This is a genomic window from Gemmatimonadaceae bacterium (assembly GCA_020851035.1).
GTDB lineage: Bacteria > Gemmatimonadota > Gemmatimonadetes > Gemmatimonadales > Gemmatimonadaceae > JACMLX01.
Genome location: JADZDM010000005.1, coordinates 1 through 55,935 on the forward strand (window position 1 = coordinate 1; position 55,935 = coordinate 55,935).

General features: G+C 70.5%; 56 protein-coding genes (1 of these 56 only partly in view). 28 read left to right on the forward strand and 28 right to left on the reverse strand.

The window, feature by feature from the left end; all coding sequences use genetic code 11:
* Positions 1 to 332: 332 nt before the first annotated feature.
* From IT355_03755 to IT355_03775, 5 genes are all read right to left on the reverse strand, one after another.
* Positions 333 to 1,232, reverse strand: coding sequence for a serine/threonine-protein phosphatase (locus IT355_03755; protein ID MCC7052356.1), 900 nt, complete (start codon positions 1,230 to 1,232; stop codon positions 333 to 335).
* A gap of 67 nt (positions 1,233 to 1,299) precedes the next feature.
* Positions 1,300 to 1,620 (reverse strand): metal-sensitive transcriptional regulator, encoded by a 321-nt coding sequence (locus IT355_03760; GenBank protein ID MCC7052357.1) that lies wholly within the window; start codon positions 1,618 to 1,620, stop codon positions 1,300 to 1,302.
* Between the two features lie 26 nt (positions 1,621 to 1,646).
* Complete coding sequence (locus IT355_03765) at positions 1,647 to 4,073, reverse strand: copper-translocating P-type ATPase (protein MCC7052358.1); 2,427 nt, start codon at positions 4,071 to 4,073, stop codon at positions 1,647 to 1,649.
* Positions 4,066 to 4,311, reverse strand: coding sequence for a heavy-metal-associated domain-containing protein (locus IT355_03770; GenBank protein ID MCC7052359.1), 246 nt, complete (start codon positions 4,309 to 4,311; stop codon positions 4,066 to 4,068). The genes IT355_03765 and IT355_03770 overlap by 8 nt, the downstream gene beginning before the upstream one ends.
* Before the next feature lie 239 nt (positions 4,312 to 4,550).
* Positions 4,551 to 5,897 (reverse strand): hypothetical protein, encoded by a 1,347-nt coding sequence (locus tag IT355_03775; protein ID MCC7052360.1) that lies wholly within the window; start codon positions 5,895 to 5,897, stop codon positions 4,551 to 4,553.
* A gap of 90 nt (positions 5,898 to 5,987) precedes the next feature.
* On the opposite strand from IT355_03775, the gene IT355_03780 reads away from it, so the two are divergent.
* From IT355_03780 to IT355_03790, 3 genes are all read left to right on the forward strand, one after another.
* Positions 5,988 to 7,322 carry an OFA family MFS transporter gene (locus IT355_03780; protein ID MCC7052361.1) on the forward strand — a complete coding sequence of 445 codons (1,335 nt, stop codon included), beginning with the start codon at positions 5,988 to 5,990 and terminating at the stop codon, positions 7,320 to 7,322.
* A gap of 120 nt (positions 7,323 to 7,442) precedes the next feature.
* A complete protein-coding gene (gene deoC, locus IT355_03785) occupies positions 7,443 to 8,498 on the forward strand; it encodes a deoxyribose-phosphate aldolase (GenBank protein ID MCC7052362.1) in 1,056 nt (351 codons plus the stop codon).
* A 19-nt stretch (positions 8,499 to 8,517) separates the two neighbouring features.
* Positions 8,518 to 10,908, forward strand: a complete 2,391-nt coding sequence (locus IT355_03790) for an aldehyde dehydrogenase family protein (protein MCC7052363.1) — start codon at positions 8,518 to 8,520, stop codon at positions 10,906 to 10,908.
* Positions 10,909 to 10,935: 27 nt separating this feature from the next.
* On the opposite strand, the gene IT355_03795 is transcribed toward IT355_03790, so the two are convergent.
* On the reverse strand, positions 10,936 to 11,505 hold the full coding sequence (locus IT355_03795; protein MCC7052364.1) for a DinB family protein: 570 nt from the start codon (positions 11,503 to 11,505) through the stop codon (positions 10,936 to 10,938).
* A gap of 220 nt (positions 11,506 to 11,725) precedes the next feature.
* On the opposite strand from IT355_03795, the gene IT355_03800 reads away from it, so the two are divergent.
* Both IT355_03800 and IT355_03805 read left to right on the forward strand, forming a co-directional pair.
* On the forward strand, positions 11,726 to 12,556 hold the full coding sequence (locus IT355_03800) for an alpha/beta hydrolase (protein ID MCC7052365.1): 831 nt from the start codon (positions 11,726 to 11,728) through the stop codon (positions 12,554 to 12,556).
* 15 nt (positions 12,557 to 12,571) lie between these two features.
* Positions 12,572 to 13,414, forward strand: coding sequence for a matrixin family metalloprotease (locus IT355_03805; GenBank protein ID MCC7052366.1), 843 nt, complete (start codon positions 12,572 to 12,574; stop codon positions 13,412 to 13,414).
* 15 nt (positions 13,415 to 13,429) lie between these two features.
* Here the strand turns inward: IT355_03805 and IT355_03810 are convergent, their stop codons facing one another.
* From IT355_03810 to IT355_03820, 3 genes are read right to left on the reverse strand one after another with little or no spacing between them, the layout of a single operon-like run.
* Complete coding sequence (locus IT355_03810) at positions 13,430 to 14,623, reverse strand: PDZ domain-containing protein (GenBank protein MCC7052367.1); 1,194 nt, start codon at positions 14,621 to 14,623, stop codon at positions 13,430 to 13,432.
* Complete coding sequence (locus tag IT355_03815) at positions 14,623 to 15,441, reverse strand: hypothetical protein (GenBank protein ID MCC7052368.1); 819 nt, start codon at positions 15,439 to 15,441, stop codon at positions 14,623 to 14,625. Before IT355_03815 ends, IT355_03810 begins: the two co-directional genes overlap by 1 nt.
* A complete protein-coding gene (locus IT355_03820) occupies positions 15,422 to 15,982 on the reverse strand; it encodes a sigma-70 family RNA polymerase sigma factor (protein MCC7052369.1) in 561 nt (186 codons plus the stop codon). Before IT355_03820 ends, IT355_03815 begins: the two co-directional genes overlap by 20 nt.
* A 441-nt stretch (positions 15,983 to 16,423) precedes the next feature.
* Between IT355_03820 and IT355_03825 the strand changes: the two genes are divergently transcribed.
* From IT355_03825 to IT355_03840, 4 genes are all read left to right on the forward strand, one after another.
* Entirely contained in the window at positions 16,424 to 18,064 is a 1,641-nt protein-coding gene (locus IT355_03825) for a serine hydrolase (protein ID MCC7052370.1), read from the forward strand.
* 64 nt (positions 18,065 to 18,128) lie between these two features.
* On the forward strand, positions 18,129 to 18,506 hold the full coding sequence (locus IT355_03830) for a metal-sulfur cluster assembly factor (GenBank protein ID MCC7052371.1): 378 nt from the start codon (positions 18,129 to 18,131) through the stop codon (positions 18,504 to 18,506).
* Positions 18,507 to 18,510: 4 nt separating this feature from the next.
* The gene (locus tag IT355_03835) at positions 18,511 to 19,029 is read left to right on the forward strand and encodes a hypothetical protein (protein ID MCC7052372.1); all 519 of its coding nucleotides are present in this window, start codon (positions 18,511 to 18,513) and stop codon (positions 19,027 to 19,029) included.
* An 89-nt stretch (positions 19,030 to 19,118) separates the two neighbouring features.
* The gene (locus IT355_03840) at positions 19,119 to 20,771 is read left to right on the forward strand and encodes a family 10 glycosylhydrolase (protein ID MCC7052373.1); all 1,653 of its coding nucleotides are present in this window, start codon (positions 19,119 to 19,121) and stop codon (positions 20,769 to 20,771) included.
* Positions 20,772 to 21,038: 267 nt separating this feature from the next.
* Here IT355_03840 and IT355_03845 read toward each other — a convergent pair whose 3' ends face one another.
* Positions 21,039 to 22,256, reverse strand: a complete 1,218-nt coding sequence (locus IT355_03845; GenBank protein ID MCC7052374.1) for a ribonuclease D — start codon at positions 22,254 to 22,256, stop codon at positions 21,039 to 21,041.
* Between the two features lie 56 nt (positions 22,257 to 22,312).
* On the opposite strand from IT355_03845, the gene IT355_03850 reads away from it, so the two are divergent.
* A complete protein-coding gene (locus IT355_03850) occupies positions 22,313 to 23,134 on the forward strand; it encodes an alpha/beta fold hydrolase (GenBank protein MCC7052375.1) in 822 nt (273 codons plus the stop codon).
* A 53-nt stretch (positions 23,135 to 23,187) separates the two neighbouring features.
* Here IT355_03850 and IT355_03855 read toward each other — a convergent pair whose 3' ends face one another.
* The 7 genes from IT355_03855 to IT355_03885 form a co-directional block, all read right to left on the reverse strand.
* Complete coding sequence (locus IT355_03855) at positions 23,188 to 23,451, reverse strand: ferredoxin family protein (protein ID MCC7052376.1); 264 nt, start codon at positions 23,449 to 23,451, stop codon at positions 23,188 to 23,190.
* Positions 23,452 to 23,581: 130 nt separating this feature from the next.
* Positions 23,582 to 23,890, reverse strand: coding sequence for a ribosome assembly RNA-binding protein YhbY (gene yhbY / locus IT355_03860; GenBank protein ID MCC7052377.1), 309 nt, complete (start codon positions 23,888 to 23,890; stop codon positions 23,582 to 23,584).
* Positions 23,887 to 24,426 carry a M23 family metallopeptidase gene (locus IT355_03865; GenBank protein MCC7052378.1) on the reverse strand — a complete coding sequence of 180 codons (540 nt, stop codon included), beginning with the start codon at positions 24,424 to 24,426 and terminating at the stop codon, positions 23,887 to 23,889. Before IT355_03865 ends, yhbY begins: the two co-directional genes overlap by 4 nt.
* A 112-nt stretch (positions 24,427 to 24,538) precedes the next feature.
* On the reverse strand, positions 24,539 to 24,871 hold the full coding sequence (locus IT355_03870) for a nucleoside triphosphate pyrophosphohydrolase family protein (protein MCC7052379.1): 333 nt from the start codon (positions 24,869 to 24,871) through the stop codon (positions 24,539 to 24,541).
* Between the two features lie 232 nt (positions 24,872 to 25,103).
* Positions 25,104 to 25,562, reverse strand: a complete 459-nt coding sequence (locus tag IT355_03875) for a cbb3-type cytochrome c oxidase subunit I (protein ID MCC7052380.1) — start codon at positions 25,560 to 25,562, stop codon at positions 25,104 to 25,106.
* Positions 25,562 to 25,858, reverse strand: a complete 297-nt coding sequence (locus IT355_03880) for a DUF542 domain-containing protein (GenBank protein MCC7052381.1) — start codon at positions 25,856 to 25,858, stop codon at positions 25,562 to 25,564. The genes IT355_03875 and IT355_03880 overlap by 1 nt, the downstream gene beginning before the upstream one ends.
* 87 nt (positions 25,859 to 25,945) lie before the next feature.
* Positions 25,946 to 26,317, reverse strand: a complete 372-nt coding sequence (locus IT355_03885) for an Rrf2 family transcriptional regulator (GenBank protein MCC7052382.1) — start codon at positions 26,315 to 26,317, stop codon at positions 25,946 to 25,948.
* Between the two features lie 198 nt (positions 26,318 to 26,515).
* On the opposite strand from IT355_03885, the gene IT355_03890 reads away from it, so the two are divergent.
* From IT355_03890 to IT355_03900, 3 genes are all read left to right on the forward strand, one after another.
* Positions 26,516 to 26,902 carry a hypothetical protein gene (locus tag IT355_03890; protein ID MCC7052383.1) on the forward strand — a complete coding sequence of 129 codons (387 nt, stop codon included), beginning with the start codon at positions 26,516 to 26,518 and terminating at the stop codon, positions 26,900 to 26,902.
* A gap of 68 nt (positions 26,903 to 26,970) precedes the next feature.
* Positions 26,971 to 27,534, forward strand: a complete 564-nt coding sequence (locus IT355_03895) for a hypothetical protein (GenBank protein MCC7052384.1) — start codon at positions 26,971 to 26,973, stop codon at positions 27,532 to 27,534.
* A gap of 58 nt (positions 27,535 to 27,592) precedes the next feature.
* The gene (locus tag IT355_03900; protein MCC7052385.1) at positions 27,593 to 29,500 is read left to right on the forward strand and encodes a CocE/NonD family hydrolase; all 1,908 of its coding nucleotides are present in this window, start codon (positions 27,593 to 27,595) and stop codon (positions 29,498 to 29,500) included.
* Between the two features lie 9 nt (positions 29,501 to 29,509).
* Here the strand turns inward: IT355_03900 and IT355_03905 are convergent, their stop codons facing one another.
* The 3 genes from IT355_03905 to IT355_03915 form a co-directional block, all read right to left on the reverse strand.
* On the reverse strand, positions 29,510 to 31,792 hold the full coding sequence (locus IT355_03905) for a hypothetical protein (protein MCC7052386.1): 2,283 nt from the start codon (positions 31,790 to 31,792) through the stop codon (positions 29,510 to 29,512).
* 86 nt (positions 31,793 to 31,878) lie between these two features.
* The gene (locus IT355_03910) at positions 31,879 to 32,874 is read right to left on the reverse strand and encodes a hypothetical protein (protein MCC7052387.1); all 996 of its coding nucleotides are present in this window, start codon (positions 32,872 to 32,874) and stop codon (positions 31,879 to 31,881) included.
* Positions 32,875 to 32,876: 2 nt separating this feature from the next.
* Positions 32,877 to 33,701, reverse strand: a complete 825-nt coding sequence (locus IT355_03915; protein ID MCC7052388.1) for an FHA domain-containing protein — start codon at positions 33,699 to 33,701, stop codon at positions 32,877 to 32,879.
* 239 nt (positions 33,702 to 33,940) lie between these two features.
* On the opposite strand from IT355_03915, the gene IT355_03920 reads away from it, so the two are divergent.
* The gene (locus tag IT355_03920) at positions 33,941 to 35,248 is read left to right on the forward strand and encodes a hypothetical protein (protein MCC7052389.1); all 1,308 of its coding nucleotides are present in this window, start codon (positions 33,941 to 33,943) and stop codon (positions 35,246 to 35,248) included.
* Between the two features lie 13 nt (positions 35,249 to 35,261).
* On the opposite strand, the gene IT355_03925 is transcribed toward IT355_03920, so the two are convergent.
* Positions 35,262 to 35,549: a hypothetical protein gene (locus IT355_03925; protein MCC7052390.1), complete on the reverse strand. Its 288-nt coding sequence runs from the start codon at positions 35,547 to 35,549 to the stop codon at positions 35,262 to 35,264.
* 38 nt (positions 35,550 to 35,587) lie between these two features.
* On the opposite strand from IT355_03925, the gene IT355_03930 reads away from it, so the two are divergent.
* Positions 35,588 to 36,613: a helix-turn-helix transcriptional regulator gene (locus tag IT355_03930; GenBank protein MCC7052391.1), complete on the forward strand. Its 1,026-nt coding sequence runs from the start codon at positions 35,588 to 35,590 to the stop codon at positions 36,611 to 36,613.
* Between the two features lie 123 nt (positions 36,614 to 36,736).
* Here the strand turns inward: IT355_03930 and IT355_03935 are convergent, their stop codons facing one another.
* Positions 36,737 to 37,192 (reverse strand): hypothetical protein, encoded by a 456-nt coding sequence (locus IT355_03935; protein MCC7052392.1) that lies wholly within the window; start codon positions 37,190 to 37,192, stop codon positions 36,737 to 36,739.
* A gap of 321 nt (positions 37,193 to 37,513) precedes the next feature.
* Here IT355_03935 and IT355_03940 point away from each other — a divergent pair, with 321 nt between their 5' ends.
* The 9 genes from IT355_03940 (at position 37,514) to IT355_03980 (ending at position 46,336) form a co-directional block, all read left to right on the forward strand.
* The gene (locus IT355_03940) at positions 37,514 to 38,224 is read left to right on the forward strand and encodes a helix-turn-helix domain-containing protein (GenBank protein MCC7052393.1); all 711 of its coding nucleotides are present in this window, start codon (positions 37,514 to 37,516) and stop codon (positions 38,222 to 38,224) included.
* 4 nt (positions 38,225 to 38,228) lie between these two features.
* On the forward strand, positions 38,229 to 39,662 hold the full coding sequence (gene sufB, locus IT355_03945) for a Fe-S cluster assembly protein SufB (protein ID MCC7052394.1): 1,434 nt from the start codon (positions 38,229 to 38,231) through the stop codon (positions 39,660 to 39,662).
* Between the two features lie 53 nt (positions 39,663 to 39,715).
* Positions 39,716 to 40,474, forward strand: coding sequence for a Fe-S cluster assembly ATPase SufC (gene sufC, locus IT355_03950; GenBank protein MCC7052395.1), 759 nt, complete (start codon positions 39,716 to 39,718; stop codon positions 40,472 to 40,474).
* A complete protein-coding gene (sufD, locus tag IT355_03955) occupies positions 40,471 to 41,787 on the forward strand; it encodes a Fe-S cluster assembly protein SufD (protein ID MCC7052396.1) in 1,317 nt (438 codons plus the stop codon). The genes sufC and sufD overlap by 4 nt, the downstream gene beginning before the upstream one ends.
* Before the next feature lie 16 nt (positions 41,788 to 41,803).
* Positions 41,804 to 42,259, forward strand: coding sequence for an SUF system NifU family Fe-S cluster assembly protein (locus IT355_03960; GenBank protein MCC7052397.1), 456 nt, complete (start codon positions 41,804 to 41,806; stop codon positions 42,257 to 42,259).
* Positions 42,256 to 42,600, forward strand: coding sequence for a Rieske (2Fe-2S) protein (locus IT355_03965; protein MCC7052398.1), 345 nt, complete (start codon positions 42,256 to 42,258; stop codon positions 42,598 to 42,600). Before IT355_03960 ends, IT355_03965 begins: the two co-directional genes overlap by 4 nt.
* Positions 42,597 to 43,823 carry a SufS family cysteine desulfurase gene (locus IT355_03970; protein ID MCC7052399.1) on the forward strand — a complete coding sequence of 409 codons (1,227 nt, stop codon included), beginning with the start codon at positions 42,597 to 42,599 and terminating at the stop codon, positions 43,821 to 43,823. Before IT355_03965 ends, IT355_03970 begins: the two co-directional genes overlap by 4 nt.
* On the forward strand, positions 43,807 to 44,289 hold the full coding sequence (locus IT355_03975; protein MCC7052400.1) for an SUF system NifU family Fe-S cluster assembly protein: 483 nt from the start codon (positions 43,807 to 43,809) through the stop codon (positions 44,287 to 44,289). Before IT355_03970 ends, IT355_03975 begins: the two co-directional genes overlap by 17 nt.
* Positions 44,290 to 44,443: 154 nt before the next feature.
* Positions 44,444 to 46,336, forward strand: coding sequence for a hypothetical protein (locus tag IT355_03980; protein MCC7052401.1), 1,893 nt, complete (start codon positions 44,444 to 44,446; stop codon positions 46,334 to 46,336).
* Between the two features lie 87 nt (positions 46,337 to 46,423).
* Here IT355_03980 and IT355_03985 read toward each other — a convergent pair whose 3' ends face one another.
* The gene (locus tag IT355_03985; protein ID MCC7052402.1) at positions 46,424 to 48,499 is read right to left on the reverse strand and encodes a beta-N-acetylhexosaminidase; all 2,076 of its coding nucleotides are present in this window, start codon (positions 48,497 to 48,499) and stop codon (positions 46,424 to 46,426) included.
* Positions 48,500 to 48,593: 94 nt separating this feature from the next.
* Between IT355_03985 and IT355_03990 the strand changes: the two genes are divergently transcribed.
* Positions 48,594 to 49,196: an HAD family phosphatase gene (locus IT355_03990; protein MCC7052403.1), complete on the forward strand. Its 603-nt coding sequence runs from the start codon at positions 48,594 to 48,596 to the stop codon at positions 49,194 to 49,196.
* 36 nt (positions 49,197 to 49,232) lie between these two features.
* On the opposite strand, the gene IT355_03995 is transcribed toward IT355_03990, so the two are convergent.
* Entirely contained in the window at positions 49,233 to 50,189 is a 957-nt protein-coding gene (locus IT355_03995; GenBank protein ID MCC7052404.1) for a D-amino-acid transaminase, read from the reverse strand.
* Between IT355_03995 and IT355_04000 the strand changes: the two genes are divergently transcribed.
* Positions 50,139 to 50,672 (forward strand): DedA family protein, encoded by a 534-nt coding sequence (locus IT355_04000; GenBank protein ID MCC7052405.1) that lies wholly within the window; start codon positions 50,139 to 50,141, stop codon positions 50,670 to 50,672. The two genes, IT355_03995 and IT355_04000, sit on opposite strands and share 51 nt — an antisense overlap.
* Here the strand turns inward: IT355_04000 and IT355_04005 are convergent, their stop codons facing one another.
* Genes IT355_04005 through IT355_04015 form a run of 3 tightly spaced genes read right to left on the reverse strand, consistent with a single transcriptional unit; the run spans position 50,673 to position 53,019 of the window.
* A complete protein-coding gene (locus IT355_04005; protein ID MCC7052406.1) occupies positions 50,673 to 51,287 on the reverse strand; it encodes an ATP-binding cassette domain-containing protein in 615 nt (204 codons plus the stop codon).
* Positions 51,284 to 52,072, reverse strand: coding sequence for an ABC transporter permease (locus IT355_04010; GenBank protein MCC7052407.1), 789 nt, complete (start codon positions 52,070 to 52,072; stop codon positions 51,284 to 51,286). The genes IT355_04005 and IT355_04010 overlap by 4 nt, the downstream gene beginning before the upstream one ends.
* Positions 52,069 to 53,019 (reverse strand): substrate-binding domain-containing protein, encoded by a 951-nt coding sequence (locus tag IT355_04015; GenBank protein ID MCC7052408.1) that lies wholly within the window; start codon positions 53,017 to 53,019, stop codon positions 52,069 to 52,071. Before IT355_04015 ends, IT355_04010 begins: the two co-directional genes overlap by 4 nt.
* A 150-nt stretch (positions 53,020 to 53,169) precedes the next feature.
* Here IT355_04015 and IT355_04020 point away from each other — a divergent pair, with 150 nt between their 5' ends.
* Together IT355_04020 and IT355_04025 are read left to right on the forward strand one after the other, a co-directional pair.
* Complete coding sequence (locus IT355_04020) at positions 53,170 to 54,135, forward strand: ATP-binding cassette domain-containing protein (GenBank protein MCC7052409.1); 966 nt, start codon at positions 53,170 to 53,172, stop codon at positions 54,133 to 54,135.
* The gene (locus IT355_04025; protein MCC7052410.1) at positions 54,128 to 55,441 is read left to right on the forward strand and encodes an ABC transporter permease; all 1,314 of its coding nucleotides are present in this window, start codon (positions 54,128 to 54,130) and stop codon (positions 55,439 to 55,441) included. The genes IT355_04020 and IT355_04025 overlap by 8 nt, the downstream gene beginning before the upstream one ends.
* 126 nt (positions 55,442 to 55,567) lie before the next feature.
* Here IT355_04025 and IT355_04030 read toward each other — a convergent pair whose 3' ends face one another.
* On the reverse strand, positions 55,568 to 55,935 hold the 3' portion of the coding sequence (locus IT355_04030) for a BrxA/BrxB family bacilliredoxin (protein MCC7052411.1). Its footprint extends 49 nt past the window's final position; only the last 368 of its 417 coding nucleotides appear in the window; its start codon lies off the right edge, out of view; its stop codon occupies positions 55,568 to 55,570.

Consider the following 55,935-nt stretch of genomic DNA (forward strand, 5'->3'; position numbering starts at 1 on the left):
AGCTGTCCGGGCTCTGAACGATCGGTTCAGCGGCGCTCCTACTTTGCGTCGGGCTCGCCTCGCCCCGGGCGCTATCGAGCTGCCGCTTCCCCGATGATTTACCGCTGCGCTGTGACATACAAGGCGCAAAGGGCGCGAAGGACGCAAAGAAGAGCATGATGAATGAGGCCCCGGTGCGCGGAGTAATCCTCCATGCGCATCGGGGCCTCGTCATTGCTTTGGGAACGGCAACTGCCACCGCAGTTCCCCTCAGAATCGTCGCTCATCGAGCGCCTGACGCTCGCCCGCGGCACCGACCTCTTTGCGTCCTTCGCGCCCTTTGCGCCTTCGCGTCAGAGCTTCTGCTGTTCGGAAGGCGTAGACGCCTGTCGAGGGCGCCCGATGACGATCGTGATGTTGTCGGTCCCGCCCGCGTCGAGCGCATCCTGCAGCAGCGCCTCGCACGCCTGCTTCGCGGACGTCATGGTGCGCAGCCGCTCGGCAATGCGCTCGTCGGACACGTGCTTGGTGAGCCCGTCGCTGCAGAGCAGGCCGACCTGGTCCCACACCTGCTCGAAACGCGTGATCACCGGCGCGGCTTCCTCGCCGCCGATCGCGCTCGAGAGCACGTGCGACAGCGGCGACCGCAGCGCCTGCGTCTCCGTCAGCACGCCGGCGTCCACCAGGTCCTGCACCACCGTCTGGTCGCGCGAGATCTGGCGCAGCACACCCTCGCGCAGGATGTAGCAACGGCTGTCACCCACCTGGAGCAGGTAGGCGTGCGGCCACACACCCAGCCACAGGGTCATCGTCGTGGCCATGCCACGGGCGTCCGGGTCGCCGCTCGCGCGCTCGCGCGCCACCTCCTCGTGCACCCGCATCACCGCCGTGTTCAGCGCCTGCCCGAGGTCGTTCAGGTCCGCCTCGTCCGAACGGTAGAAGCACTTCGAGCAGGCCGAGACGTAGTGCAGGATCCGCTCGACCGCGTGCCGGCTCGCCTCACCCCCCATCACGCTGCTGCCCACCCCGTCGGCCACCACCGCCAGCAGCGCCATCCGGTCGCTGCTCGACTTCGCGTCCGAGGCCGGGAGGCTCGTCTGCAGCACCGACACCTCGCGCCGCAGCGACGAGATCAGGAAGTGGTCCTGGTTCTCGCTGCGCACGTTCCCCGTGTGCGTCACCCCGTGGACGTCGATCTCCGAGTCCAGCGGCTTGCGCTGCACCGGAGCCTGCGTGGCGGACTCGGCGCTCATGGATGTTGGATCGTGAATGGGACGGTCATGACTGGATGATACACCCGGGGTCCGGCACTGCCGAACATTACCGCGTGTGCTTGTACATCAGGTCCACCAGCTCGTCGTACATCGCCTCCGCCTCCCCGGCCCCCGACTGGATCGCGTGCGTCGCGCAGTGCTTGAGGTGGTTCCGCATCAGCTCGCGCGCCACCGCCCGCAGCGCCTCGTGCACCGACGAGATCTGCGTCAGGATGTCCGCGCAGTACCGCTCCTCCTCCACCATCTTCTGCACCCCGCGCACCTGCCCCTCGATCCGCCGCAGCCGGGCCAGGTTCCGGGCCTTGCCCTTCTCGTCCACCCCGACCGCGCGCCGTCCGCAGTGTGCGGCGTGCGCGGCCTCATCCATGGCTTCCACCGGCGCCTCCGTGTCTGTCATTGCCGCCGCAGCCGCAGGCTGTTCGTGACCACCGAGAACGAGCTGAACGCCATCGCACCGCTCGCCAGCACGGGGCTCAGCAGCACCCCGAACGCCGGGTAGAGCACCCCGGCAGCGACCGGGATCCCGATCACGTTGTAGACGAACGCCCAGAACAGGTTCTGCCGCATCGTCCGCATCGTCGCGCGCGACAGCGCGATCGCCCGCAGCACCCCCGGCAGCCCCGCCCCCATCAATGCGATGTCCGCCGCCTCGATCGCCACGTCGGTCCCGGTGCCGATCGCGATCCCGACATCCGCCTGCACCAGCGCCGGCGCGTCGTTCACGCCATCGCCCACCATCGCCACCACTGCACCGCTGCGCTGCTCCCGGGCCACGGCATCCACCTTCCCCGCCGGCAGCACCCCCGCGATCACGCGGGTGATCCCCACCTCGCGCGCCACGGCCTGCGCCGTCTGCTCGTTGTCGCCCGTCAGCATCACCACCTGCAGCCCCAGGCGCTGCAGCGACGCGATCGCCCCCGCCGATTCCGCGCGCACGCGATCCGCCACCGCGATCACGCCGACCTGCTCCAGGTCGCGCAGCACATGCACCACCGTCTTCGCCTGCGTCGCAAGGCCGTCCGCGATCACGGCCATCGCATGATCCGGCACGGTGTGTTCCTCGACCATGACGTCGTTCCCGACCAGGACGAAGTGGTCACCGAGCATGGCGCTCGCACCACGACCCGTGTGCGACTCGAAGGCCGTGGCCGCCGTGAGGGTCAGGCCGCGCTCGGATGCCGCACGCACGATGGCACCCGCGACCGGATGTTCACTCTGCGACTCGATCGACGCCGCGAGCGCCAGGATCTCATCGCTGGTCCATGCCGAACCCGGGACCGGAACCACGTCCGTCACCGCCGGCCGCCCCTCGGTGATCGTCCCCGTCTTGTCCAGCACCACGGTCGTGATCGACCCCGCCCGCTGCAGCGCCTCGCCCCCCTTGATCAGCACCCCCGACTCGGCGCCGCGCCCCGTCGCCACCATCACCGCCGTCGGCACCGCCAGCCCCATCGCACACGGGCACGCGATGATCAGCACCGCCACCGCCGCCGCGAACGCGCGCACCGTCGCCGCACCGGTGCCGGCATCTGCCCGCAGCAGCACCGCGAACCACACCGCGAACGTCAGCACCGAGAGCGCCATCACCGTCGGCACGAACACCGCGCTGATGCGGTCCGCCAGCCCCTGGATCGGCGCCCGTGACGCCTGCGCGTCACGCATGAGCATCATGATCTGCGCCAGCACGCTGCGGGTGCCCAGCGTCGTGGCGCGGTAGCGGAAGGCGCCCGAGGCGTTGATCGTCCCGCCGATCACGCGGTCGCCCGGCCCCTTCGCCACTGGCATCGACTCCCCCGTCAGCATGCTTTCGTCCACCGCACTGCTGCCGCTCTCGATCACGCCGTCCACCGGCAGCCGCTCGCCTGGCCGGATCACCACCAGGTCGTGCACGCGCACGTCCGCAAGCGCGAGCTCCACCTCCGTCTCGCCGCCCTCGGGGGTCGGCCGCATCACCCGCGCCGTCGCCGGCCGCAGCGAGGCCAGCGAGCGCAGTGCCTCCGACGTCTGGCGCGTGGCGCGCGCCTCGAACATCCGTCCCGTCAGCACCAGCGCGATGATGAAGATCACCGCCTCGAAGTACACGTCCGCCGCCACGCCATGTGACGTGAACAGCGACGGCGTGAGGGTCGCGAGGGTCGAGTAGGTGAACGCGGCCAGTGTCCCCACGGCGACGAGTGTGTTCATGTCGGCGGCACCGTGGCGCAATGCGGCCCACGCGTTCACGTAGAACTGCCGGCCTGCCCACGCCATCACCGCGACGGTCATCACGAGCAGCAACCAGGTGAGTAGCGGCGCCGGGATGGCGTACAGCCACGGCAGCGCGCGCTCCAGCACCGGCGAGATCGACCGCATCACCCAGTGCATGAACGGGTCCGCCACGACGCCCATGCCCGCATGGTCGTTCACCGCCATCAGGGGCATCGAGGCCCCCATCGCGATCGCACCGGCGATGCCGCTCAGGATCGCCCGGGTGCGCAGCGCATCGTATTCGTGTGTCGTGGTCGCATCGCGCGCCGCCAGCTGCGCCACCACGTCGTCGTCCACCGCCGGCAGCTCGGCGCCGTACCCGGTCTTCACCACCACATGCACCAGGTCCGATGGCGAGGACACGGCCGGGTCGTACGTGACCGTTGCGCTGCCCATCAGCAGGTTCACGCTCGCGTCGCGCACGCCCGGCGCACGCGTGAGCTGGCGCTGCACGCGGCTCTGGCAGGCGGCGCACGTCATGCCGGTCACCGGCAGCGTCACCGTCTGTGTCGCCGCCGGCGCCGCACCGCCCTCAGCCGGCGAGCCCTCCGCCGGCACCAGCACCTCAGGCATCCGGCGCGGGCGGCGGCGCCACGTTCAGCACCCGTCCCTTCACCACGTCGAACCCTGCCTCGTCGATCGCCGCCTCGGCCGCGGCCAGCGCCCCGCTCCCCGCCTCGAACGCCACCGCCGCCGCACCGATCTCCACCGTCTCCACCTGCAGCCCCGGGACCTCGCCCAGCGCCTTCTGCACCGCCGAGACGCAGTGCGCGCAGCTCATGCCCGAGATGCGGATCGTCGCCGTTTCCATGTCTCCCTCCCGTGTCAGCCTGACTCTGTCCCCTTTGCCACCATCCGACTCAGAGTCACTCGCACGCATGTCTCCCTCCCATGTCGGCCTGACTCTGTCCCCTTTGCCCCCATCCGACTCAGAGTCGTTCCCGAAGCCGGAATACGAATATAGGGGGTGGGGGTATCCCCGCCAGCCGCCCTGCACGTGCCTTCACATGCCCCCGAGATCGCCACCCCCCGTCACGGAACCGCCCTGACTCACGGCTTGGATGGCAGCTGTAACGTCTTCCGCTCCACATCCTGGCGGACGCCGGCCGCCTCCTGCCGCGGCACGAGCGGCGGCGGCGGCGGCACGACCACGCCCCGCCCTTCGCTGGCGACAATCCGGCGCGCCTCCGCCAGACCCGCCTCGAAGATCGGGTCGGTCGCGCCACCCAGCGGCCCCGCCCACGAGACGCGGACGTCCGGCTCGAGGCGCCGCAGCTCGAGGCGCTGGTACGTGCCCCAGGACGGTTTCTGCGGCAGCATCAGCATCATCCCGTGCCCCACGCGCCGCTCGCCCGACGGCAGCACCGCGCCCGCGGACGCCTCGCCGACGATCCGTGCCACCCCACGCGCGCGGAGCCCATCGGCCAGCATCTCCTTGGCGCTCCGCGTCTGGCGGTCCTGCAGCAGCACCACGGTGCCGCGATAGCGCTGGTGCGACCCGGGCGTGAGTGTCTCCACCATGCTCGTCGCGAGCCCGCCATCACCACCACGGCCGCGCAGGTCGAGCACCAGGGCGTCGATCCCCGCGAGTGGCCCGGAAAGGAGCCGGTTCAGCCAGTCGTGCAGGCGAAAGTGCATGTACCACAGGTGGACGTACCCCACCCGCAGGCCATCCGCCTCGATCACCTCCACGCTCGACTGCGTCGCCTCCAGCGCACTGTATCGCTCGGCGACGACCGTGACGTCTGCGATCGAGTCGCGCGACACCCGGACCGTGAAGCGACACTCGTTCACCAGGTCCACACGCAGCGGATGCACCGGCGGATCGATGGAGTCGGGCAGGAAGGCGTCGTCGGTGCTGTAGTCCAGTACTGGACTCGAGTCCGGCACGAAGCCGTTGACCCGCACCACTTCATCCCAGGCCCGGATGCCGGCACGATGCGCCGGCCCATCGTTCAGCACCATCGTGGCATACCACCGCCCCTGCCAGCGCAGCAGCTGCATGCCGAACATCTCCTCGCGCTCACCACGCAACGCGCGATCCAGCGTGCGGTAGGCCGTCGCGCTGCTCAGCCCCAGATGGCTCGCCGGGATCACGGCCAGCATCGCCTTCACCACGGCCACTTCGTCGCCGAACGTCTGCGCGGCGGCCGCGGCGGCCGCATGCTCCTGGAGCACGGGCTCCACGATGCCGCGACGCACGCCGCTGTCCGGCCAGTCACGCTTCAGCACCACCGCGACGCTGTCGTACAGCCCCACCCGCGGCGCACTCCCTGCCGGTGGCGACGGCATCGCATCGCGCGCCACGGACGGCGTCAGCCGGGGTTCGAGCGGCTGCTGCCCGAGGAGCAAGACCGGGACGAGCACCGCGGGCAACACGCGCAGGATCAATCGCATATCGACACAAACTACAACGGCCGACCGGCGTCCACGCGACCCGCGTCGCCAGCGCCGCAGTGCTATCGTAGGGACAACCCCGGATCTCCGATGCCTACGCTCCTCGACCGCCAGCACGCCATCGCCCCGCCCGGCTTCAACCGCTGGCGCGTTCCACCCGCCGCCCTCGCCATTCACCTCTGCATCGGCCAGGCGTACGCCTTCTCCGTCTTCTCCCTCCCGCTCTCGAAAGCCATCGGCCTCACCGCCGCCGCCCCCGGGGACTGGAAGGTCAGCACCATCGGCTGGGTCTTCTCCACCGCCATCGTCTTCCTCGGCCTCTCCGCCGCCCTCTTCGGGGCCTGGCTCGAACGCGTCGGCCCGCGCGCCGCGATGTTCGTCGCCACCCTCTGCTTCACCAGCGGGCTCGCCATCGGCGCCGCCGGCATCGCCACGCACCAGTTCTGGCTCCTCCTCGTCGGCTACGGCGCCATCGGCGGCATCGGCCTCGGCATCGGCTACATCTCGCCCGTCTCCACCCTCATCCGGTGGTTCCCCGACCGCCCCGGCATGGCCACCGGACTCGCCATCATGGGCTTCGGCGGCGGCGCCATCATCGCCTCGCCACTCTCCGTGAAGCTGATGGCGTTCTACCGCTCGCCGACCTCCAACGGCATCGCTGCCACCTTCCTCACCCTCGCGATCATCTACTTCGCCGTGATGATGTTCGGCGCCTTCACCGTGCGCGTCCCCGCCACCGACTGGCAGCCGTCCGGTGCCATCGCACATCGCGTCGCGCGCGGCACCCGGGCCCCGTCGGGCATGCCGGTGGGCGACGCCGTCCGCACCCCCGCCTTCTGGCTGCTCTGGACCATGCTCTGCGTGAACGTCACCGCGGGCATCGGCGTCCTCGGCCAGGCCTCGGCCATGATCCAGGAGATGTTCCCAGGACGCATCACCGTGCCACAGGCCGCCAGCTTCGTGGTGCTGCTCAGCATCTCGAACCTCGTCGGCCGCTTCGCCTGGTCGTCCCTCTCCGACCACATCGGCCGCCGTGCCACCTACGGCACCTTCTTCGCGCTCGGCGCCGTGCTCTACGCCTGCGTGCCGGCCATCGGCCGCAGCGGCAGCATCGTGCTCTTCATCGCGGCGTACGCCATCATCCTCACCATGTATGGCGGCGGCTTCGCCACGATCCCCGCCTACCTCCGCGACCGCTTCGGAACCCTCCAGGTCGGCGCCATCCACGGACGGCTGCTCACCGCCTGGTCCGTGGCCGGTGTGCTCGGGCCGGTGCTCGTGAACTACATCCGCGAGTACCAGATCAGTCGCGGTGTGCCGAAAGCCGACGCGTACAGCGTCACCATGTACCTGATGGCCGTCCTCCTGCTCGTCGGGCTCGCCGCCACCGCCGCCCTCAAGCCCCTTCCGCACGGGGAGCACTGACCCGCGCCCGGCGGGTCGCCCCGCGTCTCCTCGGGCCCTAACTTGCGGCTCCACGGAACAGCCCTGCCGTCGCTCCACGTCGGCGGCCCGCGCTGCTCCCTCGCGCCGCAGGTGCACCACATGACGCTGGGCAACCGACCGACCCCATCCGCCGCGCCGACCACCGCTGCCGCACCGTCGCGACCCACCCTCGTCAGGCCCACCGGACCCGCCCCGATCGGCGACCACGTCGACCGCAATCCCGGCACCCCGCTCGACCTCGACGTCGTCCGCGCCATCCGCGTCAACCGCAGCGCCGTCGAACGCCGCGCCGCCACCATCCCCACGCGGCGCACCGTCAAGAAGGAATGGCAGGCCGCATGGCTCCTGCGCGCCATCACCTGCATGGACCTCACGACGCTCTCCGGTGACGACACCCCGGGCAACGTCCGCCGCCTCTGCGCCAAGGCCCGCCACCCGCTCCGCGACGACATCTCCGCCGCACTCGGCGTCCAGCACCTGCGCATCACCACCGGCGCGGTCTGCGTCTACCACAGCCTCGTCCCCACCGCCGTCGAGGCCCTCGCCGGCAGCGGCATCCCCGTCGCCGCCGTCTCCACCGGCTTCCCCGCCGGCCTGTCACCCATCGAGACGCGCATCGCCGAGATCAAGGCGAGCGTCGCCGCGGGCGCCCAGGAGATCGATATCGTCGTCACCCGCGCGCATGTGCTCACCGGCAACTGGCACGCGCTGTACGACGAGGTGAAGCGCTTTCGCGAGGCCTGCGGCGACGCCCACATGAAGACCATCCTCGCCACCGGCGAGCTGGCCACGATGACCAATGTCGCCCGCGCCAGCATGGTCGCCATGCAGGCCGGCAGCGACTTCATCAAGACCAGCACCGGCAAGGAACCCGAGAACGCCACCCTCCCCGTCGGCCTGGTCATGGTCCGGATGATCCGCGCCTACCGCGAGCACACCGGCCACGTCGTCGGCTTCAAGCCCGCCGGCGGCATCCGCGCCGCCAAGGGCTCGCTCGACTGGCTCGCCCTGATGAAGGAAGAACTCGGCGATCGCTGGCTCCGCCCCGACCTCTTCCGCTTCGGCGCCAGCGGCCTGCTCACGGACATCGAACGCCAGCTCGAACACTTCATCACTGGTCGCTACGCCGCAGCGTACCGCCAGCCGATGCCGTGACCCACAGCACCCAGCACACATGACCTCCGTCGCGGACATCTTCGAGACCATGGCCTACGGCCCCGCCCCCGAGGGCGACGCGCCGGTGCGTGAATGGATCGAGCGCCACAGCCAGGGCACCTTCGGCCACTTCATCGACGGTGCGTTCACGAAGCACGGCACCACCTTCGCCGTGAACAACCCCGCCACCGGCGCGCCACTCGCGAAGGTCACGCAGGGCACCGCCGCCGATGTCGATGCGGCGGTTGCAGCCGCTCGCGCGGCATTGCCCGCGTGGCAGCAGCTCGGCGGCCACGGACGCGCGCGCCATCTCTACGCCCTCGCCCGCGCCGTGCAGAAACACGCGCGCCTGCTGTCCGTGCTCGAGACGATGGACAACGGCAAGCCGATCCGCGAGACACGTGACCTCGACATCCCACTCGTCGCCCGCCACTTCTACCATCACGCCGGCTGGGCCCAGCTCCTCGACACCGAGTTCGCCGGCTACACCGGCGCCGGCGTCTGCGGCCAGATCATCCCGTGGAACTTCCCGCTGCTGATGCTGGCGTGGAAGGTTGCCCCCGCCCTCGCCGCCGGCTGCACCGTGGTGCTCAAGCCCGCGGAATTCACTCCACTCACTGCGTTGTGCTTCGCCGAGATCGCGCGTGACGCCGGGCTCCCCGCCGGTGTGCTGAACGTGGTCACCGGCGATGGCGAGACGGGCAAGGCACTCGTCGCCCACAAGGGCCTCGACAAGCTCGCCTTCACCGGCTCCACCGAGGTCGGCAAGCTGATTCGCCGCGCCACCGCTGGATCGGGCGTGAAGCTCTCGCTCGAACTCGGTGGCAAGAGCCCGTTCATCGTCTTCGACGATGCGGACCTCGACAGCGTGGTCGAGGGGGTGGTCGACGCGATCTGGTTCAACCAGGGCCAGGTCTGCTGCGCCGGTTCGCGACTGCTCGTGCACGAGGGCATCGCCGCGCAGCTCGAGCAGAAGCTCCGCGACCGCATGGAGCACCTGCGTCTCGGCTCGCCGCTCGACAAGTCCATCGACATGGGCGCCATCGTGGACCCGGTGCAGCTGGATCGCATCCGCACCCTCGTCGATGCCGGCGTGGCCGAGGGCGCGCAGATGTGGCAGCCATCGTGGGCGGTACCGTCGCAGGGCTGCTTCTATCCGCCGACGCTCTTCACCGGCGTCTCACCCGCCGCGCGCATCGTGCAGGAGGAGATCTTCGGCCCCGTGCTGGTGTCGATGACGTTCCGCACGCCGGCCGAGGCCGTCGACCTCGCGAACAACACGCCCTACGGCCTCGCCAGCAGCGTCTGGACGGAGAACATCAACCTCGCCCTCGACATCGCGCCGAAGATCAAGTCGGGTATCGTCTGGGTGAACAGCACCAACCTGTTCGACGCCGCCGCCGGTTTCGGTGGCTACAAGGAGAGCGGCTTCGGGCGCGAGGGTGGTCGCGAGGGGATGTACGAGTACCTCACGCCGTCGTGGAAGAAGGGCGCTGCCGTCGTTGCCGAGCCGCCGGTCATCACCGCCGTCGCGGCGGAGAGCGCGGCGGAGAGCGCGGCGGGCTTTGGCGTGCCGGCGATCGACCGCACCGCGAAGTTCTTCATCGGCGGCAAGCAGGCGCGCCCCGACGGCGGCTACACGCTCTCCGTGCGCGGCCCGGACGGGCGCACGGTGGGCGAGGTCGGCGACGGCAACCGGAAGGACCTCCGCAACGCCGTCACCGCCGCACTCGCCGCCAAGGGCTGGGCCCGTGCCTCGGGCCACAACCGCGCGCAGATCCTGTACTACATCGCCGAGAACCTCGCGGCACGCAGCAGCGAGTTCGCGGGTCGGATCGAAGCGATGACGGGGCTCGGCGGTGCGCTGGAGGTCGAGCAGTCCATCGCGCGCCTCTTCACGTACGCCGCCTGGGCCGACAAGTACGACGGCGCCGTGCACGGCACGCCGCTGCGCGGCGTCACGCTCGCCATGAACGAGCCGGTCGGCGTGATGGCCCTGGCCTGCCCCACCACGCAACCGCTGCTCGGCTTCGTCTCGCTGGTGGCGCCGGCCATCGCGATGGGGAACACCACCGTCGTGATCCCCAGCGAGCGGCATCCGCTGGCGGCCACTGACTTCTACCAGGTGCTGGAGACGTCGGACCTGCCGGCGGGCGTGGTGAACATCGTCACCGGCGCCCGCGAGGGCCTGGTGAAGACGCTGGCCGAGCACGATGAAGTGGACGGGATCTGGTACTTCGGGCCCCAGGCCGGCGCCGCGGCGGTGGAGCGCGCGTCGGCCGACAACATGAAGCGCACCTGGTGCGAGTGGACCCGGCGCGACTGGGCCAGCACCGCCCAGGGCGAAGGCCGCGACTTCCTGCGGCACGCCACGCAGGTCAAGAACATCTGGATCCCGTACGGCGAATGAGTCGCACCGGGCGGGAGCCACCCGCTGTCACCCCGCGTGCACCAGCCCCGCCTCCGCCCACCGGCGCTTCGCCACCTCCACGTGGTGCCGGTTGTGGATCAGCGTGAACAGCATCATCTCGCGCACCGTCAGCTTGCCGAGTAACGGGTGCGGCAGCCGGTAGCCGTCGAGTTGCGCCTCCGTCCATCGCTCCATGGCCTGCGTCAGCCCGCGCAGGGTCTCGGAGTGCTCGTCCATGATCTTGTCACGGCGGGCCTGATCGGGGGCATGCGTGTCGGGGGGCGGCGCGAAGCGACCGGCCTGGCCACCCGCAGCCAGCGCGGCGCGGTAGGCGTCGCTGATCTGCCCCTCCGCCCGCGATGGCCGGTCCGGCATGCCGAATGCCATCCGGAGCCCGAGCTTGGGCAGCCGCAGCGCCGGGAGCAGTGGCGCCATGGAGCGCGTCAGGTGCCGGACATGCTCCGCCGCCGACCAGTGCCGTCCCATCGTACGGAAGAACTCGCTTGTCGAGAACGTCGACCAGTAGTCGACACCACGCTCGTGCTCCGTCTCCAGCGCAACGACGATCGCGCGGGTCGCGCCAGACTTCTGTGGCATCTTCGTCAGCCGGTGTGTCGCATCCCGAATTCTACGCCCTGACCGCGGCTCGCGTGGTCGCGGGGACGACGCCGGTCCCATTCCGTAGGCACCGCACGACCACCATGTCATGACCGCGTCCCTCTCATCGATTGAGCGATTCCGTGCCTTCCGCCGCACCCTGGGCAGAACGCCGCGTCTTCATCGCGACACTGTCTCGACACGTGGGCTACAGTTCGCGGTGTTCCGCACAGAAGACCCGGGAACAGGTCAGCTCCCGCTGCTCTGCGTCAACGGCGGCCTGCTCTTCGACCACACCCTGCTCTGGCCCGCGCTCGCCCCGCTCGCCGCCACGCGCCAACTCATCTTCTACGACCAGCGCGGCCGCGGACGCTCCTCCGTGCCCCCCGCCGCCAGGTCCTCCCGCATCGAGTTCGACGCCTCCGACCTCGCGACACTCCCCTCCGCGCTCGGCCACGACCGCCTCCACATGCTGGGCCACTCCTGGGGCGGAGGTATCGCACTGAGATCGATTGGCTTTAATGGCGACGCCATCCACTCCCTCACGCTCATCGATGCCGTCGGGCTCACCTCCGCCGACTGGCTCCCCGGACTCACCGACGCAGCGGCCGCACGACTCGCGGGAACCGAACTCGAGCGACTGTTTGCAGCGGACGCTGCCGTACGACCCGGCGCGACCGGTGCCGCCGACCCGGTCGCCCTCAGTGAGTACGCCGCCGCCATCTACCCGGCCTGGTTCCACGACCAGACCCTCGCCACGCTCTTCGCCCCGCCCCGCTCCACCAGCGTCACCGGCGCCGCCGTCTCCGCCAGGCTCCGGCGCGAGGGCTATGACTGGACCGGCACCATCGGCGCCCTGCCCATGCCCACCCTCCTCGTCCACGGCGAGTCGGATCTCATCCCCATCCGCGTCGCGGAACACACCACCCGACACCTCGGATCGCGCGCCACCCTTCTGCCGGTCCCGTCCGCGGGACACAATCCGTTCTGGGAACAGCCTTCGATCGTCTTCCCTGCGATCGAGCGGTTCCTGCTCGACGCGGAGCGCTGACCATCTCCCCACCGCATGTCCCTTCCCTCCCTGCCGCGCCTGCTCGGCCTGATCCTCGCCGGACTCGCAGTCCTGGTGCTGCTCGAGACGGCCAGCGTGCGGCGCCACGGCTACGACCTCGCCCGCACCGCACCGGCGGACAGTGTGCAGCAGGGCGCCGACGCTGCGCCGGCGATGGCCCCCACCGCGCGTGCTTCCGACGGCGATCGCGCCGCCAGTGATTCCATCCGCCGCGCCGAGACGCGCGCGATGCTCGAGGCGCGGGGGACCGGCACCTTCATCGGTGACATCCTCGAGCTCTCCGACAGCACCCTGCAGCGCTGGCCGGATCGTCGCGCCACGCCGCTCCGGGTCTTCATCAGCGACCAGGGCCCCGGCACCTCGGGACATCTGCGCGACGACTACACCCAGGCCGTCCGCGAAGCCTTCACCATCTGGGAAGGCGTCGAACTCCCGGTGCGGTTCGCCTTCGTCACCGACTCGGCCCTGGCCGACATCACCGTCTCGTGGGTCACCGACTTCCGGGGCGAGCCGGTGCTCGGCCGTACGAAGGTCGTGCGCGACAGCAAGTTCTGGATCGTGCGCAGCGACGTGCAGCTCGCCACCATGCGCCGCGACAACTCCGGGCAGCTCGACCCGACCGTCGTCCGCGCGCTCGCCATCCACGAGATCGGCCACGGCATCGGACTCGATCACGCCGCCGACACCACCGTGATCATGGCGCCGAAGATCCGTGCCCGCGCCATCACCCTCGCCGACAAGGCGACCGCCCAGCTGCTCTACGCCGTCCCGCCAGGCTCGGTCGTCACCCGCGCACGCGCATCACAGCCCCTGCCCCGCGTCGCACCCGCCCCCTGACGCCGCACGCGCGGCTCACCACCGCAGCGTGATCGCCCGTTCGCGATGCTGACGGCTCACGGCCAGCTGCACCGTGCGCCCGCCCCGCGACGACGCCCGTTGCACCGCGATCTGCAGGTCGCGCACCCCCTCGCAGTCCTCGTCGTTCACGCGCAGGATCACGTCGCCACCCCGCAGCCCCGACGTCGCCGCAGGCGTGCCCGGCGCCACCCGCAGCACCAGGATCCCCTCGTCCACGCCCGTGAGCTCCTCGAGCTCGTCGGTGATGCTCGTCATCACCGCCCCCGCGATCGAGAAGTCGTTCGAGGTCCAGGTGCCGAACCACGACGGCGGCGCCGGCGGCGCGGGCGCAGCGGCGGCGGACGGCCGCTCCGGTGCAGGCACGCGCCCCGGCTGCGGCGGCGCGGCCGGGCACCCCTCGCCGAAGCAGAGCCGGATCCCACCATCCGACGACGCCATCGACGTGCTGCCCGGCTGCGTCGCACCGACCGTCACCGTCACCTGCCGCTCCCGCCCGCTGCGACGGACCTTCATCGTCAGCCGCTCGCCGGGCGTGAGCACATCGGCCAGCGGCACCGCACCAGGCACCGCCAGTCGCCCGAAGGCCGTGATCGTGTCACCGGCCGACAGCCCGCTGCGCGCCGCCGGGCTGTCCGGGATCACGGACTCGATCAGCGTCGGTGACTCGAACACGGTGAACACCTTGCCCTCGCGCAATTCCGTGCGCTGCTCGCCCGAAAGCGTCACGCCCAGGTAGCCCCGCGGTGCGGACCGGGTCATGAAGGTGAGCTCGCGCTGCTTCCCTGCGATGGAGCGCATCACGTCCGCAATCGCCCGCGCACTCGCGATCTGCACGCGCAGCTGGCCGCGCGCCTCGTCACTCGAGAGCTGCACCTGCACCCGATCGGCCTCCATCTGCACCCGCGCGATCTCTGCCGCGAGTTCGGCGATCCGATGCGAGGTCGTGCGGACGATCGAGTCACGGACCCGCGGGTCCGCCTTCGCCGCCCGCTCGATCTCGCGCTGGAGCCGCGACAGGTCGCGCGCCTGCCGCTCGAGCGTCATCCGCATGCGCTGCGCCAGCTCCCGTGAGCGCGCGTCGTCCTCACCACCACTCTCGTGCTGCGCGGCCAGCGCCGGCACCTGCAGCGTCGCGGCAGCCAGCACCAGGGACGTCAGCATCCCCACCCGTCGAAGCGCCGTCCGCATCAGTACTCCAGCACCTGCTGGGACGCGGGCAGCACCGTGGTCAGCCGGCGCAGCGTGACCTCGCGCGCCCCGAGCGTCGCCAGGTAGTAGCGGTTCATGACCGGGTCATCCGGGGCCTCGTACAACGCACGCCGCGCCGTCGCCATCGCCGCATCCAGCACCTCGAGCCGCGCCCGGTAGTTCATCGCCGCCGCCGCCGATCCCCCGGCCTGGCGCGGTGCCAGGGCGCTGTCGTGCGCCGCCAGCCAGAGCAGTGCGCCGCTGTACACCTCCTCCGCCGTCGCCAGCATGGCGCGTGCATCATCAGGATTCCGGAACCGCACCGCCACCGGCTGCGCGGTGGTGGCGTGCGGAATCGCCGCCGCCACGCCCTCACCTGCCGGCAGCACCGTGGGGCCAGCGTCGCGACGCACGGACAGTCGCCCACCCGCCACCCCCACGGTCACGAGCAGGGCGGCCGCCGCGGCCATGGCGCCGGGCCGCGACCACCAGCGCCGGCCCCCGCCTGCACCAGCCGCCGAGGCCACCGATGGCGCACTCGTGATCGGGCGGACGTCAGGGTGCGAATCCCGGCCGGCGCCGGCGCTCGCACCACCGGCACCGAGCAGCCCCTCGCTCCGCAGCGCCGTCGCCATCTGCTGCCACGGCACCAGCGGCGCGATCGTCCGGTCACGCTCGGCACCGGCCGCCGCGACGATCCGCCGCACGGCGACGAAGTCCGCGCGGCACCGCGCGCACCCGTCCAGGTGCACGCGCTCGTCGCCGGTCGCCGGTTCATCGACCAGCGCCGCGATCCGTTCAGGCGAGAGGTGCGGCATAGCCATCATCCAGGCTCGGTGTAGTCAGGTGGTCCATCAGCGGCGCCAGCAGGCGGCGAAGCCGCGCCCGCGCCTTGAACAACTGCGATTTCGATCCGCCCGCCGTGATCCCGAGCTGGCTCGCGATCTCCTCGTGCGTGTACCCCTCCACGTCGTGCAGCACGAACACCGTCCGGGCACCGCGCGGCAGCCGATCCAGCGCCTGCGTGATCGACTCCCGGACGAACGGCTGCTCCACATCCTCCTCGATCATCGCCGTGTCCTCCGTGAGCTCCTCGTGCGTTCCCATCAGCCGGCGAGCCCGGCGCAGCGCATTCAACGTGCGGTTCACCGCGATCCGGTGCGCCCAGGTCGAGAACTGGGCATCCCCGCGGAAGGTGGGCAGCGCCCGGAAGATCTGGATCCAGACCTCCTGCGCGATGTCCGCCGCCTCGTCTGTGTCATGCACCAGCCGCCGCACCACGGCATCCACCCGTGGCGCGTGCTCGGCCCAGAGCGCGCGCATCGCCAGCTCGTCGCCGGCGACTGCGCGCGCGATCAACTCCTCATCGGTAGTCAACGGCGTGGTACGGGCGGACGGTGAGGCGGACTGCCGGCGCTGCGCGGTTCAGGGCAGGGCTCGGCCATGGGACACCACCGGTCCGGGAAGGGTTGCCAGGCGTCGCCGACATCCCGCCCCCCTCGGACCGCTCGACCGCACAACGCCACCACCCCCCTCCAGGATTCACCCCGGGTAACCGACACTCGCCTCCGGTCACACATCACGTGAGAGCACGCAAACCCGTGCAACGGCTGCACTTGACTCATCCGTTCGGCAGCCCTAGCATGACTTGGGGGGTGGCGGCGGAACGTTCCGCCGGCAGCGTCGTCTCATGAGTGACTGAATGCGTGATTGGTCGGGTCCGCCCGAAACCGGATTGCGCATGCGTGTACGTGTACGCCTTTCCGCACGTCCAGCCGCAGCGCGACAACCGGAGCATTCGTGATCGTTCGACTCGCCACTGTATTCGCGCTCACTGCCACCGCCCTCCCGGCCACACCGGTCACGTTCGGTGACGGCCTGCCGAAAGCACGACCGGAAGCGGTGGAAATGAGCGCATTGCGTCTCGATGCCATCACGCGCGTCGTGCGACGCGGCATCTCGGAGGGCGGATTCCCCGGCGCGGCCGTCGTCGTCGGCCGTCGCGGTTCCGCCGTGTACTCCCAGGGGTTCGGACGCCTCTCGTGGTCCGCCGAGGCGCCGAGCGTCTCCCCCGATCGCTCCGTGTACGATCTCGCCAGCCTGACCAAGGTCATCGGCACCACGACCGCCATCATGCTGCTGTACGATGAAGGCAAGCTGAAGCTCGAGGACCAGGTGCAGACCTTCTTCCCCGAGTTCACCGGCGGCGGCAAGGAACTGGTCACCATCCGCGACCTTCTCACGCATCGTGGCGGTCTCCCGGCCGGCCGCGACCTGTGGCGCCTCGCCTGGTCGCCCGCCGATGCGCAGCGCCTCGTGCTCGACACCCCGCTCGAGTACGCCCCCGGCACCCGCTACATCTACTCCGATCTCGGCGCCGACATCCTCGGCTTCATCGCCGAGCGCGTCAGCGGCCGCAAGCTCGATGAACTGCTGCAGGAGCGCGTGTTCACCCCGCTCGGCATGACCGAGACCTGGTATCGCGTGCCGGCCGGCGTGCGGGAGCGCACCGCGCCCACCGCCACGATGTCGGTCCGCGGCTATTCCCTGCAGGGTGACGTGCACGACGAGAACGCGCATGCCCTCGGCGGCGTCGCAGGACACGCCGGCCTGTTCAGCACTGCCGGTGACCTCTCGGTGTTCGCCACCATGATGCTCAACAAGGGCGTCTATCTCGGCAAGCGCATCATCAGCGACAGCACGGTGGAGCGCTTCACCGCGCGCGCCGCCGGATCGCGCGCGCTGGGCTGGGACACCTGCGCCGGCCACAACGGCGTGGGCTGCGGCCGGTACATGTCGTCGCGCGCCTACGGCCACACCGGCTTCACCGGCACGTCGATCTGGATCGACCCCGAGCGCGACATGTTCGTCGTCCTGCTCACCAACCGGGTCTTCGAGTCGCGTGCCCGCCGCCCGGAACGTGTCATCTCCGACGTGCGTGCCGACCTCGCCGATGCCTCCACCTGGGCCGTCACGGCGCCGGACGTGGCCGTCGAGCTCGAGGGCGACCCGGAGTTCCGGGCCGACTACGCCACCGGCTGGAATCCGGTGCCCGTGGTGCGGACCCGCACGGCGAGCTGCGGCGTGAGCCGCGGGCGTGCCCTGGCCCGGAAGTCCGCCGGACGCCGCGCCAGCCGCGCCAAGGCCCGCCGTACCAGTTGCAGCAGCCCGCGCACCGTGAAGGCCAGCTCGCGCTCCGCCTCCGCCCGCGGCGGCCGCAGCGCGGCATCCGCCCGTTCGAGCAAGGCCGCGCGCCGGTCCACGGCTGCCAGGTCGTCCACGCGGGTGTCCGGCCGCACGGCCTCGCGGGCCGCCAGCCGGGCCTCCGCCAGCCGCTCCAGCTCGCGAGCCCGCACGGCGTCCGCCAGCCGCGTCACCTCCCGGAAGGGCGGGAGCAGCGCTGCTCGCCCACGCCCCGTCGCGAAGAAGAAGCGCCGCTGACCCTACGGTGCGGCATCGGGAGCCCCAGCGGACTCCCGGGCCTGAGTAGGTTATGCACATGCAGATGTCCCCCGAGGAACCGATCGACAGCCCGGATGCCACGGGTGCGTCCGACGATGCCGACCCTGCCGCCGCGGCAAGCGGCGGCGTGACGCTCGATCAGGCCAGGCTCGTGCTCCGCCGGGTCAAGGATCCCGAGCTGAACCTGAACATCGTGGACCTCGGGCTGATCTACGACATCCAGGTCGATGGCAGCGACATCAACGTCGACATGTCCCTCACCTCCCCCGGGTGCCCCTCCGGCCCCGAGATCATGGGTGAGGCGGAGAAACAGCTCCGCACCGTCCCGGGCGTCGGCGACGTGAAGATCAACCTGATCTGGTCACCACCGTGGACCCCGGATCGCATCGAGCCGCGCGTTCGCACGTATCTCGGGTTCTGACCTGATGCGGCGCTCCGTCCATGCGCTGCGGCTGGTGGCGGCCGCCGCGTGGCTCACGGCCTGCGGACCCGCCGAGAAGAAGGAGATCCCCCGCGTCACCACCGCCGTCACGACGGGAGGCGGACCCGCGCCACTGCCCTCCTGCCCGGGGACGGGACACTGGGAAGCCTGCACGGTCTTCGACCGCCTCGAACGCGCCGGTCTCGCGCCGCAGCGTGGTGACACGATCCGCCTCCCGTTCCTCCGCGTCGCGGGACAGACATGGCGACTCGGGAGTGCCACGATCTTCGTCTTCCGTTACCGTGACTCGACCCTGCGCCATGCCGACTTCGTGGCACTCGACAGCCTGCAGGCCAGGCCCGCCGGTGACACAGCCACGCACTGGACGGGTACACCCACCCTGCTGGTGAACGACAACCTGCTCGCCATCCTGCTCAGCGAGAACGAGGAGCAGGTCGAACGCGTGAGCCTGGCCCTGACCGCGGGACCCGCGCCGAAGGCGCCCCCCGCCGCACCGAAATGACCGTCATGCGTGTCCCTGCCGCACTGCGACCACTCCTGCTGCTCACGCTCGTCGCCGCCTGCGCGCGCCGCACTCCCGCACCGGCGCCCATGCCGGCGCCGGCGGTTCCGCCTCCTGTGGCCGCGCCAGTGCCGTCCGAGCGACCACGGACGCCGACCCCCACGCCCGCGGTGCCCGGCGAGGTGATGGTCGATCCGCGCCGCACCAATCCGGTGGTCGAGGGTGGGGCGCCACGCGGCGCCACCTCGCTCCCCGCCCCGCCGGCCGTGGCGCGCGAGTTCCGCGCCGCGTGGGTCGCCACGGTCGACAACATCGACTGGCCCTCCCGCCGCGACCTCACCACCGCGCAGGCACAGGCCGAGCTGATCGCGATCCTCGACCGCACGAAGCAGCTCGGCATGAACGCGCTCGTCTTCCAGGTCCGGCCGGCCGCCGATGCGATCTATCCATCCACGCTCGAGCCCTGGTCGGCATACCTCACCGGGGCACAGGGCCGCGCGCCATCGCCGGCGTGGGACCCGCTCGCCTTCGTGGTCCGCGAAGCGCACGCGCGCGGAATCGAGCTGCACGCCTGGTTCAATCCGTACCGCGCCCGTCACCCCAGTGACCGGTCACCGCTCGATCCGACCCACATCGCCGCCGCCCGCGCGCCGCTGGTGAAGCGGTATGGCTCGTACCTCTGGATGGACCCGGGCGAGCCGGCCGTGATCGAGAAGTCGGTGGCCGTGATCGTGGATGTCGTGCGCCGCTACGACGTGGATGGCGTGCACATCGACGACTACTTCTACCCATACAAGGAACGGGACGCCCGCGGCGCGCTGATCCCGTTCCCCGACGACGCGAGCTACGGGGCCTACACGGCGCGCGGCGGCAGCATGGAGCGCGACGACTGGCGCCGCGCCAACGTGGACAGCTTCGTGCGCCGGATGTACGTGCGCGTGAAGGCCGCCAAGCCGTGGGTGAAGGTCGGCATCAGCCCGTTCGGCATCTGGCGGCCCGGCTATCCCGCCGACGTGCGCGGCTACGACAGCTACGCCGAGCTGTACGGCGACTCGCGCAAGTGGCTGCGCGAGGGCTGGCTCGACTATGCTTCGCCGCAGCTCTACTGGCCGATCGCGAAGGCGGGCCAGCCGTATGGTTCCCTGCTCGCCTGGTGGGCGTCGGAGAACGTGAAGAACCGCCACATGTGGCCGGGCAACTACACCAGCCGCGTTGGGCGCGCCGCCGTGTGGACCGCCGATGAGCTGATCAACCAGATCGCCGTCACGCGACGCCAGGGCAATGCGACAGGCAACGTGCACTTCAGCATGTCGGTGTTCATGCCGAAGGGTGCCGACACCGCACGCGCCGAGCGCGAGCTGCTCGCCACGCGGCTGATGACCGAGGCCTACCGGCTGCCGGCACTGGTGCCGGCGTCGCCGTGGCTCACCGGCAGCGAGGGCGCCCCCGCCGTCGCCACCGTGCGCGAGGAGCGCGACGCCCGCACCGGCGCGACGTTCATCATCGCGAACACGCCGCCGACACAGGTGGCCCGCACCTGGGTCATCGCCCGCTGGGACGGCCGCAACTGGACCAGCGAGCTCCGCCCGGCGGACGCCGGTCCGCTCACCCTCGCCGTCGCCGCCAACGCCGGCGAGGGCATCGGCTACTGGATCAGCTGGATCAACCGCGCCGGCGTCGAGAGCCCGCGCGCCGGCTGGCTGCGCACCTCCGACAACGTCGCCCGCGTCATCGCACCCTGACCTGCAACGCCAACTGCAACAGCTTCAACGCGCACAGGGCGCGAAGGACGCAAAGGGGTCTGCGTGACAGCCGGGCGTCGTGTGCTCGATGAGCGAAGTAGTTGAGGGGAACTGCGGTTGCGGTTGCAGTTCCCAAAGCAATGACGAGGCCCCGATGCGCATGGAGGAATGCTCCACGCACCGGGGCCTCGTTCGTCGCCCACTGCTTTGCGTCCTTCGCGCTCTTTGCGCCTTTGCGTCACGCCGTTGCTGTGGCCGAACAGCGCCTCAGTCGCGATACGGCGAATCGTTCGCAGGCGCAGCGACGGTGACAGTGGTGGGCTTGGCAGCCGCCGCCCCGGAGGCCGTGAGCGCGCGCAGGATGCCGGGCGCGAGCAGGTCGGCCTGCCAGCGGCGCAGGTCGGGCGTCTCGTAAAGCTCCTCGATGGTCGTCGGCAGTCGCCGCGCGATCGTCTCGAGCTTCTCCCGCGAGCAGAGCACCCCCGGGTCGAGCGACAGCGACGTCGCCACCTCGTCGCGCACCGCGCGCAGCCGTGCGGCGCGGTCGTCGAATTCGGGATCCTTCTCCCACCGCGGCGCCTTGGGGAACTTCGGCAGCGAGGCCTCGTCGAGGGCCATCGCGCGGGCGACGCACTGCAGGACCACGTCACCACGCTGGTCGAGCACGCCGCGCGGCATCCCCTTGATCACGCCAAGCGCCTGCTTGCTGGCCGGTTGCACCCGGCAGATCTCCAGCAGCACCTCGTTGCTGACCACCCGGAAGGTGGAGCGATCCAGCTCGCGCGCCACGCCGTCGCGCCACGGCACCAGCTCGCGCAGCACCGCCAGCTCGCGGCGCTTGAGGTCGCGCGCCCCCTTCACCTTCAGGTAGAGCTGCGCCGGATCCTCGGCCGACCACTGGGTCTGCTCCAGGCGCGCGAACTCCTCCGCCGCCCACCCGAGCCGCCCCTTCGCGTCCAGCTCCGCATGCAGGATGTCGCGCAGCGCCAGCAGGTACATCGTGTCCTGCGACGCGTACTGGAGCATTCCCTCGCTCAGCGGCCGCAGGCTCCAGTCCGCCCGCTGGAATTTCTTGTCGAGCGTGATGCCGAAGTGCAGCTCCAGCAGCGCCGCCAGGCCGAAGGCCTTGTAGCCAAGCAGCTGCGCCGCGATCCGCGTGTCGAAGATGTTGCGCGTGGCCCAGCCGTAGTCCTGCCGCAGCAGCCGCAAGTCATAGTCGGCATCGTGGAACACGATCTCGATCGTGCTGCTCTCCACCAGCGGGCGCAGCGAGGAGAGGTCTCCCGTCGGGAGCGGGTCGACGATCGCCGTCGCCGTCCGCGTGGAAAGCTGCATCAGGTAAACGCGGTCCACGAACCGGTGGAAACTCGCCCCCTCGGTGTCGAGGGCGATGCTCGGAGCACTGGCGATCTCGTCGGCGAACCTGGCCACCGCCGCGGCGGTATCGAGGTACTGCATGACATGGCTGGGCGGGCGTGGTGGCATGCCCCAAGGATAACCGACCCGGGCCCGCTGCGGCTCGCGGCATGAGATATTGCGGCATGGAACACATGATTGCCCTTCCCCACGGCACGCTCGCCTGGGAAGCCGCCGGCCCGCATGACGCCGCGGTGACCCTCGTCCTCGTCCACGGCTTCCCACACGATCGCGGCCTCTGGACGGCGCAGCTCGCCGCGCAGGCGGCCGTCTTCCCGCACGCCCGCATCCTGGTCCCGGACCTGCCGGGACTCGGCCGATCGACCCCGCTCCCCGACCCGTCGATCGACGGGTACGCCGACGCGATCGCCGCGCTGCTCGACCACGTGGGAGCCCAGCAGGCCGTGATCGCCGGCCTGTCGATGGGTGGCTACGTCGCCTTCGCCTTCTGGCGCCGCCACGCCGCACGGGTCCGGGCGCTGATGCTCCTCGACACCCGCGCGGATGCGGACACCGACGCGGTGAAGGAGAAGCGCTCCGCGCTCATCACCCGCGTGCAGACCGACGGGGTCGGAGCGGTGGTCGGCGGGATGCTTCCGGACCAGCTCGGCACCACGACACGCGCCAGCCAGCCCGCGCTCGTGGAACGCATCGAGGTCATGCTGCGGCGTGCACCGGCCAGCGGCGTCATCGGCGCCGCGCTGGCGATGCGAGACCGGATCGATTCACGCCCGACGCTCGAGACCATCACGGTCCCAACCCTCGTCGTGGTCGGCGCGGAGGACACCCTCACCCCGCCGAAGGATGCGCAGGCCATCGCCGCCGCCATCCGCGGCTCGCGGCTCGTGACGATCCCTGACGCCGGCCACCTGTCGCCGGCGGAACAGCCGGACGTGGTCAACGCCGCCATGGCGGAATTCCTCGACGTGGCAGTGACCCGCGGCTAGCAGCACGGCCAGCAGGGCCCCACCCGCCACCCCCGGGGGGGCGGCGGGGGCGATCAGCGCGTCGGGCGACCCGGCGGGGTGTCGCTCTTGAACACGTCGCGATTGATCTGGATGTACTTCTGCTGGGCCGCCGGCACGTCTTCCTCGGGGAAGATCGCCGTCACGGGGCACTCCGGCTCACACGCGCCGCAATCGATGCACTCGTCGGGCTGGATGTACAGCTGATCCGGGCCCTCGTAGATGCAGTCCACCGGGCAGACGTCCACGCACGCCTTGTCCTTGGTATTGATGCAGGCTTCGGTGATCACGTACGGCATGTGTGCGATCCGACGATTGAAGGGCTTCTGACTGGGGCGCGACCGGAACACCCGGACGCGGGACCGGACGCCTCCGGCGTCCTACGGATTTACGTCATTTTTCCCCTGACGCAACGGGCACGGCACCGGCTCAGTTCCGCCACGGCGGCACGCCATCCTTCCGCTTCAGGTCCGGATTCCAGCGATACAGCGTGCACGTCCGCCCGATCACCTGCACCACCTCCGCACGGGTCGCCTCGGCCAGCCGGTTCGCCGCCGCCCGCGGCGTCTCGTCGGTAGTCTTGGCCAGCTGGATCTTCACCAGCTCCCGCGTCCGCAAGGCGTCGTCCACGGTGGCGATCACGGTCTCCGTCAGGCCCTGGTGGCCGACATGCACCGCTGCCATCAGGTGGTGCGCCTCTCCGCGCAGTGCCGCGCGGTCCTTGCTGGTCATGGTCATCGCAATGCCCCGGGGAGCTGCAGGAACGGCCGCGGGTCAACCGGGACACCATCCCACAGTCGGCTGCGGTCCAGCACCCGCATGATCTGGAAATGGAGATGCGGCGCATCGGGCGGCGCGTTCCCCGTCGTCCCAACGTAACCGAGGACGTCACCACGACGCACGCGCTGCCCCACTGCAAGATCCGGCGCGTACGCCTCCAGATGCGCGTAGTAGTACACGAACCGCTCCTCTACATCGGTCGCATAGACGGTGATCCCGCCGAGCGCATTGCTCGACAGCCGCTGGATCACCCCGTCGTCCGCACTCAACACCAGCGTCCCGCGCGGCGCCATGATGTCGCTGGCGTTGTGCTGCCGCCCACCACTCCGCCCGGCCCGGAAGGTGTCCGAGACATCAGCGGGATAGCGCCCCAGCACAGGCACGGCCAGCTGCCGAGCCCGGAGCCGCGCGAGATCGTCCTCCGTCACCACCCCCCGCCGGCCGTCGTACAGCCGCTCGTCAGCCGCCGGCCCGATGGCCGGTGGCGCCGGCACGGTGCGGCCTCCCGACGTGGCCGACACCACGCCTGACTCAGGAATTTGGCTGGGCACAGTCCGACATGCTGAAGCCATCACAGCGCCAGCAACGCAGCAAGACAGATAGCGCTTACTTCTCAACGTCGGCGCGACGCGCACTGGCTTCGGCGGAGAAACCGTCAGGGTAGCGTTTCCGGAGCTTGTCGACGTTGCGCTGGGCGACGTCATCGAGGGAGGCGCCGATGGCGGTGGCCATCCCGGCGACGTACCACATGACATCGCCGAGTTCCTTGATGACTTCGTCGTGGTCGAGCGGCTTTCCGTGGAAGAGGTGCTTCTTGAGCATGTCGGCCGTCTCGCCCGCTTCGCCGGCGAGGCCGAGCGCCATGTTGGAGAGCTGGTCGGCGTGGGTGCGAGTGCCGATGGTGCGGGCGGCGAGCTGCTGGTACTCGTCGAGGGTCATGGCGGTCGAGCAGGAGAGGGAGATTGGTGGAATGTGGCGTCCTGAACATACCGGGCCACCCGTGCCGGCCAGAAGTCGGCGATGAGGATCGCCGGGGGCTGCCCGGGGCGCGTGCCGGGACCACACCGGGCATCCTGCATGGCATGCGCAGCCGGGCTCCGGGGGAGCGGACGGAGAACTCCCGGTCAGGCACCTCAGGCGAATAACGTCGTATTGTGGCGATAGTGGCCTGTTACTGCCCCGTAACTGTGCGCAACTTGGCGATCGGTACCACGGCTGGAGCGCCGCGGTCGATCGTGAGCCAGATGCTGACGGCGAACACCCAGGCACCGGCCGCGGCGAGGGTTCCGCCGCTGGCAAGCATGATGCTTCCGGCGGATGCGGCGGCCGAGGAGTGTGCTGACGCGCGTGTGATGAACCCGGAGACCATGAGGAGGAGGCCCGCGTTGGAGAGCCACCAGTGCCAGATGGGTGCGGTTCGGCTTGGCAGCGGTGCCCCGGCGAAGCGTGGGATCACGTGGTAGGCCACGCCGTAGATCATCATCGCGACGAAGCCCAGCACGACGCTGTGCGCGTGGGCGGGGCGATGGACCGTCCAGGCGGGGACCATCGCCATGGCGATGCCCCCGGTTGTCCCGGCCACCAGCCAGGCCAGGCTGGCCTTGAGGAAGGCTTTCACGAAGCCGTCCATCAGGCTGGTCCGTGGGTGAGGGCGGTGAGGGCGGCCAGGACCTGATCGAGTGGGAGTCCGGCGGTCGTGGCGGCGTCGCGGAGGGAGGCACCGGCGCCGCAGCAGGTGTCGATGCCCATGCGCGTGAGGACGGGCATGCTGGCGGGGAGCAGCTGGGTGATGGTGCGGACGCTCATCGTCTCGGAGATGGCCGTGGCATCTCCGGTCGCGGGTGGTGCGACGGCCGAGGACGAGCTGCAGGCGCAGGGGGTGGAGTCCTGGGCCGTGGGAAGGGGGGCGTGGCGGGTGGTGGTCATCTGGGGCTCCGGGGATGTGTCGTGCCGGCGGATGGGTGGGCCGGCGGCCGTGGCTGCGCGTGGGCGGCGGCACGGCGGCGTGGGGGCTCAGGCGATGCGGCTGCCGAGGAGGTCGCGGACGGTCGTGTCGGTGAGTGGGGCGCGCCGGATGTGCTGGATGGCGCGCCAGCGTGTGTGGGCCGCGCAGGGGTCTGCCGGGTTGCAGGCGCCGGCGCCGAGCAGGCAATGTCCGTTTGCGGGTGCGTCGTCGAAGCAATCGATGATGGTGGCGACGCGGAGGTCGGCCGGTGCGACGAGGAGGGAGAAGCCGCCGCTCGGTCCGCGCGAGGAGCTGACGATGCCGGCCTTGGCGAGCTGGTTGAGCGTCTTGGCCATGTAGTTGCGCGGCGCGCCGGTGCGGCGCGCGATCTCGTCGGCGGTGACGGTGTGCGTCTCCGGCTCCTGTGCCAGGACGAGCACGGCCCGGAGTGCATATTCAGAGGTCGACGACAGCATGGCGGTGGCGGGCAAAGGCGAGTTTCACATCTCGATATAATCTTTGTTCGGCTGGTCAGCCGCGCCTGTCCGCCATTGCCTGTTTCTCGCTTCACCTTTCCCCCACGCGCCGCCGCCCCGACCGGTGGCGCGCGCCCTCCGCAGCCTCCCAGGCACCCCGTCATGCCGATCGTCACCATCGTCGCCGGAGGGCTGCTGACCGTCCTTGGCCTGCTCAGCTACTTCATGAGCGTGAGCCACAGCCTCACCGCGCTCATCCCGCTGGCCATCGGCATCCCGCTCGAGGCCTGCGGGGCGCTGGCGCTGCGTCCGGAGCTGCGGAAGCACGCCATGCATGGCGCGGCCGGCCTGGCGTTGCTGGGGGTGCTCGGCTCGGCGCCCGGCGCGGTGGCACTCCTGCGGTTGCTCGCCGGTGAGGACGGCGCCGTGGTGGCACTGGCGGCGGGCGCTCAGGCGGCGATGTTCGTGATCTGCCTGCTGTTCCTCATCCTCTGCATCCGCAGTTTCATGAATGCCCGTGCCCGACGCCTGGATGACCGGGCAGCCTGACGGGCGCATCCCGACTCTGGCATCGCGTGCATTCCTGCTCCTGGCGGTGCGTCACCGCCTCAGCACTCATGGTCGTCGCCGCCGGGGTCGGCGGGTGCTCGGCTGCGGCCAGTGACGAGGCGCCACGCGACACCGCGGTGGCGCGCGTCGTGCCGCCGCTGCCTCCGTTGCCGCCAGCGCGTGACACCGCCGCCAGCATCGCCGAGCTCACCCGTCGCGCCGCCCGCATCGACCAGGACACGCTGACCATGCCGGCGCGCACGCGTCCCGTGGATCTCGGTGCCGGCGCCACCGGCACACTCACCGCGTGGCGGCTCGGGTCCGAGTGGCGGCGCCTGCGCCTCGTGAGCGAGGGTGAGACGTTCCGGAACGTGGACACCTACTGGCGCGCCGACGGCGCCCTGCTCGGGGCGCGGCTCGAGAGCGGTCGGCCCGGCGCGAAGCCGCAGACCGACATCGTGTTCTTCCGTGACGGCGCGGTCTACTACTGGCTGGCCGCCGACGGTCGCAAGCTGAACACCGACGCCCGTTCGACCGTATCCGAGGCAGAGATGTTGCAGCGGCGGCTCGCCGACATCCTCGACGTGCTTGCCGATGACGACGCCGCCACGCGCGCGCCGCCGCCGCCCTGAGCGGGCGGGTGCGGTGCGCACCACCCACCGACCTCCGTCGGGTCACCAGGGATTCCGCATGTCCAGTCCGATGCGCCGCCGCGGCGGCGCGAGGGGCCTCGCGATGCTGCTGCTCGCGACCGGTGCGCTGCCCGCCGGCGGCGGCGCGCAGCAGTCCGGCTCCGCCGCCGAGACGGCGTACATCCGCGAGCACTACACCAAGCGCGAGGTCGTGATCCCGGTGCGGGATGGGACGAAGCTCTACACGATCGTCTACACCCCCCGCGACACCACACGCCGCTACCCGATCCTGCTCAACCGCACGCCGTACAGCATCGGGCCCTACGGCGGATCCGACACGCTCAAGGCCACACTCGGCCCGTCGTTCGCGTTCGTGAAGGCCGGCTACATCTTCGCCTACCAGGACGTGCGCGGCGCGTACATGTCCGAGGGGCGCTTCGTGAACATGACGCCCCACCGGGAGAGCAAGCCGACCCCGCAGGAGACCGACGAGAGCACCGACACCTGGGACTCGATCGACTGGCTGCTGAAGTTCTCGCCGCACAACAACGGGCGTGTGGGGACGTGGGGCATCAGCTATCCCGGGTTCTACACGGCCGCCGGCATGATCGACGCCCATCCTGCACATCGCGCCGCGTCGCCGCAGGCGCCGATCGCCGACTGGTTCGCGGGTGACGACTTCCACCGCAACGGCGTGCTGTGGTTGCCGCACTTCTTCGGGTTCATCAGCGGATTCGGCAAGCCGCGTCCCGTGCCAACGCCCCGCGGCAACCGCCGGTTCGCGTTCCCCACCGCGGACGGCTACGATTTCTTCCTCAACGACCTCGGGCCGGTGGGGACGGCGAACGCGAAGTTCTTCCACGACAGTGTGGCGTTCTGGAACGAGGCGCTCGCGCACCCCACCTACGACCAGTTCTGGCAGTCGCGCAACCTGCGCCCGCACCTGCGCCGCATCCGGCCGGCGGTGATGACCGTGGGCGGGTTCTTCGACGCCGAGAACGTGTTCGGCGCGCTGCAGGTGTACCGCAGCGTGGAGGCACAGAGTCCGGATGCCAGCAACACGCTGGTGATGGGGCCGTGGTTCCACGGCGGCTGGGCGCGCAGCAACGGCCTGCGGCTCGGTGATGCCTACTTCGGCAGCGCGACCAGCGAGTGGTACCGCGACTCGGTGGAGTTTCCGTTCTTCGAGTACCACCTCCGGGACGTGGGCAACGACCCACGCAGCGAGGCAATCATCTTCGACAGCGGCCGGAACGCGTGGACGCGACTCGATGCCTGGCCGCCGAGGAACGCGGGGGCGCAGGCGCTCCATCTCGGCCCCGGAGGCGTGGCGGCGTTCACGGCTCCTCCGACGGCGGCGCGTGCGACCTTCGACCGCTACGTCAGCGATCCCGCGAAACCCGTCCCGTTCACGCAGGTCGTGGCCACCGGCATGCCGCGCGAGTACATGACGGAGGACCAGCGCTTCGCCTCGCGCCGGCCGGACGTGCTCGTGTACCAGACGGCGCCACTCACCGACGACCTCACGGTGATGGGCCCGGTCGGCGTGGACCTCGTCGTGAGCACGAGCGGCACCGACGCCGACTTCGTGGTGAAGGTGATCGACGTCTTCCCTGACAGTGCGCCCGCCGCGCCCGGCGACCGCGCCGGCTTCTCACGCGGGGGCTACCAGATGCTGCTGCGCGGGGAACCGTTCCGCGCCCAGTTCCGCGACAGCTACGAGCGCCCGTCGGCGCTGGTGCCCAACACGCCCGTCACGTTGCGGTGGCAGCTCAACGACATCGCCCACACCTTCCGGCGCGGGCACCGCATCATGGTGCACGTGCAGGGCACCTGGTTCCCGCTGATGGAGCGGAACCCGCAGGTGTTCTCGCCCAACATCGCCTTCGCGGCACCCTCCGACTTCCGTGCCGCGACCATGCGCGTCTACCACTCCTCACGGCTCCTGCTGCCGGTCGTGCGCTGACCGCTGCCGTCAGCGCAGGATCGAACCCCAGAGCAGCGGCTGCGTGTTCATGCTCTGGCCGCGGTACTGCGGCCGGAACCCGAACAGGATCACGTGGCCCTTGCCGACGGTGACGTCGACCATCGCCGCGCGGCCGTTGAGTCGCGAGCCGCCCAGCAGCCACCCCGAGAGCAGCGGGTCACCAGTGCCCGGATACGAGGCCACCGCCACGGCGCGTGCCGGGTCGGTGATCTCGAACGCCGGGCTGTCCTCGAACCAGGCGGCTGGCACCGGGGCCGTCATGCGTGCCGTCACCGGGCTGGCTCGGTTGAGCGTGATGGCCATCAGGGACCCGGGGGCGTAGAAGTCGGTGTTGCGCACACCGGCCAGCACGTTCTTCACCGGCAGCTCCAGCGTCTCGATCGCGTACTCGCTGGCATCGTTGAACGTGATCAGCGTGCCACCGGCCTCGACGAACGCCTTCAGGCTCGCCGCGCCTGCATCGCCCAGCCCGCCGCGGAGTGAATCGGGATACGGCGCGCCGAGGCCGCGGCGCAGCTGGGAGGCACCCTGGTCGGGCACGATGATCACGTCGTGGCGCGCCTTCAGGTTGCCCGCGCGCATCTCGGCATCCAGCACGCTGCGGTACGGGATGTGGTTGACGTCGAAGAGCCACCGCGTCCATCCCTCGTCCATCGACCCGGGGTAGCTGCGATAGATCGCGATCCGCTTCGGCGAACGGGTGCTGAGTCCCGGCACCGTGAAGCGGGGCTCGGGCATCGGCGCGGCCAGTGCGCCGAGTGCCGGCGCCGCGCCGGTGACGGCATCCACCCGCACGCCGAAGAGCAGGGGCAGCGTGTGCGCGGTCACGTCGTACGGGCGCTTCGGCGGGCCGCCGGGATACTCGCTCAGGTTGGGATAGTGCTGCCGCTCCAGCAGCGTCTTCGCATACGAACCGAACGGCTGCCGGGTCGGCACGATGTAGCTGCCGGCGGGCGCGGACTCATAGACCTCGACCTGGCCGTGCTGCAGTGTCCACACCAGCCGCTGCAGCGCCTGCGGGTCGGCCTGGTCGCGCGGGATCACATACGCGGACGGCACGTCCGTGGTGGTCCACGGGTGCGCCGGGTCCATCGCACGATCCGCGACGGCGAGATAGCTCTCGAGCCACTGCCGGCGGTCACGCGCCACCGAGGCGAGCATCGCCCAGGAGGCGCTCGCCTGGTAGGCGACGATGTCGCCGTAGGTCCAGGTGCCGCCCGGCCAGCGGGCCGGGAAGTTCCACGAGGACACGCGGGCGTCGTAGCCGCGCGCGGTGCCGAGCTGGGTGAACGGGATCTCGATCGGCGACGCAAGGCGGGCGCTGGCGGTCTCGGTGAGGATGCGCACGCCGTGGTGGTTCAGCGAGTACTGCCGGGCCGGTGACCACTGGTCGTAGGAGGCGTTCGTCGCGATGCCGGTCTTGCCCTCGGCGATCATCCGCCAGCCCATGTGCATGCCGAGCGCATTGGTGCTGCTGGTGAGCACCGGGTCGATGTTCGGCTCGACCGGGTCCATGTAGGGCGGGATGAAGATGCGGCCGCCGTTGGCGCCCTGCTGGTGGATGTCGTTGACCACGGCGGGCGTCCACGGCGAGTACAGCGAGTCGAGCACCATCCGCTGCTCCACCTGCGTGAACGCGTACCAGTCGCGGTTGTTGTCGTGGCCCGTGTAGTGGTGGTAGAGCTGCGGCGGCTGCGTCCCTTCCGCCGGCGTGCCGACGGTGCTGCGGTACCAGTCCCCCACGATGTCCACGCCATCCGGGTTCTGGCTCGGCACCAGCATGATGATGGTTTCCTTCAGGATCTCGCGCGATTCCGGGGTGTCGCCGCGCAGGAGCCGGTCGGCGATCACGAGTGGCGACGAGAAGCCGCCCACTTCCGTCGAGTGGATGCTCGACGTGATCAGGACGATGGTGCGGCCCTCCGACAGCAGCCGCTCGCGGTCACCGTCGGTGCGCTTGCGCGGGTCGAGGAGCTGCTGCTGCACCTGCCGGAGGTGCTCCAGGTTGGCCAGGTTCGCCGAGTCGCTGATGAAGGCGACGATGAACGGCCGGCCGAGGGTCGTCTTGCCGAGCGTGCGCACCTGGATGTGCGGACTCGCTGCATCGAGCGCCGTGAAGTAGTCGGTGACCTGCTTCCAGGACGGGAGCCGGCGATCGGTGCCGGGCTCGAACCCGAGGATGCTGGCTGGCGTCGGGACCGCGCTGCGCTGCGCGGGGAGCACGGTGGCACAGGCAGTGACGGCGACTGCGGCGGCGAGAAGGCGGCGCATCACGACGGGCTCCGGGAGTGGGAGAGGCCCTGCGGGGGGTCGAGCGCGCTACGCGCGGCACCGGGTGAGTGCTGGCGCGCGGGGGGTCAGCGCTTCTCGATGGTGAAGCCGCTGGCGAACCGGGTGAAGGTCACCGAGTCGGTCATGCGGAGCGCTGCCCACGTTTCCATCGCGGGACGGAAGCTGTGGACCACGATCTCGTCGGTGCCGTCGCGGTCGAGGTCGAGCGTGGCGAGGAGCTCGTGCAGCGGGTAGGACAGGTCGCGCAGCTTGCCACTGCGGGTCGTCCCGTCCGCCCTGACGAGGACCACGCGCTCGACGGTCTCCGGGGTGATGCTGCGCGGGCGGATCGCGATCATCGCGCGGAATTTGCCGAAGCAGCCACGGAGGACGCTCAGCGCCTCGGAGTCGGCCGGCGCGTACCGCGCCACGGCCGACTCGATGGCGGCGCCGTCGCCCGGATCGCAGCGACGGGGGGTGCCCGCTGCGAGCGGCATGGCCGGGTTGCCGCGCCACTCGATCGGGAGCGCCGTCGGCGGCGCGGCGGGAAACGGGGCGTCGAGGAGGGCCACGATGCGCCGTCCGGAGAGGCGGAAGCCGGTGACCCGCGTCGCGGCCGGTCCGGCGCTGGCGTGCAGGGTGAAGGTCATGCCCGCCTGGACCGGGCTCAGCGCCACGACCATGCGGTCGAACGCAGCGCGCGCGGCGTCGGTGGTGCCGACCCCGCCGTCGATCCGGCCGATGTCCATCGCCAACACGCTGTCCACCGGCCGCGCCATGAACCATCGCTGGCTGCGCGGCGCGAACACGGCCCGCTCCCCCAGGCTCCCCGACTCGCCACCCACCTCAGGGTCCGACGGCGCCGGGAGCAGGCCGAGCGAGATGGTGGCGCTGTCGGGGGGCTGGACCCGGATGGTGTCGGGGCGTTCCTCCGGGATCGAGTCCGGACCGGCCGCACTGTCGACGCGCGCGGCGGCGATGGTGTCGGGGCCGCCGGTCGTCCGGGGCCGCTCACCGCACCCCGCCATGCTCGCCGCCGACAGGGCCAGGCACGCCGCGGCGCGGAACGCTCCCACCCGCATGGTCAGCCGAGGTACTGGAGCACCGAGGCGACCAGCCCGTAGCGCCAGGCGAGGACGCCGCCGATGGCGGCCAGCAGGGCGAGTGCGAGGCCGGTCACGGCCTTCTGCCACAGCTTCCGCTGGCGTACCTCACGCTCCTCCCGCCGCTCGACGATGCCGAGCTTGCTGGTGGGGACGCGCCGGGTGTAGCGGTCGGTCCGCATGGCGTTGGCCGTCTCGAGCGCACGCCGGACGGGCGGATCCATGGTGAACCAGAGCACCGTCCGGCCGATGCCGATGGCGTCGCCATCCGCCAGCCGGGTGGACTTCTCCACCTTGTTGCCGTTGAGCAGCATCAGGGCGCCGACCTCCGGGAGGAGGCGGATGGCGTCCCCGTCGCGCTCGACCCGGGCGTGGATGCGGGAGACTTCAGGCTCCTGCAGGAGGATCCCGGCGCCCGCCTCACGGCCGATGGTCGTGACGTCGCTGCCAATCGGGTAGATCCGGTCCCGTCGGGCATCCCGGAGCCAGCCGGTGCCGGTGCCGGCCGCCGCCTCGGGGGGCGAATCAGTCTCATACCGGAACTCATGCGCCCCCATCACGATCACGTCGCCGGCCTGCAGCCGGTGGGGCTCGCCGGTCAGCAGTTCACCGTTGACCGTGATCTCGGCGTCACTGCTGGCACGGCTGATGGTGGCCGCCCCGAAGGACCCATCTCCCATGACCAGGGCATGCAGCCGGAGCAGGTCCGGTTCCCGGATCCGCCAGGTCGCCTCGACGCCGCTGCCGATGGACAGGACGCCCAGTCCGAGGGGCCGGGACTGCTCGCCGAAAATGAGATGGGCCATCTGCGCGCTGAGGGGACGTCGCGGGTCGCTTGTGGAATGCACCCTGCGAATACGATTGTACTGGGAGCAAGATAACCGCCGGTCCCCGATTTCGGGCTCGGCGGGCGACTTCGGTCCGCCTGTCGGGGAGGTAGATTGGACGCTGGCGGACTGCCACGGCAGGGGCGGTGCGTCCGGGTGTGCGCCATCGGCTCGCTGCGGAGTGCCCGCAGGTTCGTTCACAGTTCTTCGGTGCCCAGATGAGTGACGAGCAGTTGCATTCACCGGTCCTCCCGTCCGTCAATCCCGCCGAGGCGTACGCGGCCGACATGGCCCGCCTGCAGCGCACCACGCCGATCGGGCCGAGTGACGACGCCTGGCTGGTGCTCGCGCACGCGCTCACCCGCTTCAGCGAGTTGTCCGCGGCGGAGCTGAGCCAGACGATCCCGCATGCGGCCGACATGCTGGCCGTGAGCGCGGTGGCGATGGGGCTGGCGTCGGAGTCGACGGTGCTGCGCGCGGCCCGCGCGCTGCGCAGCCTGCACGACCCGCGCATCCAGCTGGCGACCGGGTACGACTCGATCACCGAGGTGGTGGTGTCCACGCAGGCGGTGGCGGAGGACCAGGAGGTGGCTGGGGCGCTCGGGCTGGCGTATGCCACGCTGACGGCGCTCCTCAGCGCGTTCGGTCCGCGGATCCGCCCGCGGATGCAGGGGAACGTGTTCGCGCAGCTCGGTCGTGCGGCGCGCCAGCTGGGCGCGAACGACATCGCGCGCGACATGTATGAAGAGGCGATGGTCGTCGGGTACGAGTCCGAGTCGCTGGACGTCGTGGCGCGGGCCGTGCTCGGCCTCGGCGTGATGGCGCTGACGCGGGGGAACTACCCGAAGGCGCGCGAGCTGTTCGAGCGTGGGCTGATGAACGCGGACCGCGCCAAGGATCCGGAGCTGATCCGGAGTGCGCACCACGGCCTGCTCAACTGCGGGCTCGCGTCCGGCGACCTCGATTCCGCGATGGTGCATGGCTGGAACGTGCTGCGGCTGTGCATCGCCCCGGACTCGCGCGCCGAGGCGCTGATGAACATGGCGGAGATCTGCCGGCTCACCGGTGAGCACGACGCGGCGATGAAGGTGTACGCCGTGGCGATGGAGTGGACGTCGCAGCGCCGCGTGCGACTGCACGCGGCGAGCGGCGCCCTGCTTTCCGCCGCGACGAGCGGTCGCAGTGCGGAGGCAGCGCGCTATCGCGCGCTGCTGCACGAGCTGCTGCCCGCCGAGCCCGACCCGTACACGCGGGCCGTCATCGGCCTGGAGTTCGCGGACTCGCTGCGGCGCCTCGGTGAGGCGGCCGCGGCGGGGGCACAGCTCAGCGCGGCGCGCGCGCTCGCTGCGGAGCATGAGTTTCACGAGTTGCTGCACCGTGCGGAGGCGGCAGAGCACAACACGGACGTCGCCCCGACCAAGGTCGAGGCGACGCGCCGTGCCACTCGAAGAACCCGTGCCTACCGTTCAGAGCATTTCCGGATGGTGCTTCACTCGTTGAACGGACTGACGGCCGCGTCGCTCTGAGCGACGGCGAGCGTCAGTGGTTGGTCGCGGCGGGCGTCGCGCGGCGGGCGCTCACCCAGGGCAGCGTCGGGGCGGTGTTCACGTCGGCCCAGGGCAGTGTCGGGGCGGCGTTCACGTCGGCCCAGGGCAGCGTCGGCGCGGAGTTCACGTCCACCCAGGGCAGCGTCGGCGCACGGCCCGTGGTGTCGCCGTCGGCGTTGAAGTCGGCGATGGGCGAGGTCGGGCCATTGGCACATGCTGCGAGGCCGGCGGTGAGCAGCGTGATCGCTGCGACAGTCATGCGGTGGCGGATCGTCGTCATTGTCTGTGTCCTGAAGTGGGTGTAAGCCAAAGGTGCCGATGCCGGCGTCGATCACCGCACACGGTGCGGGCACCACCCTCACCGGATGGGAAACCGTGGGACTTTCGTTGCTCGACTCCTCGCGACAGAACCAGACGAGACCGCTCGAGCGCGTCGTCGCGGCCCTCGTTCGCGACCGGCGGGACCTCGCGCGACTGGCCGAGGCCCTCCGCCCGTCAGTCTCGGCACCGGAGGCGGGGGTGCTGCACACCTTCGACCGCGTAGACAAGCTCGACAGTGCGCTCCAGCGCACTCACTTCGACGTGCTCGTCATCGAGCCTACCGACGCCGACGGCATCTCCACCGAGGAGACGATCCGCGGCATTCGCGCCCGCTTCCCGCGACTCTCCGTGCTCGGACACGTGGTGATGAAGCCCGGCGTGTCGTCGCAGGTGCTCTCCTTCGCGCGCGCCGGCGTGCACGAACTGATCGTCGCCGGCATCGACGACTCGGCGTCGGTCCTCCGCATCGCGCTGCAGCGTGCGGCCCAGCGCTGCCTGACCGAGGAGGTGTTCTCGGAGGTCAGCGCGTCGCTCCCGCGCGAGGCGGCCAACCTCGTGCGCTACTGCCTCGAGCATGCCAGCGAATCACCGTCCATCGACGTGATCTCGCGCGCCCTCGGTGTCCACCGTCGGACGCTCGTCAACCGGATGCAGAACGCGATGTTGCCACCGCCGAGTGAACTCGGTGCCTGGGCACGCATCCTCCTCGCCGCACGCTACCTCGAGATGCCGGGGCGCTCGGTGGAGTGGGTGGCGCTCACGGTCGGGTATCCCTCCGCGAACGCGCTGCGCAACGCGCTGAAGAAGTACACCGGCCTGGTGCCCAGCGAACTGCGTGAGGACGACGGGTTCGCGCGCGCCACGCTGGCCTTCCGCTCGGCGCTGCTGGAGTCGTCGCGCCGCATCGGTCCGATGCTGGTGCGTGTGTCCCACGAGTCACGCCAGCCGCCGGTGAGCGCCACCCGACCCGCCGTCGTTCCGCGCGCCCGTGCCTCGGCCGAGAACAACACCGCCCGCCTCTGACCCCGCAATCCGGTGACAGTGCACCGATTGCGCCGATTCGAAAAAACCGGTGACAGAAAAAACCGGTGACAGTGCCGTATTTGCGCGTTTTCGGTGACCGTGCTCTGCCTGGGTGCTGCCCCGTCAGCGCAAGGCCACCAGGCTGTCGGCCCCGACGAATCCACCCGCGTCGTTCTCCGGGGTGCCCCACTTCACCTGCCTCGGGTAGCCCAGCGCGGGATCGTACGCCACCGTGAGGTGACCGGGATCGTCGCGCAGCTGCTGCCGCACGAACGCGAAGAGACTGTCCACCGCGGGACGATACGCGACCGGCTCATCGGCACCATCCTCGCGCGACACCACCCGCACCACCTGCCCGGCGATCACCGTCACCTCGGCACTGCCATGGGTGACGCAGAAGCAGCTGAGTGAATGCACGTAGCGATACGACGTGATGCCGGCACTTCGCCAGCGTGACTCCGCCGCCTCGAACTGCTTCACGCGTGCGGTCGAGCCGAGGGGATCACACCCTGACACCGCGGCGAGCAGGAACACGAGCATGGCGGCTCGCCGGCGTGTGACCGTGTGCAGGATCGTCATGGCAGCGCCCCCAGGTTCTCGAGCCGGACGCGCAACGCACCCTGCGGACATGGCGCACCGGCGGCGCACCCCGACCGCGGCTGCCCTGACCTGCGGCCGGACCGGTCGCCGGGTTCGGCGTCTCCGCCAGTCGCGAGCGACCCGGACAGCAGCTCGGCGATGGATCGGGTGACGATTTCGGGCATGTCAACGGGTCGGAGGTGGGTCGGGACCGCTGGCATACCCGGATGATCCAGCCTCGGTCACGGTCGCAGCTATCCGGCAAAGGCATTCGTCAACAGTTTTGTTGACGGATTGCGAAACCCGACTACTTTACTTTGCATGGAAGAGATGGGCACGGCCCTCGTCGGGTATCGTGGGATCCAGGCGGAGCTGCTGCTGGCGCTGAAGAAGCACCAGCCGCTCACCGCCCGGGAGCTCGCGGCGCGCTTCGATCTCACGCCGAATGCGATGCGGCGGCACCTCGAGACACTCGAGGCGGCCGGCATCGTGCGGCACACCCGCGAGGTGCGCGGGGTGGGCGGCCCGGTGCATGCCTTCACGCTCACCGGCAGCGGCGAGGCACTGTTCCCGCGCTCGTACGGGAACGTGCTGCTGGAAACGCTCGACGCGCTGGCGGCGGAGCATGGTCGCGAAGGCGTCGCGGACTTCTTCCGGCGGAAGTGGACCGCGATGGCGGCGGAGGCGGCACCCGCACTGCACCAGCTGCCACTGGAGGAGCGGGTGCAGCTGGTGGCCGAGTTGTGGACGTCGCTCGGCTACATGGCGGAGGCGGATGTCGAGGAGGGGACCGGGTTGCCGTTGCTGCGCAAGCACAACTGCGCCATCCGGGCCGTGGCGGAGCGGTACCCCGAGGTGTGCGCGACCGAGGCGGAGTTCATCGCCGAGGTGGTGGGCGTGGCGGCCGCGCGGCGGCAGCACATCCTGGCGGGATGCAACACCTGTGTGTACGTGATGGGCGGGGGGCAGCAGGCGCCCGGCCCACGAGAGTTCGCAACGAGCAACGCCGGTGACCGGCGTGGAGATGCGTGACGCAATGAGCAGCGAAATCGAGGCCCTCGTCGGCCGGGAATACCAGTACGGCTTCGTGACCGACATCGAGGCCGACACGATCCCGCCCGGGCTGAGCGAGGATGTCGTGCGCCTGATCTCGGCCAAGAAGGCGGAGCCGGAGTGGCTGCTCGAGTGGCGCCTGAAGGCCTACCGCCGCTGGCTCACGATGACCGAGCCGACGTGGCCCAACGTCCACTACCCGGCCATCGACTACCAGGCCGTGCGCTACTACTCCGCACCGAAGACGGCCAAGCCGCTCGGGTCGCTGGACGAGGTGGACCCCACGCTGCTGGAGACGTACAACAAGCTCGGCATCCCGCTGCACGAGCAGAAGATGCTCGCCGGCGTCGCTGTCGATGCGGTGTTCGACAGCGTCTCCGTGGGCACCACGTACAAGGCCGAGCTGGCGAAGCACGGCATCATCTTCTGCAGCTTCAGCGAGGCGGTGCACGAGCATCCCGACCTGATCAGGAAGTACCTCGGCAGCGTGGTGCCGTACAGCGACAACTTCTTCGCCGCGCTCAATTCGGCGGTGTTCAGCGACGGCAGCTTCTGCTTCATCCCGAAGGGCGTGAAGTGCCCGATGGAGCTGAGCACCTACTTCCGCATCAACGCGGCCGACACCGGCCAGTTCGAGCGGACGCTGATCGTGGCCGAGGAAGGCGCGAGCGTGAGTTACCTGGAAGGGTGCACGGCGCCGAAGCGCAGCACCAACCAGCTGCACGCGGCGGTGGTCGAGCTGATCGCGCTCGATGACGCGACCATCAAGTACAGCACCGTGCAGAACTGGTATGCCGGCGACGAGAACGGTGTGGGCGGCATCTACAACTTCGTCACCAAGCGCGGCAAGGCGATGAAGAACGCCAAGATCTCGTGGACGCAGGTCGAGACCGGATCGGCGATCACGTGGAAGTATCCCAGCGTGATCCTGCAGGGCGACAACAGCATCGGCGAGTTCTACTCGGTGGCCGTGGTCAACAACATGCAGCAGGCCGACACCGGCACGAAGATGATCCACGTGGGGAAGAACACGAAGTCGAACATCGTGTCGAAGGGCATCAGCGCCGGCCGCGGGCAGAACAGCTACCGCGGCATGGTGAAGGTGCTGCCGAAGGCCAGCGGCGCGCGCAACTACACGCAGTGTGACAGCATGCTGATCGGCAACGCCTGCGGCGCGCACACCTTCCCCTACATCGAGATCAGCAACAACACGGCGACGCTGGAGCACGAGGCGTCGACGACGAAGATCGGGGAGGACCAGATCTTCTACCTCAAGCAGCGCGGCATGAGCGCGGAGAACGCGGTCAGCATGATCGTCGCCGGCTTCTGCAAGGAAGTGTTCAAGGAACTGCCGATGGAGTTTGCGCTCGAGGCGCAACAGCTGCTGGGCATCACACTCGAAGGCTCCGTCGGCTGAGCCGAACGCCTGGACCGAATCCGATTCTTCACACACGCTGCGACGAGAACCACATGAGCATGCTCGAGATTGCGAACCTGACGGCCACGGCCGGCGACAAGGACATCCTGAAGGGCATCAACCTCACCGTGAATGCCGGCGAGGTGCACGCCATCATGGGCCCCAACGGCAGCGGCAAGAGCACGCTGGCGCAGGTGCTGGCCGGCCATCCGTCGTACGAGGTGACTGGCGGCACGGTGCAGTTCGAGGGTGAGGACCTCCTCGAGCTCGAGCCCGAGGAGCGCGCGCACAAGGGGGTGTTCCTGGCCTTCCAGTACCCGATCGAGATCCCGGGTGTCAGCAACGCCTACTTCCTGCGCAGCGCCTACAACGCGATGCGCGTGGCGCGTGGCGGCGAGGAGGTCGACCCGATGGAGTTCCTCGACGTGATGGAAGAGAAGCTGAAGATCGTCGAGATGGACGAGGCGATGCTCTCGCGCAGCGTGAACATGGGCTTCTCCGGCGGCGAGAAGAAGCGCAACGAGATCCTGCAGATGGCGGTGCTGGAGCCGAAGCTGGCGATCCTCGACGAGACCGACTCGGGCCTCGACATCGACGCGCTGCGCGTTGTGGCCGAGGGCGTGAACAAGCTGCGCCGCCCCGACCGCTCGGCGATCGTGGTGACGCACTACCAGCGCCTGCTCAACTACATCGTCCCCGACTTCGTCCACGTGCTGGCCGGCGGCCGCATCATCCGCAGCGGCGGCAAGGAGCTGGCGCTCGAGCTCGAGGAGAAGGGCTACGACTGGCTGCTGCAGGAGGCGGTGGCGTGAGCGTCGCACACTGGCAGGCGGCGTTCGCCGCCCGCAGCACCGCCGGTGAGCCGGCGTGGCTGGCCCCGATGCGGGTGGACGCGATGGCGGAGTTCAGCCGCCTCGGCTTCCCGACCCCGGCACTCGAGGACTGGCACTACACGTCGCTGGCTGCGGTGGCCGAGGTGCCCTTCGGCATCGGGGCGTCCGCATCGGGGACCACCGTGGCCGACCTGGCACCGTACATGGTCAGCGCCGAGTTCCCGACGCTGGTGCTCCTCAACGGCGTCCATTCACCGGCGCTGTCCTCGCTGGATGCGCTCCCGGCCGGCGTGCGCGTGCTGACCCTCGCGCAGGCCTGGACCGAGATGCCCGGCCTGGTGCAGGCACACCTGGGCACGGTCGCCACCAGCGCGCATGCGCTCACCTCGCTCAACACCGCCCTGCTGCAGGACGGCGTGGTGGTGGTGGTGCCGAAGGACGTGGTGACCGACACGCCGATCCACATCCTGCACGTGGCCGACGCCGCCGCCGCCGGCACCGCGCGATTCCCGCGCACGCTGATCATCGCGGACCGCTTCGCGAAGGCCACCGTGCTCGAGAGCTTCATCGGGCTGTCCGACGTGACGTACCTCACCAACCACGTCGCCGAAGTGGTGGTGGGCGAGAACGCCACCATCACGCACACGAAGATCCAGCGTGAGTCGGAGCACGCCACCCACGTCAGCACCACCGAGGTGCACCAGGCGCGCGACAGCCACTACGTGAACTTCTCGATGGCGATGGGCGCGCGCCTCAGCCGCACCAACGTCTACACGGTGCTGGACGGCGAGAACTGCGGTGCCACGCTCAACGGCCTGTACCTCGGCAAGGGCACGCAGCACACCGATCACCAGACGCGCATCGAGCACGCCCAGCCGAACTGCTTCAGCCGCGAGCTGTACAAGGGCGTGCTGGACGGCTCGTCGCACGCGGTGTTCAACGGCAAGGTGTACGTGCATCCGATCGCGCAGAAGACCGACGGCAAGCAGAGCAACCACACGCTGCTCCTCTCTCCCGAGGCCCGCATCGACACCAAGCCGCAGCTCGAGATCTTCGCCGACGACGTGAAGTGCACCCACGGCGCCACCGTCGGCCGCATGGACGAGGCGGGGCTGTTCTACATGAAGAGCCGCGGCGTGCCGGCCGAGACGGCGCGCCGGCTGCTGACGTACGCGTTTGCCGCCGACGTGCTCGAGACGATCGAGGACGCCACGGTGAAGGAGGCGATGGAGCGCATCACACTGGAGCGGTACGCCGGCGCCACCGCCGTCACGGCTGCGACCACCGCCTGACCCGCCAGCGGACTTCATGGCTGACCTCGACGAGCTCTACCAGAGCATCATCCTCGACCACAACCGCCGGCCGCGCAACTACGGCGAGCCGGCACGCTGCAGCCACCACGCGAGCGGGCGCAACCCGCTCTGCGGCGATGAGGTCACCGTGTGGCTGACGGTCGCCGATGACGTGATCACCGACGTGCACTTCGTCGGCCAGGGCTGCGCGATCTCGAAGGCGTCGAGCTCGCTGATGACGGAGGCCGTGCGCGGAAAGACGCGCGCCGAGGCGCTGGCCATGTTCGACGCCGTGCACGACCTGCTCACCGGCAAGGCCGATCCCGTCGCCGAACGGAAGCGACTCGGGCAGATCGCCGCACTCGGCGGCGTGTCGCGTTTCCCGATCCGGGTGAAGTGTGCCTCGCTCGGCTGGCACGCCTTCCGCAACGCCCTGCAGGGTGCGCCCCAGGATGGGGTGGCGGCACCGTGAGTGACATCGGTCGCGCCCCGGCGCACGCCGTTGCATCGCTGGCCGACGTCCCGGTCGGCACGCTCAGGGCCGTCACGCTGCCCTCCGGCGAGAAGGTCTGCCTGGTGCACACGGTGGCCGGCGTCTGCGCGCTGGCCGATCGCTGCACCCATCGGGACTTCCCCCTCTCGGCCGGCGAGGTGACGCCCGACGGGCTGGTGGAGTGCGCATGGCACGGTGCGCAGTTCGACCCGCGGACCGGGGTGATGCTCACCGGTCCCGGCGGGGACGATGTGCGCACGTACCAGGTGCAGGTCGAGGACGACACGATCCTGATCACCCCGACCACTGCCGGCTCATGACATCCCTCGCGCCCCGCGCCGACTTTCCGCTCCTGGCCGGCGACCCGGCCCTGCACTACCTCGACTCCGCCGCCACGGCGCAGAAGCCGCAGGTGGTGCTGGACGCGCTGCAGCACTACTACACCCACGACAACGCCAACCCGCATCGCGGTGCCTACGCCCTCTCGGCGCGTGCGACGGAGCGCTACCACGACGCCCGTGGCACGGTCGCCCGCTTCATCGGTGCGCGGGATGCCGACTGCACCCTGTTCGTGCGCGGCACCACCGAGGCGATGAACCTGGTGGCGTACGCCTGGGGCACGGCGAACGTCGGCGCCGGGGATGCGGTGCTGGTGACCGCCATGGATCACCATGCGAGCTTCGTGACGTTCCAGCAGCTCGCGCTGCGCGCCGGCGCCGAGCTCCGGATCGTGGAACTCACGCCGGATGGGGCCCTCGACCTCGAGTCACTGCGGTCGCAGCTCGATGCGCGGGTGAAGCTGGTCGCCGTCCCGCATGTGTCGAACGCGCTCGGCACCATCAATCCCGTCACGACGATCGTCGGGATGGCGCATGCGGTGGGTGCGGTGGTGGTGTGTGACGGTGCGCAGGCGGTGCCGCACCTGGCCGTGGACGTCGAGGCGCTCGGCGTGGACTTCTACGCCTTCAGCGGACACAAGCTCGGCGGGCCGATGGGGATCGGCGTGCTCTGGGGCAGGCGCGCGCTGCTGGAGCGGATGGCTCCGTGGCAGTTCGGCGGCGACATGATCGAGGTCGTCGGTGACCGCACCACCACCTTCAACGCATTGCCGCATCGCTTCGAGGCCGGCACCCCGAATGCCGCCGATGCGATCGGCCTCGCCGCGGCCTGCGACTACCTCACCGCGCTCGGCATGGATCGCGTGCGCGCGCACGAGGTCGCGCTCACGGGCACGATGCTGGCGGCCCTGCGCGGGCTGGAGGGCATCCGCATCTTCGGCCCCGCCGATGCCGAGGGGCGCAGTGGCGTGGTGAGCTTCGCGTTCGACGAGGTGCATCCCCACGACCTCGCCACCATCCTCGACGAGCATGGGGTGTGCGTGCGGGCCGGCCACCACTGTGCCCAGCCCCTCATGCGCCGCCTCGGCGTGCCGGCGACGGCGCGGGCCTCGGTGTGGGTGCACTCGTCCCCGGACGACATCACGGCGCTGGTGACCGCACTGCAGCACGCCCGTGTGCTGTTTGCCGATGGCGCCCTCCGCTGACCCGGTCCCGGTGACCCTCCCGCCGGCGCCCGACGCCGGTCTCGCATCGCTGTACCAGGAGATCATCCTCTCCCACTACCGTGCGCCCCGTCACCGCGGCGTGCTGGCCGGTGCGGTACCGGCCGTGGAGCATCGCAACCCGCTCTGCGGCGACGTGCTGGCCCTCCAGCTGGAATTCGCCGGGGACCGGATCACGGACGCTGCCTTCACGGCGCGCGCCTGCTCCATCACGCAGGCCACGGCGTCGATGCTGCTGGACCGCCTGATCGGCACCAGCCGCGCGGAGGCCCTGGTGCTGGTCGCCCGTGTCGAGGCGCTGATCGAGGCCTCCCCGGCTGCGGGCGCCACTCCCGCCGACGAGCTGGGCGACCTGCGCGCCCTTGCCAGCGTCGCCAGATTCCCGGCGCGGCGCGCCTGCGTCCGCCTCGTGACCGGCGCCGCAACCGAGGCGCTCACCGGCGCCTGAGCGGGCATCGACCGGCGGCAGCGGTCTGACCATTCGCCCGCCGGATCGTCCCAGTCACTGAGCGGCAGCTCCGGGCCGCGCCAGTCACCTCACGGTGGCGGGCGCGCCACTCGCAACGGGCATGCGCCGCGCTTCCGTTCCCCTTGCACACGACATGAGCACACGACTCACGCGCCTCGCCCTCACTGCCGGCATGATGTTGCTGTCGGCCTGTGGTGGCCGGCAGGCGCCCACGATATCCGGCGGTGGCACGGCCAGCATCAGCGTCGCAACCGGTGCGGCCACCCTGTCCGTCGCCCAGGCGGCGGCAGCCACGGCGGAGATCAGCATCGCCCGCACCATCTACTCCGGTGACGTGGCACTGTCGGCGGAGGGGCTTCCGTCCGGCATCACCGCGACCTTCGCCCCCCCGACACTCGCCGGCAGCACCATCACCAGCAGCCTCACGCTGCAGGCCTCCGGCACGGCGGCGGTCGGCACCAGCACCATCACGGTCCGCGCGCGCGGCACCGGCGTCGCCGACGCGGTGACCACGATCGCGATCACCGTCACCACCGCCGGCGCAAGCGCGGCGATCGGACTGACCGCCAGCCCGGTGAACGCCGACATCCTCGCCGGCGATCCGGCGTCCACGACCGTCACCTTCACGCGCAGCGGCGGCTTCACCGGCGCCGTGACGTTCACGGTGACCGGCGCCCCCGCCGGGATGACGACGACGTTTTCCTCGGCCAACCCAGTCACCGTGCCGAGTGGCAGCCTGTCCATCACCACCACGCCCGCCGTGACACCGGGCACGTACACCCTCACGCTGCACGCGACCAGCGCCGGCATCACCGAGGCCACGGCCACCTGGCTCGTGAAGATCGCGCCGCTCCCGGTGAACGCCTTCACCTGGCGCTTCTGCAACCCGGCCCGCATCCCGGCGTTCTTCGCCTACCAGAACGGCCCGGAGGCGGCGTGGCGCAGGGCGACCGACGTGAGCACCGGCGTGTTCAGCTTCAACGTGGACCAGCCGCAGATCGGCATCGCCACTGTCGCCACGGAGAATGGCCTGGTCACGACGCGGGTGCAGTACGTCGGGCTGGGTGAGGTGGCGGCGACCGCGGCAGCGGAATGCGCCGGCAATCCCGCCCCGGGCACCAAGGCGCACACGGGTTCCGTGTCCGGCCTCAGCTCGGCCACCGAGGTCGTCACCGCTTCACTCGGGAATGTGGTCTCGAGCGGCGCGTCGCTGCTGAATCCGACCTTCAGCCTCGCGCAGGTGCTGGACGGCCCGCGCGACCTCGTCGCCGTGCTCTCGAACGTCGCGGCAAGCACCGCATCGCGGCTCTACCTGCGGCGCGACGTGAACAGCGCGACCGGCACGTCGCTCGGCGCACTCGACCTGTTCGGCACACACTCGTTCGCCCCGGCCAGCGCGCCGTTGACGGTGACGGCGCCGAACGACGGCACCCTGCTGGCGCAGACCGAGTTCACCACCGCCAACGGCAGTGCGGCGACGCTCACCTCGCCGCAACTCTCGAGCGGCGTGGCCGCGACGTACCAGGGCGTGCCCGAGGCGGCGATGCGGGCCACGGATGTGCAGCTCGTGCGCGTCTCGCAGAGCGTGACGAACAGCTCGCTCAGCCGCTCGACGGCCCGGTACATACGCGGGCCGCTGGCGCTGGCACTCACCATGCCCCCCGACCCGGGGGCGCCGACCGTCACGCCGGTCACCGGATACGCCTACCCGCGCGCCACCGTGAGCGGCGCGCTGCCCAGCGCCTACAACGGCCGCGTGGAGTTCCTGCTGCAGCAGCCGGCCCGGTTCCGCGCCTTCGCCCTCGCCGCCACACCCGCGGGCCGTGGCAGCTCCACCGCATACTCGCTCTCGATTCCCGATTTCAGTGCGCTGGCCGGCTGGCAGGCGTCCTGGGCGCTGTCGTCGGGCGCCGCCACCATCACGAGCAGTTTCGCGGGCAGCGCCAATGCCGCGGCGGATGGCACCCCGATTCCCGGCACGACGCTGGTGAGCGTGATCCGCAGCGGCGCCTTCACCCTCCCCTGAGCCGCGCCACGCGCATCGGTGATGCCACGCGGGCACCCTGGTGATCACCGGGGTGCCCGCGTGGCCGTCCTGCCCACCGCGGCCGCGTCACGGCACCGGCGCGGGCCTCGGGATGCCGAGCTGCTCCATCGAGGGCAGTGTCTTCGTGCGCCGGAACTGCGACATGGCATTGCGGATCGCGTCGGCGCGCTGGATCCAGAGCTGGGCGGCGTTGTCGTAGCGGTTGGTGAGGTTGCCGAGGTAGGTGGGACGGTTCTCGTTCGCCCAGGCGTGCTCGTACACCTCGCGGCCCAGCACGTAGCCTTCCTTCAGGTCGCCGATGCGACCGTTGAGCGGCGAGACGATGTCCATCAGCTCGTTGCGGGTGTTGGCGTTGACCGGCGTGCTGGCGCGCGCGTACATCTGCGCGATCTCGTCGGCGAACTGAAACTTCATGCCGATGAAGTCGAGGCGGCGGGCGCCGACCTCCATCGCCTCGAGCGCGGCCTGCTCGCGCAGGTCAGGCTGCAGCGCCTTCGCCTCGGCGATCAGCACCAGCGCCGACTCGGCCTGGATGCGGAGCTGCCGTAGCCCCGGCCGGATCTTCTGCGCCATCACCTGGCCCTCCGCCGACCACGGGTCCAGCCAGTACAGGTCATTCCGGCCATCGCCCTGGTTGGTCTGGATCAGCGCCGCATGCGCCGCCGTCAGCTTGCGCTGCGCAAGGTCGATCCTGCCGGTGGTGTCGCCATGGAAGACGCGCCCGTACGCGCGCTCGAACTCGGGAATGCTCGCCTCGCCCGGCTGCCAGGCGGCCGCGGCACCGAACAGCACGCCGTACCACACCTGCTCGAACAGCGCGTCACCATCGTCGTCCCAGTTGGTGTTCAGCATGCCGGTGGCACCGAACTTCTGGCCGTCGCGCACGAACGCCTGGATGTTCCGCAGCGCGGTGGCGTTGTTCGGGTAGACCACGTTCCAGTTGTTCACGCCCGGCGCCACCCAGGTCTCCATGCCGGCGTCGGCGAAGGGCTTCAGGCAGCGCTCGAAGCCGTTGAACGACCAGTAGTCCCAGCACACCGCGATCATCTCCTTCGGCAGGATCCCCACCAGCTGGGGTGACTCCATCGCGATGTCGGCCCAGAACATGAGCCGCTTGCCGTTGGGCCGGAGCGCCGTGTTGATGTCCTTCAGGAACTGCAGGTACACGCGGCCCAGGCCCTCGGCCTGCACCCGGTCGCGCGTCTGGCCACGCCCGAGCTCCACCGTCTCGTCGGCACCGATGTGCACGAAGCGCGACGGGAAGAGGGAGTCGATCTCGGCGAACCACGACTTGATCAGCGCCATCGAGCCCGGCTTGCCCGGGGCCAGCACGTGTCCATGCGGCGTCTCGGCGAGGTCCGCATACAGCTCGTACTTCAGCACGTGGTGAAGGTGGCCGAAGGCCTCCTGCTCCGGGATCACGTCGATGTGGTACTTCGCGGCATACGCGATCAGCTCGCGGACGTCCGCGCGCGACATCGCACCGCGCGGCGGGGCGATCAGCGGGTTCGCGGAGTACGCCAGCGAGTGCTCGTAGTAGGGCGAGTAGACGTTCATCTTGACGGCGGCGAAGCGGCGGATCTGCGCCTTCTGCCAGGCGAGCGTCGGCACCGGGCCGCGTGACAGGTCGTCGTGGAAGCCACGGTAGCGCATCGCCGGCCAGTCACGGATCGTGGCCGCCTGCAGCACCGCCGCCGGCCCGGTGCCCGACACGAGCTGTTTCAGCGTCTGCGCGCCGTAGAACACGCCACGCGGCGTCGCACCGATCACGTGGGCCCCGCTGCTGTCGGCCAGGAGGAGGTAGCCCTCCGCCGTCATGGCGGTGTCGAAGGTCATCTTGTGGTCGCGCAGCACCTGGGTGGCGCGCGCCGTGCCGAGCCGCAGGAGCTCCACGCGGTAGCGTGCCGCACCGGCCACCGTGTCGGCACGGACGCGGCGCTCGGCCATCGCCTCCACCAGGTCACGCGCCGTGAAGGCGTCCTCGGGGTTCGGGGCGTAGGTGATGCTGAGGCCGGAGGCCAGCGGCACCTGCACCCCGCGCACGAACTCGCGCGGCAGAGGGATCAGGCGGAGGGGTGCCGACTGGGCCGCGAGGGGGGCCGCGACAGTCGCACTGAGCAGGATGAGGGCAGGTATGCGCATGCCCGAAATGTGTCACCGTCACCGCCGGAAGTGGGTCCGCACGCCGCGCACCGCGGCGCACGCAGCCGGTCGCACGTTCGCCTATCTTGTCGCGATGCACCTCGACATCCCGGCCGGCGACTTCGGCGCCTACCTCTTCGACCTCGATGGCACGCTGGTGGACTCGATGCCGGTGCACCTCCGCGCGTGGTCGGCAGCCCTGGCGCGTGCCGGCCTGCGGGTGCCCTTCGACGAGGCCTACTTTTACTCGCTCGGCGGCGTGCCGACGCTCGAGTCGGCCGAGCTGTTCGGTGCGCACTACGGCCTCGAGTTCGACGCGCACCGGCTGGTCGAGGAGAAGGAGCTGCTCTATCTCGACCTGCTCGACGAGGTGCACGAGATCGGTCCCGTGGCCGACTTCGCGCGACGGGTCTCGCGCACGCACCCCGTTGCGATCGTCACCGGCGGCGGTCCCGAGATCGCCTATCCTGCGCTGGAGGTCACGGGGCTGCGCGCGCTGTTCCCGGTCGTGATCACGCCGCACGACGTGGCAGCCGGCCGCGGCAAGCCGGCGCCGGACATGTTCCTCCTGGCTGCCGCGCGGCTGGGCGTGGCACCCGGACGCTGCCTCGTGTTCGAGGACGCGATGCCGGGCGTCGAGGCCGCGCGCGCGGCGGGGATGCAGGTGGTGGTCGTGCCGCGCGGCACCACCGCCTGACCCCGTGGCTGCGGTGCGCTCAGGCGCCGATGCGGTTCATGGCGATGCAGCCGCGCCGTGCCGGACCGCCGCGATGTACCCCGCCCGCATCCGCACCGTGACCGGCCCCGGCGCGCCGGTGCCGATGTCCCGGCCGTCCACCTGCACGATCGGCATCACGAACGCCGTCGCCGCCGTGATGAAGAGCTCCGACGCCGCCAGCAGCTCCACCGTCGTGATGCTGCGCTCGATCACCGGCAGCCGCTGCGCCGCGGCCAGCGCGAGCACCCGTTCGCGTGTGATCCCCGGCAGCACCTCGTGCCCGAGTGCGTGCGTGACCAGCGCGCCGTCGATGAGGGCGAAGAGCGTGGCGGCACCACCCTCGGTGAGCCGTCCGTCCTCGACCATGAGCGCCTCGAAGGCACCGGCCGCCCGCGCGGCCTGCTTCGCCAGCACCTGCGGCAGCAGCGCGATGCTCTTGATGTCGCGACGGGCCCAGCGCTGGTCCGGCACCGTCACCGCCGTGGCACCCGCGGCGGCGCGCGGATGCTCAAGCACCGCCAGGGGACGCGCCCACGCCACCACGGTGGGCTGCGGTGCTGCGGGAAAGGCGAAGTCGCGCTCCGCCGGGCCGCGCGTGACCTGCAGGTACACGAGCCCCTCCGCGATCCCGTTCCGCTCGACCAGCGATCGCAGCTGGGCGTGGAGCGTCGCACGCGGCATCGGCAGTGGCAGCGCGATCTCGTGCAGCGACCGGTCGAGCCGGTCGAGATGCGGCCCGTCATCCACCAGGCAGCCGTCGACCACCGCGATCACCTCGTACACGCCGTCGGCGAACAGGAAGCCACGGTCGAAGATGGAGACGGTGGCGTCCGCCTCGGGAAGGAACCGTCCGTTGACGCAGGCGATGCGGGTCATGGGTGAAGGTACACCGACCGGAGGCCGGTGCCGATGACTTCCGGCATGGCTCCTTCCTGGTCGTCGCTCTGGGCAGCGGTCGTGCGCTTCGCCCATGCCCGCGGTGCCGTGCCGGCCACCTTCGGCTGGAACCTCGCGCAGGGATCGGTGGTGCCTGGCCCGTCCGAGCTGCTGCTGGCCCCGCTCGTGCTCGCCGATCCCCCACGCGGCTGGCGACTGGCCGCCGCAGCCACCACCGGCTCGGTCCTCGGCGGCTGCATCGCGTGGTGGCTCGGTGCCGCGGCGTTCGAGACCATCGGGCGGCCGCTGCTGGGCTACATCGGCATCAGCGACACCATGCTCGCGCGCGCGATGGCATTGATGGCGAGGCATGGCTGGCTGTTCATCATCGGCAGCGTGCTCACGCCGGTGAGTGCGAAGGCCGTCTCCATCGGCGCCGGCGCGGTGGGCATGCCGCTCCCCGTGTTCGCGCTCGCGCTCACTACCGGCCGTGCCCTGCGGTTCAGCGTCGTGGTGGTCCTGTTGCGCACCAGCGCCGGTGTGCTCCACCGCTGGCGGCTGCAGCGCTTTCCCCCCTGATCAGCCCATCGTCACCCGGCCCGACTCCAGGCGCAGCCGCACGGCGGCGTCCAGCACCGTCTCCGCCGGGTCGTGCGTCACCAGCAGCGTCGTCACCTGCCGGCCGGACGCCCACGCCAGCACGGCCGCACGCACCGCATCGCGCAACGCACCGTCCATCGCGGCGAAGGGTTCATCCAGCAGGAGGACGCGCGGCGCCGCCGCCATCGCGCGCGCGAGTGCGACGAGCTGGCGCTCACCACCGCTGAGTGTCGCCACCGGTCTGGCCTCCAGCGGGCGGAGCGGCAGCATGCCGCGCAATTCGTCCACCAGCGCGAGATCGGTCGCGCCGTAGGCCAGGTTCGCGGAGACGTCGAGGTGCGGGAAGAGGAGCGCGGCCTGGTACACCAAACCCACCCCGCGCGATTCGGGCGGCTGCCGCGTGACGTCCACGCCGTGGCATTCCACCGCGCCCCCCGACACCGGGCGCACGCCGGCGATGGCCTCGAGCAGCGTGCTCTTGCCCGAGCCGGTGGGGCCGGTGACGATGCCGACACCACCCGCGGGCACCGTGAACGCCGCCGGGTGCAGCGTGAAGCCCGGCACCTGCACCGTCAGCCCCGACACGCGGATCATGCGCGTTCCATCCGCCGCGAGAGGCGCACCACCAGCAGCACGCCGAGCGCGACGCAGACCAGCGCAGCGGCCACCGGCAGCGCGGCACGCAGTCCGTACGTGACGTAGCGGTCGTACGCCAGGACGCTCGCCACGCGCGGGTGGTACGCCACCAGGACGATGGCGCCGAACTCGCTCGTGGCGCGCGCCCACATCGCGGTCGCTGCGGTCACGATCCCGTTGCGGGCAATCGGCAACGTGACGCGCTGCACCGCCCGGAGCCGGTCGTCGCCGAGCGTCCGGGCCACCGCCTCGAGGCGCGGATCCACCCGCGCGATCGACTCCCGCGCGCCAAGGATGAACAGGGGCGCGCTCACCACGAGCATCGCCACCACGATGCCGACCGGGGAGTTCACGACCGACAGCCCCCGGGGGGCCAGCGTCGCACCGAGCGGACTGCCCCGTCCCAGCGCGAGCAGCAGGGCCATGCCGATCACCGGGTGTGGAATGACGAGCGGCAGTTCGAGCAGCGCCTCGAGCACCGCGCGCCCGCGGAAGGGCACGCGCGCCAGCAGGTACGCCACCGGGATGCCGCCCGCCACGGCCAGCGCCGTGGCGATCGTCGCCGACAGCAGCGTGAGCCCGATCGCCTGCAGCACCTCGCGATCGAGGAACGCGGTGAGCAGGCCACCGGCCCCCGCACCCGAGAGCAACGTGCCGGCCGGCAGCAGCAGTGCGACCACGAGCAGGGAGGCGAGCAGCGTCGCGAGCGCGAGCAGGACCTGCCGCACGGGGGAGCGCGTCACGGCGCGCCGTGCAGCGAGTCGCGGGCGCGCGTGACATGCACGCTGTCGAGCACGTCGAGGCCCGCGCGGCGCATGATGCGGCGGCTGTCGGCATCCAGCAGGCGCTCGCGCAGCACCGCCGCACGCACGGGATCGATGCCCCCGGTGAGCACCGCGATGCCGTAGCGGATCGGCGTGCCCGTCATCTCGATCGAGTCACCCGGTGCGGCACCGGGCACCCGGACCCGCGCCTGCGCATAGCCGGCCACGTCCGCCGGCGCCGTGGAGCCGAGGTCGATGTCGCTGCCGAGCGTGACGTAGCGCAGGCCAAGAGCGCGGGCCAGCGACTCGTAGCACCAGGCCGCGTCGGCATCGCCGCTCTCGAGGAGTGCCGCGAGGTCGGATTCATTGCCGCGCACGAGCGCCGCCGGCGAGGCCGCCGCGAGGCGCTGCGCCAGCCCGGCCTCGTGCCGCGCCGCCTCCGTGAGGATCCACACCAGCTGTGTGCGATAGCCGAGCGGCGCGCGTGCCGGGTCGGTCCGCGCCACGCGCAGCGCGCCGGACGCCATCACCGCGGCCCAGTTGCGCGTCGTGACGGTGTCACCACCGGCCAGGCGTCGCGAGAGCGCCAGCACCACCCGGTTGCGCGCGAAGGTGGTCGACGCGGTGATGTGCGATGGCAGCAGGGTGCGCTCCATCTCGTCCGCATCGGCGGTGACGACCAGGTCGGGGATGCGGTGCAGCGAGGTCACGGCGCGGAGCATCTCGCGCGAACCCATGATCTCGAGCGTGGCCGGCGGGCCGCCGCTCGCGACGACCGAGTCGAGAGCGGCGCGGAGCGGACGGGCCAGGCTGCCGGCGGCAAAGACCGTCAGCGGTGCATCCGTTGCCGGCGCCTCCCGTCCACACCCCCCCGCCAGAACGATGAGCACCGCCAGCAGGCGGCGCCGGTATCGGGTCCCGTGCATCGGCCCAAGATACCCGGCGGGACTCCCGGCCACGAAACAGCGGGCGACGAATTCCCGTACGATTGGACAGCGATCGACCCCTGCCGTGCCTCGCTTACCTTGCACCCGTCGCACCGGCACGCTGCCGGCGACCGTCTCCCAGCCGCCACCATGTCCGAACTCGCCATCGATATCCGGGGCGTGACGAAGCGCTACGCGGAGCACCATGCCGTGCGCGACCTGTCGCTGCAGGTGCCCCGCGGCACCGTCTATGGCCTGCTCGGCCCCAACGGCGCCGGCAAGACGACGACGATCCGCATGATCCTCGACATCATCGCCCCCGACGAGGGGTCGATCGCGATCTTCGGCACGAAGCACAACGCGAAGGGCGTGCTGGACCGCATCGGCTACCTCCCCGAGGAGCGAGGCCTGTACAAGAAGATGAAGGTCCGGGACGTGCTCAAGTTCCTCGCGGAGCTCAAGGGCGTCGGCGGTGCCGAGGCCGAGAAGCGGATCGACACCTGGATGGACCGCATGTCGCTCCGCACCGCCGACAAGGACTGGGGCGAGTCGAAGGTCGATGAACTGAGCCGCGGCATGCAGCAGAAGGTGCAGTTCATCGGCACGCTGCTCCACGATCCCGAGCTGGTGATCCTCGATGAGCCGTTCAGCGGGCTCGATCCGATCAACGCCCAGGCGCTGAAGGACACCGTCGTCGAGCTCAAGGACCGCGGCCGCACCGTCATCTTCAGCACCCACATCATGGACAACGCCGAGAAGCTCTGCGACGCCGTGTGCATCATCGCCCAGGGGCGGAAGGTGCTCGACGGGAGCGTCTCCGACGTGAAGGCGGCACACGCCGGCCGCACCGTCGCGGTGGCTTTCGACGGGGCACCGGGCGCCGCCGTCGACCTCGTGCTCGGCGACCCGGCGCTGGTGTCCGGCATGGACGACCAGAACCGCTACCTCGAGATCGAGCTCGCCGCCGGTGCCTCGTCGGGTGAGCTCCTCCGCCGGCTGGTCGATGCCGGTGCCTCGTTGCAGCGCTTCGAGCGCGTGCAGCCCTCACTCCACCGGATCTTCCTCGAGAAGGTCGGTGCCACCGGTGTCGAAGCGGGGATGAGCGGCCATGGATAAGCTCTGGGCAATCATCCGCCGCGAGTACATCGAGCGGGTGCGGACGAAGTGGTTCGTCATCGCGACGCTCCTCGGGCCGGTGCTCTTCCTGGCCATCACGGTCCTGCCGGTGCTCTTCATCTCGAAGACCAAGGCGTCGGCCGAGACGACGAACATCGCGATCATCGATGCCACCGGTGCCGGCCTCGGAAGTCGCGTCGCGGCACAACTCGCCGACTCGGCCACCGCCAGGCCGGTGGTCACCGTCACCCTGCCGTCCGGGGTCGCCGCCGCCGAGTCGCTCGCGTCACGCGGGGTGATGGACAAGGCGCGCCAGGGCTACCTGGTGCTCGACTCGGCCACGCTGGCGGGACGGGCCGCACGCTACGCCGGCCGCAACACCACCACCGTGCCGGACATGCAGCGACTCGGCACGGCCGTGGACAAGGCGCTGATGGCGCTGCGTCTCGAGGGCACCGGGTTCACGCAGGCGCGCATCGACTCGCTCACCCGCGTCGACGTGGAGCTCGAGAAGACCCAGCTCAGCGACAAGGGCCGCGAGAAGTCCGGGGCCGGCAGCACCATCCTCGGCCTCATCGTCGCCTTCCTCCTCTACATGGTGCTGGTGCTCTACGGACAGACCGTGCTGCGCAGCGTCATCGAGGAGAAGAGCACGCGGGTGGCGGAAGTCGTGATCAGCAGCGTGAGGCCCGAGATCCTCCTCGCCGGCAAGATCATCGGCATCGGGGGCGTCGCCGTCACGCAGATGGGCGTCTGGATGGCCAGCTCGGCCTGGATCGGCGCCAACGTGGTGCCGATGATCGTCAGCCGCAGCTCGCGCGCCGGCGCCACCGCCGCCGACAGCGTCGCGCGCACCAACGACCTGCTCAGCAACATGCCGAGCTTCTCGCTCGGGCTGCTGGTCGCCCTGCTGCTGTACTTCGTGCTCGGCTTCATCTTCTACTCGTGCCTCTACGCGGCCGTCGGCAGCACCGTCAACAGCGAGTCGGAGGCGCAGCAGGCCTCGACCCCGGTCGTCATGCTGCTGGTCCTGAGCGCCGTCTGCATCCAGCCGGTCGCACTCGCACCACAGAGCACACTGGCCATCGTGACGTCGATGCTCCCGATCTCGTCGCCGATCATGATGCCGATGCGGATGAGCCTCGTCTCCGTGCCGGCCTGGCAGGTGACGCTCAGCCTCGCCGGCATGCTGGTGTCATGCGTGGCGGCGATCTGGCTCTCCGCGCGCATCTACCGCGTGGGGCTGCTCATGTACGGCAAGCGCCCCACCGTGCGCGAGCTGCTGAAGTGGCTCCGGTACTCCTGACACGCCACCGGCCGCGCTGACCCGGCGCCACCATGACGGCAACGGGCGAGGCGCCGGGACCATCGTGCAGTGCACGCGGGCCCCGGCGCCTCGACTCGTTCCACCCGCCACACCCGCCGGGTCAGCTCACGCGCAATACTGGTCGAACGCCCCCACCAGGTCGTGCGAGATCTCGTCGGCGGAGCGCCCCTCGATCTGGTGGCGCTCCAGCATGAACACCAGCTTGCCGTCCTTCATGAGCGCAATGCTCGGGCTGCTCGGCCGGTAACCCGTGAAGTAGCTGCGGGCCTGCTGGGTCGGCTCCGGGTCCTGGCCGGCAAACACCGTCACGCTGCGGTCCGGGGTCGCGGTGTGTCCGAGCGCCGTGCGCACGGCCGGCCGCGCGTTTCGCGCGGCACAGCCGCACATGCTGTTGACCACCACCAGCGTGGTGCCCTCCGCCCCCTTCAGCGCCTGGTCCACCTCGGCTGCGGTCTTCAGTTCCTGCACGCCGA

Coding starts and splice junctions, on each gene's coding strand:
- IT355_03850 (MCC7052375.1), top strand. CDS start 22,313: ATGGAACACATGATTGCCCTTCCCCACGGCACGCTCGCCTGGGAAGCC.
- IT355_03975 (MCC7052400.1), top strand. CDS start 43,807: ATGGCGCCCTCCGCTGACCCGGTCCCGGTGACCCTCCCGCCGGCGCCC.
- IT355_03855 (MCC7052376.1), bottom strand. CDS start 23,451: ATGCCGTACGTGATCACCGAAGCCTGCATCAATACCAAGGACAAGGCG.
- IT355_04005 (MCC7052406.1), bottom strand. CDS start 51,287: ATGATCCGCGTGTCGGGGCTGACGGTGCAGGTGCCGGGCTTCACGCTG.
- IT355_03870 (MCC7052379.1), bottom strand. CDS start 24,871: ATGACCCTCGACGAGTACCAGCAGCTCGCCGCCCGCACCATCGGCACT.
- IT355_03790 (MCC7052363.1), top strand. CDS start 8,518: ATGACCTCCGTCGCGGACATCTTCGAGACCATGGCCTACGGCCCCGCC.
- IT355_03770 (MCC7052359.1), bottom strand. CDS start 4,311: ATGGAAACGGCGACGATCCGCATCTCGGGCATGAGCTGCGCGCACTGC.
- IT355_04020 (MCC7052409.1), top strand. CDS start 53,170: ATGTCCGAACTCGCCATCGATATCCGGGGCGTGACGAAGCGCTACGCG.
- deoC (MCC7052362.1), top strand. CDS start 7,443: ATGACGCTGGGCAACCGACCGACCCCATCCGCCGCGCCGACCACCGCT.
- sufB (MCC7052394.1), top strand. CDS start 38,229: ATGAGCAGCGAAATCGAGGCCCTCGTCGGCCGGGAATACCAGTACGGC.
- IT355_03900 (MCC7052385.1), top strand. CDS start 27,593: ATGTCCAGTCCGATGCGCCGCCGCGGCGGCGCGAGGGGCCTCGCGATG.
- IT355_03815 (MCC7052368.1), bottom strand. CDS start 15,441: ATGCCGCACCTCTCGCCTGAACGGATCGCGGCGCTGGTCGATGAACCG.
- IT355_03780 (MCC7052361.1), top strand. CDS start 5,988: ATGCCTACGCTCCTCGACCGCCAGCACGCCATCGCCCCGCCCGGCTTC.
- IT355_03880 (MCC7052381.1), bottom strand. CDS start 25,858: ATGACCACCACCCGCCACGCCCCCCTTCCCACGGCCCAGGACTCCACC.
- IT355_03805 (MCC7052366.1), top strand. CDS start 12,572: ATGTCCCTTCCCTCCCTGCCGCGCCTGCTCGGCCTGATCCTCGCCGGA.
- IT355_03890 (MCC7052383.1), top strand. CDS start 26,516: ATGCCGATCGTCACCATCGTCGCCGGAGGGCTGCTGACCGTCCTTGGC.
- IT355_03905 (MCC7052386.1), bottom strand. CDS start 31,792: ATGCGCCGCCTTCTCGCCGCCGCAGTCGCCGTCACTGCCTGTGCCACC.
- IT355_03970 (MCC7052399.1), top strand. CDS start 42,597: ATGACATCCCTCGCGCCCCGCGCCGACTTTCCGCTCCTGGCCGGCGAC.
- IT355_04015 (MCC7052408.1), bottom strand. CDS start 53,019: ATGCACGGGACCCGATACCGGCGCCGCCTGCTGGCGGTGCTCATCGTT.
- IT355_04000 (MCC7052405.1), top strand. CDS start 50,139: ATGGCTCCTTCCTGGTCGTCGCTCTGGGCAGCGGTCGTGCGCTTCGCC.
- IT355_03760 (MCC7052357.1), bottom strand. CDS start 1,620: ATGGATGAGGCCGCGCACGCCGCACACTGCGGACGGCGCGCGGTCGGG.
- IT355_03875 (MCC7052380.1), bottom strand. CDS start 25,562: ATGGACGGCTTCGTGAAAGCCTTCCTCAAGGCCAGCCTGGCCTGGCTG.
- IT355_03765 (MCC7052358.1), bottom strand. CDS start 4,073: ATGCCTGAGGTGCTGGTGCCGGCGGAGGGCTCGCCGGCTGAGGGCGGT.
- IT355_03775 (MCC7052360.1), bottom strand. CDS start 5,897: ATGCGATTGATCCTGCGCGTGTTGCCCGCGGTGCTCGTCCCGGTCTTG.
- yhbY (MCC7052377.1), bottom strand. CDS start 23,890: ATGACCATGACCAGCAAGGACCGCGCGGCACTGCGCGGAGAGGCGCAC.
- IT355_03935 (MCC7052392.1), bottom strand. CDS start 37,192: ATGACGATCCTGCACACGGTCACACGCCGGCGAGCCGCCATGCTCGTG.
- IT355_03840 (MCC7052373.1), top strand. CDS start 19,119: ATGCCGGCGCCGGCGGTTCCGCCTCCTGTGGCCGCGCCAGTGCCGTCC.
- IT355_03980 (MCC7052401.1), top strand. CDS start 44,444: ATGAGCACACGACTCACGCGCCTCGCCCTCACTGCCGGCATGATGTTG.
- IT355_03920 (MCC7052389.1), top strand. CDS start 33,941: ATGAGTGACGAGCAGTTGCATTCACCGGTCCTCCCGTCCGTCAATCCC.
- sufC (MCC7052395.1), top strand. CDS start 39,716: ATGAGCATGCTCGAGATTGCGAACCTGACGGCCACGGCCGGCGACAAG.
- IT355_03940 (MCC7052393.1), top strand. CDS start 37,514: ATGGAAGAGATGGGCACGGCCCTCGTCGGGTATCGTGGGATCCAGGCG.
- IT355_03910 (MCC7052387.1), bottom strand. CDS start 32,874: ATGCGGGTGGGAGCGTTCCGCGCCGCGGCGTGCCTGGCCCTGTCGGCG.
- IT355_03835 (MCC7052372.1), top strand. CDS start 18,511: ATGCGGCGCTCCGTCCATGCGCTGCGGCTGGTGGCGGCCGCCGCGTGG.
- IT355_03985 (MCC7052402.1), bottom strand. CDS start 48,499: ATGCGCATACCTGCCCTCATCCTGCTCAGTGCGACTGTCGCGGCCCCC.
- IT355_03830 (MCC7052371.1), top strand. CDS start 18,129: ATGTCCCCCGAGGAACCGATCGACAGCCCGGATGCCACGGGTGCGTCC.
- IT355_03795 (MCC7052364.1), bottom strand. CDS start 11,505: ATGCCACAGAAGTCTGGCGCGACCCGCGCGATCGTCGTTGCGCTGGAG.
- IT355_03915 (MCC7052388.1), bottom strand. CDS start 33,701: ATGGCCCATCTCATTTTCGGCGAGCAGTCCCGGCCCCTCGGACTGGGC.
- IT355_03925 (MCC7052390.1), bottom strand. CDS start 35,549: ATGACGACGATCCGCCACCGCATGACTGTCGCAGCGATCACGCTGCTC.
- IT355_03995 (MCC7052404.1), bottom strand. CDS start 50,189: ATGGGCGAAGCGCACGACCGCTGCCCAGAGCGACGACCAGGAAGGAGC.
- IT355_03990 (MCC7052403.1), top strand. CDS start 48,594: ATGCACCTCGACATCCCGGCCGGCGACTTCGGCGCCTACCTCTTCGAC.
- IT355_03960 (MCC7052397.1), top strand. CDS start 41,804: ATGGCTGACCTCGACGAGCTCTACCAGAGCATCATCCTCGACCACAAC.
- IT355_03755 (MCC7052356.1), bottom strand. CDS start 1,232: ATGAGCGCCGAGTCCGCCACGCAGGCTCCGGTGCAGCGCAAGCCGCTG.
- IT355_03845 (MCC7052374.1), bottom strand. CDS start 22,256: ATGCCACCACGCCCGCCCAGCCATGTCATGCAGTACCTCGATACCGCC.
- IT355_03930 (MCC7052391.1), top strand. CDS start 35,588: ATGCCGGCGTCGATCACCGCACACGGTGCGGGCACCACCCTCACCGGA.
- IT355_03810 (MCC7052367.1), bottom strand. CDS start 14,623: ATGCGGACGGCGCTTCGACGGGTGGGGATGCTGACGTCCCTGGTGCTG.
- IT355_04025 (MCC7052410.1), top strand. CDS start 54,128: ATGGATAAGCTCTGGGCAATCATCCGCCGCGAGTACATCGAGCGGGTG.
- IT355_03895 (MCC7052384.1), top strand. CDS start 26,971: ATGGTCGTCGCCGCCGGGGTCGGCGGGTGCTCGGCTGCGGCCAGTGAC.